Source organism: Methylobacterium sp. A54F, from assembly GCF_053346035.1.
The window spans coordinates 1-55,718 of record NZ_JBKFBF010000015.1 but is presented as its reverse complement, the minus strand read 5'-3'; the positions used below and the strand labels follow the sequence as shown (position 1 = coordinate 55,718).

55 protein-coding genes and 1 other RNA gene (1 of these 56 running past the window's edge) are annotated in these 55,718 nt (G+C 65.1%); 20 read left to right on the top strand and 36 right to left on the bottom strand.

Annotated features, from left to right (window positions below; all coding sequences use genetic code 11):
* Positions 1-887, bottom strand: the 5' portion of a protein-coding gene (locus tag ACLBXP_RS21460) for a LacI family DNA-binding transcriptional regulator (protein ID WP_447669910.1). It extends 124 nt beyond the left edge of the window; only the first 887 of its 1,011 coding nucleotides appear in the window; the start codon lies at positions 885-887; its stop codon lies off the left edge, out of view.
* Between the two features lie 200 nt (positions 888-1,087).
* Between ACLBXP_RS21460 and ACLBXP_RS21455 the strand changes: the two genes are divergently transcribed.
* From ACLBXP_RS21455 to denD, 5 genes are all read left to right on the top strand, one after another.
* Positions 1,088-2,404: an MFS transporter gene (locus ACLBXP_RS21455; protein ID WP_447669839.1), complete on the top strand. Its 1,317-nt coding sequence runs from the start codon at positions 1,088-1,090 to the stop codon at positions 2,402-2,404.
* 364 nt (positions 2,405-2,768) lie between these two features.
* Positions 2,769-3,686, top strand: coding sequence for an L-threonate dehydrogenase (ltnD, locus tag ACLBXP_RS21450; RefSeq protein WP_447669838.1), 918 nt, complete (start codon positions 2,769-2,771; stop codon positions 3,684-3,686).
* Between the two features lie 11 nt (positions 3,687-3,697).
* Positions 3,698-4,489, top strand: coding sequence for a 2-oxo-tetronate isomerase (gene otnI, locus ACLBXP_RS21445; RefSeq protein ID WP_447669837.1), 792 nt, complete (start codon positions 3,698-3,700; stop codon positions 4,487-4,489).
* A complete protein-coding gene (gene otnK, locus ACLBXP_RS21440) occupies positions 4,486-5,754 on the top strand; it encodes a 3-oxo-tetronate kinase (RefSeq protein ID WP_447669835.1) in 1,269 nt (422 codons plus the stop codon). The genes otnI and otnK overlap by 4 nt, the downstream gene beginning before the upstream one ends.
* Before the next feature lie 13 nt (positions 5,755-5,767).
* Positions 5,768-6,739: a D-erythronate dehydrogenase gene (gene denD / locus ACLBXP_RS21435; protein ID WP_447669834.1), complete on the top strand. Its 972-nt coding sequence runs from the start codon at positions 5,768-5,770 to the stop codon at positions 6,737-6,739.
* Between the two features lie 15 nt (positions 6,740-6,754).
* Here denD and ACLBXP_RS21430 read toward each other — a convergent pair whose 3' ends face one another.
* The 9 genes from ACLBXP_RS21430 to rnpB form a co-directional block, all read right to left on the bottom strand.
* The gene (locus ACLBXP_RS21430; protein ID WP_447669833.1) at positions 6,755-7,927 is read right to left on the bottom strand and encodes an iron-containing alcohol dehydrogenase; all 1,173 of its coding nucleotides are present in this window, start codon (positions 7,925-7,927) and stop codon (positions 6,755-6,757) included.
* A 28-nt stretch (positions 7,928-7,955) separates the two neighbouring features.
* Entirely contained in the window at positions 7,956-9,329 is a 1,374-nt protein-coding gene (gene murD / locus ACLBXP_RS21425) for a UDP-N-acetylmuramoyl-L-alanine--D-glutamate ligase (RefSeq protein ID WP_447669909.1), read from the bottom strand.
* Between the two features lie 80 nt (positions 9,330-9,409).
* Positions 9,410-10,495, bottom strand: coding sequence for a phospho-N-acetylmuramoyl-pentapeptide-transferase (gene mraY / locus ACLBXP_RS21420; protein ID WP_447669832.1), 1,086 nt, complete (start codon positions 10,493-10,495; stop codon positions 9,410-9,412).
* A 119-nt stretch (positions 10,496-10,614) separates the two neighbouring features.
* The gene (locus tag ACLBXP_RS21415; protein WP_447669831.1) at positions 10,615-12,129 is read right to left on the bottom strand and encodes a UDP-N-acetylmuramoylalanyl-D-glutamyl-2,6-diaminopimelate--D-alanyl-D-alanine ligase; all 1,515 of its coding nucleotides are present in this window, start codon (positions 12,127-12,129) and stop codon (positions 10,615-10,617) included.
* Positions 12,126-13,586, bottom strand: coding sequence for a UDP-N-acetylmuramoyl-L-alanyl-D-glutamate--2,6-diaminopimelate ligase (locus tag ACLBXP_RS21410; RefSeq protein ID WP_447669830.1), 1,461 nt, complete (start codon positions 13,584-13,586; stop codon positions 12,126-12,128). Before ACLBXP_RS21410 ends, ACLBXP_RS21415 begins: the two co-directional genes overlap by 4 nt.
* Positions 13,583-15,463 carry a peptidoglycan D,D-transpeptidase FtsI family protein gene (locus ACLBXP_RS21405; protein ID WP_447669828.1) on the bottom strand — a complete coding sequence of 627 codons (1,881 nt, stop codon included), beginning with the start codon at positions 15,461-15,463 and terminating at the stop codon, positions 13,583-13,585. Before ACLBXP_RS21405 ends, ACLBXP_RS21410 begins: the two co-directional genes overlap by 4 nt.
* 5 nt (positions 15,464-15,468) lie before the next feature.
* A complete protein-coding gene (gene ftsL / locus ACLBXP_RS21400; protein ID WP_447669827.1) occupies positions 15,469-15,882 on the bottom strand; it encodes a cell division protein FtsL in 414 nt (137 codons plus the stop codon).
* A complete protein-coding gene (gene rsmH / locus ACLBXP_RS21395; RefSeq protein WP_447669826.1) occupies positions 15,879-16,916 on the bottom strand; it encodes a 16S rRNA (cytosine(1402)-N(4))-methyltransferase RsmH in 1,038 nt (345 codons plus the stop codon). The genes ftsL and rsmH overlap by 4 nt, the downstream gene beginning before the upstream one ends.
* A 410-nt stretch (positions 16,917-17,326) precedes the next feature.
* Positions 17,327-17,747: RNase P RNA component class A (gene rnpB / locus ACLBXP_RS21390), an RNA gene on the bottom strand.
* Between the two features lie 185 nt (positions 17,748-17,932).
* Between rnpB and ACLBXP_RS21385 the strand changes: the two genes are divergently transcribed.
* Entirely contained in the window at positions 17,933-18,109 is a 177-nt protein-coding gene (locus ACLBXP_RS21385; protein ID WP_447669825.1) for a hypothetical protein, read from the top strand.
* 51 nt (positions 18,110-18,160) lie between these two features.
* Here ACLBXP_RS21385 and ACLBXP_RS21380 read toward each other — a convergent pair whose 3' ends face one another.
* The 12 genes from ACLBXP_RS21380 to ACLBXP_RS21325 form a co-directional block, all read right to left on the bottom strand.
* Positions 18,161-18,601, bottom strand: a complete 441-nt coding sequence (locus tag ACLBXP_RS21380; protein WP_447669824.1) for a VOC family protein — start codon at positions 18,599-18,601, stop codon at positions 18,161-18,163.
* On the bottom strand, positions 18,601-19,731 hold the full coding sequence (locus ACLBXP_RS21375) for a tyrosine-type recombinase/integrase (RefSeq protein WP_447669823.1): 1,131 nt from the start codon (positions 19,729-19,731) through the stop codon (positions 18,601-18,603). Before ACLBXP_RS21375 ends, ACLBXP_RS21380 begins: the two co-directional genes overlap by 1 nt.
* A gap of 72 nt (positions 19,732-19,803) precedes the next feature.
* The gene (locus ACLBXP_RS21370) at positions 19,804-20,211 is read right to left on the bottom strand and encodes a hypothetical protein (protein ID WP_447669822.1); all 408 of its coding nucleotides are present in this window, start codon (positions 20,209-20,211) and stop codon (positions 19,804-19,806) included.
* 205 nt (positions 20,212-20,416) lie between these two features.
* On the bottom strand, positions 20,417-22,486 hold the full coding sequence (locus ACLBXP_RS21365; protein ID WP_447669821.1) for a hypothetical protein: 2,070 nt from the start codon (positions 22,484-22,486) through the stop codon (positions 20,417-20,419).
* A gap of 42 nt (positions 22,487-22,528) precedes the next feature.
* Positions 22,529-23,026, bottom strand: coding sequence for a hypothetical protein (locus tag ACLBXP_RS21360; protein WP_447669820.1), 498 nt, complete (start codon positions 23,024-23,026; stop codon positions 22,529-22,531).
* A gap of 1,068 nt (positions 23,027-24,094) precedes the next feature.
* A complete protein-coding gene (locus ACLBXP_RS21355) occupies positions 24,095-24,769 on the bottom strand; it encodes a TAXI family TRAP transporter solute-binding subunit (RefSeq protein ID WP_447669908.1) in 675 nt (224 codons plus the stop codon).
* Between the two features lie 94 nt (positions 24,770-24,863).
* Positions 24,864-25,022, bottom strand: coding sequence for a hypothetical protein (locus ACLBXP_RS21350; RefSeq protein ID WP_447669819.1), 159 nt, complete (start codon positions 25,020-25,022; stop codon positions 24,864-24,866).
* Between the two features lie 310 nt (positions 25,023-25,332).
* Positions 25,333-25,809 carry a MerR family transcriptional regulator gene (locus ACLBXP_RS21345; protein ID WP_447669818.1) on the bottom strand — a complete coding sequence of 159 codons (477 nt, stop codon included), beginning with the start codon at positions 25,807-25,809 and terminating at the stop codon, positions 25,333-25,335.
* Between the two features lie 197 nt (positions 25,810-26,006).
* On the bottom strand, positions 26,007-27,329 hold the full coding sequence (locus ACLBXP_RS21340; protein ID WP_447669817.1) for a hypothetical protein: 1,323 nt from the start codon (positions 27,327-27,329) through the stop codon (positions 26,007-26,009).
* 293 nt (positions 27,330-27,622) lie between these two features.
* The gene (locus ACLBXP_RS21335; protein ID WP_447669816.1) at positions 27,623-29,887 is read right to left on the bottom strand and encodes a ThiF family adenylyltransferase; all 2,265 of its coding nucleotides are present in this window, start codon (positions 29,885-29,887) and stop codon (positions 27,623-27,625) included.
* A gap of 4 nt (positions 29,888-29,891) precedes the next feature.
* Complete coding sequence (locus ACLBXP_RS21330) at positions 29,892-31,019, bottom strand: hypothetical protein (RefSeq protein WP_447669815.1); 1,128 nt, start codon at positions 31,017-31,019, stop codon at positions 29,892-29,894.
* Positions 31,020-31,023: 4 nt separating this feature from the next.
* Positions 31,024-32,289 carry a patatin-like phospholipase family protein gene (locus ACLBXP_RS21325; RefSeq protein WP_447669814.1) on the bottom strand — a complete coding sequence of 422 codons (1,266 nt, stop codon included), beginning with the start codon at positions 32,287-32,289 and terminating at the stop codon, positions 31,024-31,026.
* A gap of 281 nt (positions 32,290-32,570) precedes the next feature.
* Between ACLBXP_RS21325 and ACLBXP_RS21320 the strand changes: the two genes are divergently transcribed.
* Positions 32,571-32,879 carry a helix-turn-helix domain-containing protein gene (locus ACLBXP_RS21320; protein WP_447669813.1) on the top strand — a complete coding sequence of 103 codons (309 nt, stop codon included), beginning with the start codon at positions 32,571-32,573 and terminating at the stop codon, positions 32,877-32,879.
* A 1-nt stretch (position 32,880) separates the two neighbouring features.
* Positions 32,881-33,774, top strand: a complete 894-nt coding sequence (locus tag ACLBXP_RS21315) for an ImmA/IrrE family metallo-endopeptidase (RefSeq protein ID WP_447669812.1) — start codon at positions 32,881-32,883, stop codon at positions 33,772-33,774.
* Positions 33,775-34,671: 897 nt separating this feature from the next.
* On the opposite strand, the gene ACLBXP_RS21310 is transcribed toward ACLBXP_RS21315, so the two are convergent.
* On the bottom strand, positions 34,672-35,274 hold the full coding sequence (locus tag ACLBXP_RS21310) for an SH3 domain-containing protein (protein WP_447669811.1): 603 nt from the start codon (positions 35,272-35,274) through the stop codon (positions 34,672-34,674).
* A 146-nt stretch (positions 35,275-35,420) separates the two neighbouring features.
* Entirely contained in the window at positions 35,421-35,768 is a 348-nt protein-coding gene (locus ACLBXP_RS21305; protein WP_447669810.1) for a TM2 domain-containing protein, read from the bottom strand.
* 211 nt (positions 35,769-35,979) lie between these two features.
* Between ACLBXP_RS21305 and ACLBXP_RS21300 the strand changes: the two genes are divergently transcribed.
* A complete protein-coding gene (locus tag ACLBXP_RS21300; protein WP_447669907.1) occupies positions 35,980-36,579 on the top strand; it encodes a recombinase family protein in 600 nt (199 codons plus the stop codon).
* A gap of 894 nt (positions 36,580-37,473) precedes the next feature.
* On the opposite strand, the gene ctrA is transcribed toward ACLBXP_RS21300, so the two are convergent.
* Entirely contained in the window at positions 37,474-38,175 is a 702-nt protein-coding gene (gene ctrA, locus ACLBXP_RS21295; RefSeq protein WP_447669808.1) for a response regulator transcription factor CtrA, read from the bottom strand.
* A 354-nt stretch (positions 38,176-38,529) separates the two neighbouring features.
* On the opposite strand from ctrA, the gene ACLBXP_RS21290 reads away from it, so the two are divergent.
* Positions 38,530-38,880, top strand: a complete 351-nt coding sequence (locus ACLBXP_RS21290; RefSeq protein ID WP_447669807.1) for a hypothetical protein — start codon at positions 38,530-38,532, stop codon at positions 38,878-38,880.
* A gap of 1,134 nt (positions 38,881-40,014) precedes the next feature.
* Here ACLBXP_RS21290 and ACLBXP_RS21285 read toward each other — a convergent pair.
* Positions 40,015-41,394 carry an HD-GYP domain-containing protein gene (locus tag ACLBXP_RS21285; protein WP_447669906.1) on the bottom strand — a complete coding sequence of 460 codons (1,380 nt, stop codon included), beginning with the start codon at positions 41,392-41,394 and terminating at the stop codon, positions 40,015-40,017.
* 84 nt (positions 41,395-41,478) lie between these two features.
* On the opposite strand from ACLBXP_RS21285, the gene ACLBXP_RS21280 reads away from it, so the two are divergent.
* Positions 41,479-41,697 carry a hypothetical protein gene (locus ACLBXP_RS21280; RefSeq protein WP_447669806.1) on the top strand — a complete coding sequence of 73 codons (219 nt, stop codon included), beginning with the start codon at positions 41,479-41,481 and terminating at the stop codon, positions 41,695-41,697.
* Between the two features lie 76 nt (positions 41,698-41,773).
* Here the strand turns inward: ACLBXP_RS21280 and ACLBXP_RS21275 are convergent, their stop codons facing one another.
* Positions 41,774-42,031, bottom strand: coding sequence for a PilZ domain-containing protein (locus ACLBXP_RS21275; RefSeq protein WP_447669805.1), 258 nt, complete (start codon positions 42,029-42,031; stop codon positions 41,774-41,776).
* Between the two features lie 269 nt (positions 42,032-42,300).
* On the opposite strand from ACLBXP_RS21275, the gene ACLBXP_RS21270 reads away from it, so the two are divergent.
* A complete protein-coding gene (locus ACLBXP_RS21270) occupies positions 42,301-43,068 on the top strand; it encodes a Crp/Fnr family transcriptional regulator (protein WP_447669804.1) in 768 nt (255 codons plus the stop codon).
* 77 nt (positions 43,069-43,145) lie between these two features.
* Here ACLBXP_RS21270 and ACLBXP_RS21265 read toward each other — a convergent pair whose 3' ends face one another.
* Both ACLBXP_RS21265 and ACLBXP_RS21260 read right to left on the bottom strand, forming a co-directional pair.
* Positions 43,146-43,382, bottom strand: a complete 237-nt coding sequence (locus ACLBXP_RS21265) for a DUF6894 family protein (protein WP_447669905.1) — start codon at positions 43,380-43,382, stop codon at positions 43,146-43,148.
* A 95-nt stretch (positions 43,383-43,477) separates the two neighbouring features.
* Positions 43,478-44,032, bottom strand: a complete 555-nt coding sequence (locus ACLBXP_RS21260) for a PAS domain-containing protein (protein ID WP_447669803.1) — start codon at positions 44,030-44,032, stop codon at positions 43,478-43,480.
* Between the two features lie 216 nt (positions 44,033-44,248).
* Here ACLBXP_RS21260 and ACLBXP_RS21255 point away from each other — a divergent pair, with 216 nt between their 5' ends.
* Positions 44,249-44,467, top strand: coding sequence for a hypothetical protein (locus ACLBXP_RS21255; RefSeq protein ID WP_447669802.1), 219 nt, complete (start codon positions 44,249-44,251; stop codon positions 44,465-44,467).
* A 163-nt stretch (positions 44,468-44,630) separates the two neighbouring features.
* On the opposite strand, the gene repC is transcribed toward ACLBXP_RS21255, so the two are convergent.
* The 3 genes from repC to ACLBXP_RS21240 all read right to left on the bottom strand — a co-directional run bounded on the left by repC (position 44,631) and on the right by ACLBXP_RS21240 (position 46,915).
* Positions 44,631-44,804: a replication initiation protein RepC gene (repC, locus tag ACLBXP_RS21250; RefSeq protein ID WP_447669801.1), complete on the bottom strand. Its 174-nt coding sequence runs from the start codon at positions 44,802-44,804 to the stop codon at positions 44,631-44,633.
* A gap of 5 nt (positions 44,805-44,809) precedes the next feature.
* Positions 44,810-46,360, bottom strand: a complete 1,551-nt coding sequence (locus ACLBXP_RS21245) for a sensor domain-containing diguanylate cyclase (RefSeq protein WP_447669800.1) — start codon at positions 46,358-46,360, stop codon at positions 44,810-44,812.
* A gap of 126 nt (positions 46,361-46,486) precedes the next feature.
* A complete protein-coding gene (locus ACLBXP_RS21240; protein ID WP_447669799.1) occupies positions 46,487-46,915 on the bottom strand; it encodes a hypothetical protein in 429 nt (142 codons plus the stop codon).
* 351 nt (positions 46,916-47,266) lie between these two features.
* Between ACLBXP_RS21240 and ACLBXP_RS21235 the strand changes: the two genes are divergently transcribed.
* The 3 genes from ACLBXP_RS21235 to ACLBXP_RS21225 all read left to right on the top strand — a co-directional run bounded on the left by ACLBXP_RS21235 (position 47,267) and on the right by ACLBXP_RS21225 (position 49,676).
* Positions 47,267-47,572 carry a hypothetical protein gene (locus ACLBXP_RS21235; RefSeq protein ID WP_447669798.1) on the top strand — a complete coding sequence of 102 codons (306 nt, stop codon included), beginning with the start codon at positions 47,267-47,269 and terminating at the stop codon, positions 47,570-47,572.
* 33 nt (positions 47,573-47,605) lie between these two features.
* The gene (locus ACLBXP_RS21230; RefSeq protein WP_447669797.1) at positions 47,606-48,952 is read left to right on the top strand and encodes a methyl-accepting chemotaxis protein; all 1,347 of its coding nucleotides are present in this window, start codon (positions 47,606-47,608) and stop codon (positions 48,950-48,952) included.
* 394 nt (positions 48,953-49,346) lie between these two features.
* Positions 49,347-49,676 (top strand): HU family DNA-binding protein, encoded by a 330-nt coding sequence (locus ACLBXP_RS21225; protein WP_447669796.1) that lies wholly within the window; start codon positions 49,347-49,349, stop codon positions 49,674-49,676.
* Positions 49,677-49,679: 3 nt separating this feature from the next.
* On the opposite strand, the gene ACLBXP_RS21220 is transcribed toward ACLBXP_RS21225, so the two are convergent.
* Positions 49,680-49,904 (bottom strand): hypothetical protein, encoded by a 225-nt coding sequence (locus ACLBXP_RS21220; RefSeq protein WP_447669794.1) that lies wholly within the window; start codon positions 49,902-49,904, stop codon positions 49,680-49,682.
* A 408-nt stretch (positions 49,905-50,312) separates the two neighbouring features.
* Between ACLBXP_RS21220 and ACLBXP_RS21215 the strand changes: the two genes are divergently transcribed.
* Both ACLBXP_RS21215 and ACLBXP_RS21210 read left to right on the top strand, forming a co-directional pair.
* Positions 50,313-50,558 (top strand): DUF3606 domain-containing protein, encoded by a 246-nt coding sequence (locus ACLBXP_RS21215; RefSeq protein WP_447669793.1) that lies wholly within the window; start codon positions 50,313-50,315, stop codon positions 50,556-50,558.
* A 7-nt stretch (positions 50,559-50,565) separates the two neighbouring features.
* Positions 50,566-50,979: a response regulator gene (locus ACLBXP_RS21210; protein WP_447669792.1), complete on the top strand. Its 414-nt coding sequence runs from the start codon at positions 50,566-50,568 to the stop codon at positions 50,977-50,979.
* A 39-nt stretch (positions 50,980-51,018) separates the two neighbouring features.
* Here ACLBXP_RS21210 and ACLBXP_RS21205 read toward each other — a convergent pair whose 3' ends face one another.
* The 3 genes from ACLBXP_RS21205 to ACLBXP_RS21195 all read right to left on the bottom strand — a co-directional run bounded on the left by ACLBXP_RS21205 (position 51,019) and on the right by ACLBXP_RS21195 (position 53,524).
* Positions 51,019-51,162: a hypothetical protein gene (locus ACLBXP_RS21205; RefSeq protein WP_447666071.1), complete on the bottom strand. Its 144-nt coding sequence runs from the start codon at positions 51,160-51,162 to the stop codon at positions 51,019-51,021.
* Between the two features lie 100 nt (positions 51,163-51,262).
* Positions 51,263-51,496: a helix-turn-helix domain-containing protein gene (locus ACLBXP_RS21200; protein ID WP_447669791.1), complete on the bottom strand. Its 234-nt coding sequence runs from the start codon at positions 51,494-51,496 to the stop codon at positions 51,263-51,265.
* 1,098 nt (positions 51,497-52,594) lie between these two features.
* Positions 52,595-53,524 (bottom strand): LysR family transcriptional regulator, encoded by a 930-nt coding sequence (locus ACLBXP_RS21195; protein ID WP_447669790.1) that lies wholly within the window; start codon positions 53,522-53,524, stop codon positions 52,595-52,597.
* A gap of 216 nt (positions 53,525-53,740) precedes the next feature.
* Here ACLBXP_RS21195 and ACLBXP_RS21190 point away from each other — a divergent pair, with 216 nt between their 5' ends.
* Complete coding sequence (locus tag ACLBXP_RS21190) at positions 53,741-54,508, top strand: isochorismatase family protein (protein ID WP_447669789.1); 768 nt, start codon at positions 53,741-53,743, stop codon at positions 54,506-54,508.
* Between the two features lie 130 nt (positions 54,509-54,638).
* The coding region (locus tag ACLBXP_RS21185) for a VOC family protein (protein WP_447669788.1) at positions 54,639-55,718 on the top strand (1,080 nt) is incomplete at its 3' end.

Here is a 55,718-nt window from a genome sequence, read left to right as displayed (position 1 = left end):
GGCTGGGGCATCGCGGCGGTGATGTCGAGGCCGTTGAAGCCGAACAGGGCGAGGCGCTCCGGCACGGCGAGCCCCCGCGCCAGGCAGTGGAAGTAGCCGCCGAGCGCCATGTCGTCGTTCGAGAAGTACACCGCATCGAGGCCGGGCGCCCGCGCGAGGAGCCGCGCGAGCCCGTCGCGCCCGGCCGCCGTCGAGGAGGGGCCGGGGGCGATCTCGCGGGCCGCGAGCGCCGACCCGGCCTCGGCGAGCGCCGCCTCGAAGCCGGCGAGCCGCTTGCCCGCCCGCAGGTCGCGCGCGACGTCGTGCCCGAGATATCCGATGCGGCGATAGCCCCGGGACAGGAGGTGGCGGGCGCTCGCCTCGCCGACGGCCCGGTTCGAGAAGCCCACGACGCTGTCGATGCCCGGACCGTCGAGGTCGATCATCTCCACCACGCGGACGCCGCTCGCCCGCAGGGCGGCGGTCGCCGCCGGGCTGTGCTCGAGGCCGGTGACGATGAGGCCGGCGGGCCTCCAGGCCAGCAGCGCCGTGATCAGCCGCTCCTCGCGCTCGGGGTCGTAGTCGCTGACGCCGATGACGCTCTGGTAGCCGGCCGGATCGAGGACGCCCGCGATGCCGGCGAGCAGGTCGGGAAACACGACGTTGCCGAGCGAGGGAATCACGATGCCCACGAGCGACGCGCCCGCGGACGCAGCGCCGCCCGCGAGCCTGCCGGCGATGCGGTTCGGCACGTAGCCGAGGCGGACCACGGCCTCCATCACCCGCTCGCGGGTCTCCCGGGAGAACGAGCCGTGGTTGCGCAGCACCCGCGAGACCGTGCTCTCGCCGACGCCGGCCGCCCGCGCGACATCCGTCAGGGTGATCGGGCGCGGTGCCGGCACGTCGATGGTCATGGCGAGATCCGCGGCCGGCCCGGTTGCCCGCGGGGTGCGGACGCCTGCAGATATCAAGCTTTCGATCCCGGAACAATGAGATTGGCAGCGCTGCCAAAGCACGCTATGCAGAATGGAAGCGCTGCCAAAAACGAGTCGCGCCGACAAACAGCAGCAATGCCCGCCCGGTTCGCCGGGATGCTGGAGGAACGCCCATGACGATCAGCACCGCATCCATGCCGGGTGCCGCCGCGCCGCCGTCCGACCTCGTCGAGCAGACCTACACGAAGGTGTTCTGGCGCCTCGTGCCGTTTCTGATGCTCTGCTACGTGATCGCCTATCTGGACCGCGTGAACGTCGGCTTCGCGAAGCTCCAGATGAGCCAGGAGCTCGGCTTCAGCGAGACGGTCTACGGCCTCGGCGCGGGCCTGTTCTTCATCGGCTACTTCCTGTTCGAGGTCCCCAGCAACGTCATCCTGCACAAGGTCGGCGCGCGGGTCTGGATCGCCCGGATCATGATCACCTGGGGGCTGATCTCGGGGGCGTTCGTCTTCGTGAACTCGGTGCCGATGTTCTACGCGATGCGGTTCCTGCTCGGCCTCGCGGAGGCCGGCTTCTACCCGGGCGTGATCCTCTACACGACCGCGTGGTTCCCGGCCCACCGCCGCGCCCGGGTGATCGCGGTGTTCATGTCGGCGATTCCGGTCTCGGGCATCTTCGGCAACCCGCTCTCGGGCTGGATCATGGACGCCTTCAACGGGGCGAACGGCCTGTCGGGCTGGCAGTGGATGTTCCTGATCGAGGCGGTGCCCGCCATCGTCGTCGGCGCCATGGTCTACCTCTACCTCGACAACCGGCCCGCGGACGCGAAGTGGCTCACCGAGGACGAGAAGGCCGTGGTCGCGCGCGACATCGCCCGCGACGGCGAGGACAAGGCGTCGAGCCCGCACTCGATCGCCACGGTGTTCCGCGATCCCCGCATCTGGTTCATGAGCCTGATCTACTTCGCCTTCGTCACCGGCCAGTACGGGCTCACCTTCTGGATGCCGACCCTGGTGAAATCGACCGGCGTGCAGGGCAACTTCCAGATCGGCCTGATCAGCGCGATCCCGTTCCTCTCCGCGGTCGTCGTGATGGTGCTGCTCGGCCGCAGCGCCGACCGGATGCGCGAGCGCCGCTGGCACCTGATCCTCCCGGCGCTCGCCGGCGCCGTCGGCTTCGTGGTGGCGGCGAGCGCCACGAGCACGGTGCTGGCCATCGCGTTCCTGTCGATCGCGGCGGCCGGCGTGCTCACCTGCGCGCCCCTGTTCTGGTCCCTGCCCACCGCCTTCCTGGGCGGCACGGGGGCGGCGGCCGGCATCGCGCTCATCAACTCGGTGGGAAACCTCGCGGGCTTCGCGAGCCCCTACGCGATCGGCGCGCTGCGGGACGCCACCGGGACCACCCAGGCCGGCATGTACGCGCTCGCCGCGATGCTGGTGATCGGCGCGCTCTGCGTGTTCCTGACGCCGGCCCGCATGGTGAACCGATGACGCGCCCGTCCCACCGGCCCCTCCCATGCCGCGACCGCATCCCGGGGCGCGAAGCCGGAGAGGGCCGGGCGGCGCCGCGATCCCTGGAGGCCTCCTTCGAGGCCCCCTGCGGGGGCACCTCAGGATGAGGCGGGTGGGTAGGATCCGCCGGGTGATCGCTGCCACCCACCCGCGACCTCATCCTGAGGTGCGCAGCGCAGCGAAGCCTCGAAGGAGGGCTCCAGGGATCGCAACGGATCCCGGAGGCCCCCTGCGAGGCCCCTCGCGATGAGGTGGGTCGGTGGGATCCGCCACCGGGACGCGGCGACCCGCCCCCGGCGATTGACTTGGTCGAACAGGCTCTGAGAGCCCGGAGGTTCCTTCGATGAGCACCGCCCCCACCCGTGCCGCCGTGATCGGCCTCGGCTCGATGGGCTCCGGCATGGCCCGCTCGCTGCTGGCCGCGGGCCTGCCCGTCACGGCCTACGACCCGGACGCCGGGGCGCTCAACCGCTTCGCCGAGGCGGGGGGCACGCGGGCGGCGAGCGCCGCCGAGGCGTGCCGGGGCGCCGACGTCGTGGTCTGCGTCGTCGTGAATGCGGCCCAGACCGAGGCGGTGCTGTTCGGCGCGGGCGGCGTCGCCGACGCGATGCCGGAGGGTGGCGTGTTCGTCGCCTGCGCCACCCTCGATCCGGCGGTGGCGCGCGGCCTCGCGGCGCGGCTGGAGGCCGGCGGCCGCCACTACCTCGACGCGCCGATCAGCGGCGGGGCCCAGCGGGCGGCCGAGGGCGCCCTGACCATCCTGGCATCGGGCAGCGAGACGGCCTTCGCGCGGGCCGCCCCGGCCCTCGATGCCATGGCGGCGACGCTCTACCGGCTGGGCGACGCCCCCGGCCAGGGCGCGGCCTTCAAGATGATCAACCAGCTCCTCGCCGGCGTCCACATCGCGGCGGCCTGCGAGGCGATGAGCTTCGCGGCCAAGCAGGGCCTCGACCTGTCCCGCGTCTACGAGGTCATCACGGCCTCGGCCGGCAATTCCTGGATGTTCGAGAACCGCATGCCGCACGTGCTGGAGGGGGACTACACCCCCCGGAGCGCGATCGACATCTTCGTGAAGGACCTCGGCATCGTGCAGGACATGGCCCGGGCCGAGCGCTTTCCCGTCCCGGTGGCGGCGGCCGCCCTGCAGATGTTCCTCGCCGCCTCCGGGGCCGGCATGGGCCGCGACGACGACGCCTCCGTGGCCCGCCTCTACGCTCAGATATCCGGGGCGCAGCTGCCCCCCGCCCGCACCGGCGCCTGAGGACCGACACCATGCCGCGCTTTGCCGCCAACCTGACCCTGATGTTCACGGAGCTGCCCTTCCTCGACCGCTTCGGCGCGGCGTCGGAGGCCGGCTTCCGGGCCGTCGAGTTCCTGTTTCCCTACGCGCACTCGCCCGAGGCCGTGGGCGAGCGCCTCGGCCGGCACGGCCTGACCCAGGCCCTGTTCAACCTGCCGCCGGGCGACTGGGCGGCGGGCGAGCGCGGCCTCGCGGCCCTGCCGGGGCGCTTCGCGGAGGTGCAGGCCGGCGTCGAGACCGCCCTGCCCTACGCCGCGGCGACGGGGGTGCGGCGGCTGCACCTGATGGCGGGGCTCGCCGACAAGCGCGACCCGGAGGTGAGGGCCGCCTATCGCCGCTCCGTGGCCTGGACGGCCGAGCGCCTCGCGCGCGAGGGGCTCGACCTCGTGCTGGAGCCGATCAACGGCCGCAACATGCCGGGCTACGCCCTCGACGATTTCGGCGAGGCCGCCGAGTTGATCCGCGACCTCGCGCTGCCGAACCTGAAGCTGCAGTTCGACCTCTACCACTGCCAGATCCTGCACGGCGACGTGACGATGCGGCTGCGCGCGCTGATGCCGATGATCGGCCACGTCCAGACCGCGAGCGTGCCCGACCGGCACGAGCCCGGCACCGGCGAGATGGACGACGCCTTCCTGTTCGGCGAGCTCGACCGCCTCGGCTACGACGGCTTCGTCGGCTGCGAGTACAACCCCGCCGCGGGCACCGAGGCCGGCCTCGGCTGGTTCGCCCCCTACCGGGCGGCGCAGGGAGAGGTCCGATGAGCCTCGCGCTGGGCTGCGTCGCCGACGACTACACGGGCGCCTCCGACCTCGCCAACACGCTGACGCGGGCGGGCCTGCGCACCGTCCAGACCATCGGCGTCCCGGAGCCGAGCCTCGCCCTGCCCGACGTCGATGCCGTCGTGGTGGCGCTGAAGAGCCGGTCTATCCCCGCCGCCGAGGCCGTGGCGCGCTCGCGCGCGGCGGAGGCGTGGCTGCGGGCGCGCGGCGCGGAGCACGTGCTGTTCAAGGTCTGCTCGACCTTCGACTCGACGGATGCGGGCAACATCGGGCCGGTCCTCGACGCCCTGCGGACGGATGCGGGCGAGGCCATCGCCCTCGTGACGCCGGCCTTTCCGGAGACCGGGCGCACGGTCTACCAGGGCCACCTCTTCGTCGGGCCCGAGCGCCTCGACGAGAGCCCGCTCAAGGATCACCCCCTGAACCCGATGCGGGATTCGAGCCTCGTGCGCGTGCTCGCCCGCCAGAGCGGGAGCCCGGTGGGGCTGATCGATCTCGCGACCGTCGCGGCCGGCGCGGAGGCGGTGGCGGCCCGCCTCGACGCCCTGGCGCGGGAGGGCCACGGGGCCGCCGTCGCGGACGCGGTGTTCGATGCCGACCTCCGCGCGATCGGGGCCGCGGCGCTGTCCCGCCGCCTCTCGGTCGGCGCCTCGGGCCTCGGCCTCGGCCTCGCCCGGGCCCTGGTGGCGGCCGGGCGCGGCGGGACCGGCGCGGGCGATCTCGGCCCCGGCGTCGGCGGGCACGCCGCCTGCCTCGCCGGTAGCTGTTCGCGGGCGACGCTCGGCCAGATCGAGGCCGCCGAGGCGGTGATGCCGGTGCTGCGCCTCGACCCCGAGCGGATCGTCGCGGGCCCCGAGGCGGTCGCGGAGGCGGTCGGCTGGGCCGCGGACCGGCTCGCGGCGGGTCCCGTCCTGATCGCGAGCAGCGGGACGCCCGAGGCCGTGCGCGCGCTTCAGGCGAAGCACGGCGGCGAAGCCCTCGGCCACGCCATCGAGGCCGCCAACGCCGCGATCGCCGAGGCCCTGGTGGCGCGCGGCGTCCGTCGCCTCGTGGTGGCGGGGGGCGAGACCTCGGGGGCCGTGGTCGACCGCCTGGCGCTGCGGGCCTTCCGGATCGGGCCGGAGATCGCGGCGGGCGTGCCCGTGCTGCGCGCGGTGGGCCCCGGCCCCGACATGCTGCTCGCCCTGAAATCCGGCAATTTCGGCGGCCCGAACTTCTTCGGCCGCGCCCTGTCCATGATGGCCTGACGAGAGGAAAACCATGCACGCCCTCATCCTCGGCGCGGCCGGCATGATCGGCCGGCGCCTGTCCGAAGCGCTCGCGGCAGAGCCCACGATCGCGGGCCGCCCCCTCGAGGCCCTGACCCTGGTCGACGTGGTGGCGCCGGAGGCGCCCGCGGGCTTCCCCGGCCGGGTCGCGACGGCGCAGGGCGACCTGTCCGCGCCGGGCGCCGCGGAGGCCGCCATCGCCGGGCGGCCGGACCTGATCTTCCACCTCGCCGCGATCGTCTCCGGCGAGGCCGAGGCCGACCTGGAGAAGGGCTACCGGATCAACCTCGACGGCACCCGCCTCCTCCTCGACGCCGTCCGGCGGGCGCACGCCCAGGACGGCTACCGGCCGCGGCTGGTCTTCACCTCCTCGCTCGCCGTCTACGGGCCGCCGCTGCCCAAGCTGATCCCGGACGACCAGATCCTCACGCCGGCCAACTCCTACGGGGTCCAGAAGGCGATGGGCGAGCTCATGCTCGCCGATTACAGCCGCCGCGGCTTCCTCGACGGGATCGGCCTGCGGCTGCCGACCATCTGCGTGCGGCCCGGCAAGCCGAACCGCGCGGCCTCGGGCTTCTTCTCAGGCATCATCCGGGAGCCGCTGGCGGGCCTGCCCGCGGTGCTGCCGGTGCGCGACACGCTCCGCCACTGGTTCGCGAGCCCGGGGGCGGCCACGGGCTTCCTGCTGCACGCCGCGGGGCTCGACCTCTCGGGCCTCGGCGTCGCCCGCACCCTCACCATGCCGGGCGTCTCGGCCACCGTCGCGGAGGAGATCGAGGCGCTGCGCCGGGTCGCGGGGGACCGCGCGGTCGCCCTCATCCGCCGGGAGCCGGACGAGGCGGTGGCCCGCATCGTCGAGTCCTGGCCCGAGGCGTTCACGGCCGAGCGGGCGCTGGCCCTGGGCTTCCGGGCCGATGCCGACTTCGACGCCATCGTCGCGCAGCACGTGGCCGAGCATCACTGACGCTGCCCTCGCCGCCTACGCGCCCTCACCCGCCAGGGCCGCGGCGTAGATCGCCCGCGCGTCCGCCCGGGTGACGGGCCGCGGGTTGTTCACGAGGAGGCGCGTCTGCTTCATCGCGTCGTCGGCGAGCCGGTCGAGATCGGCCTCGGCGATGCCGACCGCGGCGAGCGAGGCCGGCACGCCGCAATCCCGGCAGAGGGCCGCCATCGCCTCCACGAAGGCGCGGGCCCGGTCCGGCACGGTCCCGTCGCGGGACTCAGGGGCCACGATCGGCGCGAGCTCGGCGTAGAGCGCCTCGGCCTCCGGCAGGTTGAAGCGCAGGACGCCCGTGAGGACGAGCGCGTTCGAGAGCCCGTGCGGGACGTGGAACAGGGCGCCGATCGGATAGGCCAGCGCGTGCACGGCCGCGACGGGCGCGTTGGCGAAGGCCATGCCGGCCAGCATCGAGCCCAGCAGCATGGCGGCGCGCGCCTCGACGTCGCCGCCCTGCGCGCAGGCGGTGCGGATGTTCTCGGCGAGGAGCGCGAGCGCCTGCCGGGCGAGACCGTCCGAGACGGGATTCTTCCGGTGCCGGCTGGTGTAGGCCTCGATGGCGTGCACCATCGCGTCGATCCCGGTTGCCGCGGTGACGTTTGCCGGCAAACCGAGCGTCAGGGCGGCGTCCAGCACCGCCCAGTCGGGCAGCAGGGTGGCGGAGACGACGCCCTTCTTCTCGGTGGTCGGGGTGGTGACGATGGCGATCGGCGTCACCTCGGAGCCGGTGCCGGCCGTGGTCGGCGCGAGGATCAGCGGCAGCCGGGCCCCCCGCACGAGGCCGACGCCGTAGAGGTCGTCCAGGCGCTCGTCCGAGCGGGCGAGCAGCGCCACGAGCTTCGCCGTGTCGAGGGCGGAGCCGCCCCCCACCGACACCACCGCCTCGACGCCCTCGCTCCGGGCGAGGGCCGCGGCGCGCTCCACCACCGCGGCGGGCGGGTCGGCCACCACGTCCTCGAACACCGTCACGGCGATGCCGGCCGCCGCGAAGCCGGCCTCGGCGGCGCGGGTCAGCCCCGCCCCGCGCACCCCGCGGTCGGTGACGAGCAGCACGCGGGCGCGGGCGCCGAGCCCGGCGGCAAGCTCCGCGAGCCGGCCCGAGGCGCCCGGCTCGAACAGGACGTTCGGCGTGGTCTGGAAGGTGAAGGGCGTCATCCGGCGGTTCCTCCGGTGCGCCCCGCCGTCACGGCAGCGCGCGCACCAATTCGCGGAACTGGTTACCGCGGTCCTCGAAGCTGCGGAACTGGTCGTAGGAGGCGCAGGCCGGCGACAGCAGCACCACGGGCTCGGGCGCCCCCGAGGCGGCCGCTCCCTCCGCGGCGGCCCGGGTCGCGACGTCGAGGGTCTCGCAGCGGGTGTAGGGCACCGCCCCTTCGAGCGTCGCCGCGAAGGCGTCCGAGGCCGCGCCGATCAGGTAGGCGTGGCCGATCCGGTCGAACAGCGGCACCAGCGGGAAGATGCCGCCGTCCTTCGCCTTGCCGCCGAGGATCCAGTGGATGTCCCGGAACGCCGTCAGCGCCTTCTCGGTGGAATCCGCGTTCGTCGCCTTGGAATCGTTGACGAAGAGCACGCGGCCGCGCCGGCCGACCTCCTCCATGCGGTGCGGCAGCCCCGGGAACGAGGCGAGCCCCGCCTGGATCGCCTCGGGCGCCAGGCCGAGGGCGCGCGCCACGGCGACGGCCACCGCCGCGTTCTGCCAGTTGTGCGCGCCCCGCAGGGAGCCGATCCCGGTAAGGTCGGCCAGCCGCGTTCCGTCGGCATCGAACACGGCGCCGTCGCGGGCGGTGAGCCCGTCGAAAGTCAGGCCGGGCTCGCCGGCCACCTGGGAGACGTGGACCCGCACCCGCTCGACCGGACGGCGCTCGGCGATGGCCCGGCTCGGGGCGTCGTCGATGCCGATCACCGCGAGTTCCGCCCCCTGCACCAGCCGCTCCTTGATGGCCGCGTAGCTCTCCATCGCTCCGTGCCGGTCGAGGTGGTCCGGTGTGATGTTGAGGAGCACGCCGATGCTCGGGGCGAGGGAGGGCGTCAGGTCGATCTGGAAGGAGGACAGCTCGATGACGTGGATCCGGTCCGCGGCGGGCGGCGCGAGCGACAGGATCGCGGTGCCGATGTTGCCGCCCATCTGAACGTCGCGCCCGGCCGCCGTCAGGATGTGGGCGATCAGCGCCGTGGTGGTCGACTTGCCGTTGGTCCCCGTGATGGCCACGAAGGGCGCCGCCGGCGCCAGCTTCGCCCGCTCCCGGCAGAACAGCTCGATGTCGCCGATGACCGGGACGTTGGCGGCGCGGGCGAGGTCCACCGTCCAGTGCGGCTGCGGATGGGTCAGCGGCACGCCGGGCGACAGCACGAGGGCGGCGAAGCCCGACCAGTCGGCCTCGCGCAGGTCGGCGGTCGCGATGCCCTGCGCGCTCGCCCGCGCCATGCTGTCGGGGTTGTCGTCGCAGGCCACCACCTCGGCCCCGCCCGCCTTGAGCGCCAGGGCGGTGGCGAGGCCCGACCCGCCGAGGCCGAACAGGGCGAGGGTGCGGCCCTCGAAGGTGGTGACGGGAGTCAGGGTGGCGGAAGTCAGGGTGGCGGAAGTCATGGGATCGTCCGACGCAGGGCAGTCGGCTCCCCTCATACGGTGCGGACGCCTCAGCGCAACTTCAGGGTCGCGAGTCCGGCGAGCGCCAGGATCACGGCGATGATCCAGAAGCGGATCACGACCTGCGGCTCCTTCCAGCCCTTCTGCTCGAAGTGATGGTGGATCGGGGCCATCCGGAACACCCGCTTGCCCGTGAGCTTGAAGGAGGCGACCTGGATGATCACCGACATCATCTCGAGCACGAACAGGCCGCCGACGATCGCCAGCACGATCTCGTGCTTCGTGGCGACCGCGATGGTGCCGAGGAGGCCGCCGAGCGCCAGCGAGCCCGTGTCCCCCATGAAGATCTGCGCGGGCGGGGCGTTGAACCACAGGAAGCCGAGGCCCGCCCCGATCACCGCGCCGCAGACCACGGCGAGCTCGCCCGTGTCGCGGACGTAGTTCACCTGCAGGTAGCTCGCCGTGAAGGAGTTGCCGACGAGGTAGGCGATCACCCCGAACGTCCCGCAGGCGATCATCACCGGCACGATGGCGAGGCCGTCGAGGCCGTCCGTCATGTTCACCGAATTGCCCGCCCCGACGATCACGAAGGCGCCGAACAGCACGTAGAACCAGCCGAGGTTCAGGAGCGCGTCCTTGAAGACCGGGAAGGCGAGCTGGTTCTGCAGGCTGGCCGGCGAGTAGATCGCCACCAGGGCGCAGGCCAGGCAGGCGACGAGCGCCTCGATGGCGAGGCGCGAGCGGCCCGAGAAGCCCTTGTGGGACTGCTTCGTGACCTTGAGGTAATCGTCGTAGAACCCGATCGCGCCGAAGCCCAGGGTCACCATCAGGGTGATCCAGACGTAGTGGTTGCGCGGGTTCGCCCAGAGCAGGATCGCCACGACGGCGCCGGCCAGGATCATCAGCCCGCCCATGGTGGGCGTGCCCCGCTTCGTCAGCAGGTGGGTCTGCGGGCCGTCCTCGCGGATCGGCTGGCCCTTGCCCTGGCGCAGGCGCAGCAGGGAGATGATCCACGGCCCGAACCAGAACACGAACAGGCCCGCCGTGAACAGCGCGCCGCCGGTGCGGAAGGTGATGTAGCGGAAGACGTTGAGGGGCGAGAGCGTGCCGCTCAGATCCGACAGGAGATACAGCATCCGGGGCTCTGCGGCGCTTTCAGGTCTCGGGGCGGCCGGGGCGGGCCGGGATGAGGTTCGGGCGGCGCGAGCGCCGCAATGGCGCGAGGCGCCGCGATGGCTCAGGGCGCCGCGGCGGCTCAGGGTGCCGCGACGCTCGCCTCGCGGCGGGCGGGGGTCGCGTAGCGGGCTTTGAGGGCCTCGACAATCCGACCCATGCGGATGCTGTTGGAGCCCTTCACCATCACGGCATCACCGGGGCGCAGGCAGCCGGCCACCGCCTCGACGAGGTCGGCGGAGGTCTGGGCCGCGAGGCCGCGGTTGCGTACCGGCACGGCCTCGAACAGGCCGCGCATCAGGGGCCCTGCCGTGAACAGGAGGTCGACGCCGGCCGCCTCGACGGCGCCGGCGAGCTCCCGGTGATGGCGCTCGGCCGCCTCGCCCAGCTCCAGCATGTCGCCGAGCACGGCGATGCGGCGCCCGCGCGGGCCTGTCTCGATCCCCGCGAGCGTCGCCAGGGCGGCGCGGACGGAGGCGGGGTTGGCGTTGTAGCTCTCGTCGACCAGGAAGGCCTCGCCGTCGCGGATCTGCAGGGCGGTGCGCTCGCCGCGCCCCACCGGCGGCTTCAGGGCCGCGAGCGACAGGGCGGCGCGGGCGAGGTCGGCGCCCAGCGCGTGCACCACGGCCATCACGCCGAGGGAGTTCATGGCGACGTGCCGGCCCGGCGTGCCGAGCTGGTAGGTGACGGGGATGCCCATGACCCGCGCATCGACCACGGACAGGTCGGGGCGCATCACGATGCGGCTCGCCCGCACGTCGGCCTCCGGATGCTCGCCGAAGGTGATCACCCGCCCGGCCCGGGAGGCCTGCGCGTGGGCGAGGAGGCGCGGGAAGTTGGGGTTGTCCCGGTTGATCACCGCGACGCCGCCGGGCCCGAGCCCCGAGAAGATCTCGCCCTTGGCGTCGGCGATGGCCGAGAGCGAGCGGAAATGCTCGATGTGGACGGGCTCCACGGTGGTGATCAGGGCCACGTCGGGCCGCACCTGCGCGGTCAGCGGCAGGATCTCGGCGCCGTGGTTCATGCCGATCTCGAAGACGCCGAAGCGGGTCGCCTCCGGCATCCGGGCGAGGGTCAGGGGCACGCCCCAGTGGTTGTTGTAGGAGGCCGCCGAGGCGTGCGTCGCCCCTTGCGCCGACAGGACGTGGCGCAGCGCCTCCTTGGTGCCGGTCTTGCCGACCGAGCCCGTCACCGCGACGATCGCGGCCCTCGTGCGGGCGCGGGCGGCCGCGCCGATGCGGGTCATCGCCGCGAGCACCGGGTCCGCGCAGCCGCCCGGCACCGCCAGCACCGGACCCGCAGCGGCGAGGTCCGCCGCGCGATCCTCCGCCACCACCGCGGCCCCGGCGCCGCGCGCCAGGGCGTCGGCCACGAAGTCGTGCCCGTCGCGGGCCTCGCCGCGGATCGCGAAGAACAGGTCGCCGCGCGCGAGCGTGCGGGTGTCGATCGAGGCGCCGCCGATCGGGCCGGGCAGGCCAGCCCGGGGCAGGCCGGACCAGGTGCCGCCGGTGGCGGAGGCCAGGGCGTCCGGGGTCCAGAGGGGCGCTGACGCGCTCAAGGTCCAGAGGGGCGCTGACGCGCTCATCGGCTCGCTCATCTCGTCACCTCCGCGATCGCGGCGCGGACCACGTCGTGGTCCGAGAACGGGAGCACGCGATCCCCCACGATCTGGCCGGTTTCATGGCCCTTGCCGGCCACCACCAGAACATCGCCGGGCGCGAGCCCCGCGACGCCCGCCCGGATCGCCGCGGCGCGGTCGCCGATCTCCTCGGCGCCCGGGGCCTCCGCGCGGATCGCGGCGCGGATCGCGGCGGGCTCCTCGCTGCGGGGGTTGTCGTCCGTGACGATGACCCGGTCGGCGAGGCGCGCCGCGATGGCGCCCATCAGCGGGCGCTTGCCGCGGTCGCGGTCGCCGCCGCAGCCGAACACCAGGCAGAGCCGCCCCGTCGCGAAGGGGCGCAGCGCAGTGAGCACGCCCTCCAGGGCCTCGGGCTTGTGGGCGTAGTCGACGAGGCAGAGGCCGCCGTTCGCCTCGCCGACGCGCTCCATGCGCCCCGGGACGCCGGTGAGGTGATCGAGGGCCGCGAACACGCCGGCCGGATCCGCCGCGCCGGCCGGCGTCGCCAGCACGAGACCCGCCGCCACGAGGGCGTTCTCGACCTGGAAGCCGCCGACTAGGGGCAGGCGGACCCGGTGGTCCGTGCCGGCGTGCCGGAGCGCGAGGGTCTGGGCGAAGCCCTCGGTGCGGGCATCGAGCAGGCGGATGTGCTCGCCCGCGCGCCCGGTGGTCCGGATCTCGTGGCCGGCGGCCCGGGCGGCCGCGATCACCCGCTCCGCGTAGGCGCCGTCCGCGTTGACCACGGCCGGCCGGCCGGCGGGCAGGAGCGTCGTGAACAGGCGGAGCTTGGCGTCGAGGTACTCTTCGAGGCTCGCATGGTAGTCGAGGTGGTCGCGCCCGAGATTGGTGAAGCCCGCGGCCGCGAGGCGGACGCCGTCCAGGCGCCGCTGCTCGATGCCGTGGGAGGAGGCCTCCATGGCGAGGTCCGTGACCCCCTCCCCGGCGAGGCGGGCGAGGGTCTCGTGCAGGCTGACCGGATCGGGCGTCGTCAGGGAGCCGTAGGCGGCGCCCCGGTTCGTGACGATGCCGACGGTGCCGAGGCTGGCGGCGTCTCGCCCCAGCCGGGCCAGAATCTGGCGCACGAAGTCGGCGACCGAGCTCTTGCCGGCGGTGCCGGTCACCGCCACCACCGTCTCGGGCTGGCGACCGCTGAGGCGCGCGGCGGCGAGTGCCAGCGCCCGGCGGGCATCGTCGACCGCGATCCAGGCCGTGGCGGGCGCGAGGTCCCCGGGGCGCGGGCCCTCGCCCGCCACCGCGACGGCGCCGGCCGCCGCGGCCGCCGCGGCGAACCGGCGCCCGTCCGCCTTGGTGCCTGGCACCGCCACGAAGACGCCGCCGGGGACCACCCGGCGGCTGTCGGCGGTGAGCCCCGCGACGGTGAGGCCGCCGACGTCGCCGGCGGCCTCGGGGAAGAGGTCCCGCAGCGCCGCGCTCACGGGCCGCTCACCTGGGTCGCGTGATAGGCGCCGAGCTTCACCATCAGCGGGAAGGGCCGGACGGGCGGCTCGAACTGCGGGGGCAGGCCGAGGATCGGGGCGACGCGCTCGATCACCCGGCCGGTGACCACGCCGGAGTTCCAGGCGGCGGTGGCGTAGCCGCCGGATTCCGGCAGGCCCTGGGGCTCGTCCATGATGGTGACGAACAGGTACTTCGGCTTGTCCATGGGCGCGGCGGCCATGAAGGTCGTGAACAGGCGGTTCTTGGCGTAGCGCCCGCCGATCACCTTTTCGGCCGTGCCCGTCTTGCCGCCCACGAAGTAGTAGGGAATCGCCGCCTTCTTGGCGGACCCTTCCGTCGCGTTGAGGCGCATGATGAAGCGCATCGCCTCGCTGGTCTCGGGGCGGAGCACCGGCGTCGCCTTCTCGCGGGCGGCCTCGGCCGTGGTCTTCAGGAAGGTCGGCGTCATCAGGAAGCCGCCGTTGGTGATCGCGGCGACCGCCGCCGCGGCCTGCAGCGGCGCCACCGCGAGGCCGTGGCCGAACGCGATGGTGATCGTGTTGATCTCGGTCCAGCGCGGCGGGATGATCGGCGCGGCGCTCTCGGGCAGCTCGGTGCGCAGGCGGTCGAGCAGGCCCATCTTCTTGAGGAAGGCCTTGTGGCCCGGCACGCCGACGCCGAGCGCCATCTTGGCCGAGCCGATGTTCGACGAGTGCGTGAACACCTCCGGCATGGTGATGACGCGGTTGGTGCCGTGGTACTCGTGGATCTTCTGGCGCCCCCAGTTGAGCACGCCGCCGCGGGTGTCGAACGTCGAGTTGACGGTGTACTTGCCCGATTCGAGCGCCATGGCGAGCGTCATCGCCTTGAAGGTCGAGCCCATCTCGTAGACGCCGACGTTCATGCGGTTGATGCGATCGTCCGCGAGCGCGTCCACCGGGTTGTTGGGGTCGAAGTCCGGCATCGAGACGAGGGCGATGACCTCGCCGGTCGTCACGTCGAGGATCATCGACGCGCCGGCCTTCGCCCGGAAGTGCTCGATGCCCTTGGCGAGCTCGTCGCGCACGGCGAACTGCGCGCGCAGGTCGACCGAGAGCTGCACGGGCTTCAGGTCGGTCTGCTTGGCGACGAGGCCGAACTCGTTGAGGGCCTTGTTGCCCTGGTTGTCGATGTACTTCTCGATGCCCGCGATGCCGATGTTGTCGAGGTTCGTCGCACCCACGATGTGGGCGGCGGCGGTCCCGTTCGGGTAGACGCGCTTGTGGTCGGGCAGGAAGCCGATCCCGGGGATGCCGAGGCGGTGCACCTCGGCCTGCTGGCGCGGGGTGAGCTCGCGCTTCACCCAGACGAAGCCGACGCCCTTCTTGCCGGGCTTCTGCGTGAGCTTGGCGCGCAGCTCCGTGGCGTTGAGGTCCGGCAGCACGGCGGTGAGCAGCTCGACCGCCTCGTCCTTGTCGTAGATGTTGCCCGGCTCGGCGAAGACCGAGACCGTGCGGATGTCGGTGGCGAGCACCTCGCCGTTGCGGTCCACGATGTCGGGCCGGATCGCGGTGGTGGAGGCCGCCGCCACCCGGTGCTCCTGGCTGGGGGGCTCGCCGAAGGCCGCCATCATCAGGAGCCGCACGCTGATCGCGCCGAACACGCCCGCGAAGGCGAGGCCGACGAGCCCGACGCGGGTGTAGGACCGCTCGATCGCGAGGCGGAACATCGCGCGCAGGAGGGCCGCCAGCGGGTTGCGGCGGGGCTCGGCCGCGGACTCGACGGCAGCGGGGGCCGCCGCGGCCTCCGGCTGCCCCTGCGGGGCGGCCTCGTCCGTCGCGGTCTCGTCACCCCGGGCCGCGTCGCGGCCCTCGTCTCGGAATGCGTCGTCGGACACGGGGACTACCTCGATGCCGTGGTCGGCGTGCGGGTCGTGGTGGTGCGGGTGATCGAGCCGGTCGTGCGCGGCTCGCCCGCGGGCTTCGCGTCCTTCGGGGTCGCCGTGGCGGCGAGCAGGCGGCCGATCTCGTCGCCGCGCTCGGTGCGCTCGGGCAGGTCGGCGAGGCGGCCGAGATGGGCGGTGCCGATCGGCTCGAGCGCCAGGTGCTTCTCCACCGCGGCCTGCAGGCGGTCCGGCCGGGTGAGGAGCTGCCACTCGGCCCGCAGCACCGCGATGGCCTGCCGCTCCTTGTGGAGGCCCGTCTTGAGCTTCGAGACCTGGCCGCCCTGGTAGAGCGTGTCGTACTTGATCGAGTAGGCGTAGATCGCCGAGGCCACGAGGCCCAGCACCGCGAGGAGGTTGAGCAGGCGGATCACCGGCGGCCTCCCCGGGTCGTGGCGGTCTCGGGCAGGCTCGCCAGGGCTTCGAGGGCCGCGAGCGGCGGGGGGGCCGGGGCGTCCGTGCGCTCGGCGGCCCTGAGCTTGGCGGAGCGCGCGCGCGGATTGGCGGCGGTCTCGGCCTCGCCGGGCAGGACCGGCCCCTTGGTGATCGCGCGGAAGCTCCTGGGCACGGGGCGCTCGACGCTCGGCAGGTGGCGCGAGGCCTGGACCGCGCGACCGCTGCGGGCGGAGAGGAACTGCTTGACGATGCGGTCCTCGAGCGAGTGGAACGTCACCACCGCGAGGCGCCCGCCCGGCCGCAGGATCCGCTCGGCGGCGTGGAGCGCGCGCACCAGCTCGCCGAGCTCGTCGTTCACGGCGATCCGCAGGCCCTGGAAGGTCCGGGTCGCCGGGTGGATGCCGCTGCCGGGATCGGCCCGCACCACGCCGGCCACGATCTCGGCGAGCTGCGCGGTCGTGCCGATGGGCCCGCGCCGGCGGGCCTCGATGATCGCGCGGGCGACGGCGCGGGCGCGGCGCTCCTCGCCGTAGTGGAAGATGATGTCGGCGAGGCTCGCCTCCTCGCCCGTGTTGACGAGGTCGGCGGCGCTCTCGCCGTCGGCGCCCATCCGCATGTCGAGGGGGCCGTCCTGCCGGAACGAGAAGCCGCGGGCCGCCGTGTCGATCTGCATCGACGACACCCCGATATCGAGCACCACCCGGTCGACCCCGGTCTCGCCGAGGTCGGCCGCGAGGGCGTCGAGGTCCCCGAAGCGCCCGGGCACCAGGCGCAGGCGCCCGTCCGAAGCCGCGACGAGGGCCGCGCCCGCCGCGATGGCGGTGGGATCGCGGTCGATCGCGATCACGCGGACCGCCGGGTCGGCTGCGAGGATGGCGCGGGTGTAGCCGCCGGCCCCGAAGGTGCCGTCGACCGCGAGCATCGGCCCCGCGAGGGCCAGGGCCTCGACGACCTCGGCGAGGAGGACCGGGATGTGGGGGCTCGTCGCGGCCCCGCCGGGCGGGCCGCTCATCGGGCGGCCGCGCGCCGGGGCGGCACCGCGCGCCGATCGCCGCGCGGGCACTCTGCCGGAGGGGTGGCGGGCCGCACGGCGGCGTCCGGGGCGGGTCGGCTCATGCTGGCCTTCGGCGGGCCGCGGCGTTGCGGCCCCGGCTGAGAGGGCAGCCCCGGATGCGGCGAGGCCACGGGCCCTCGCACGGACGGGTACCCAACTTCTACGGGTAACGTCCGTCGCACCGAAACTCGCCGTTGACGGGATCATGCCGGGTAACATGGGCCTCTGAGGGACGTCAACGAATGGCGCCGCGAGCCCTCGGGCCGGCTACGGACCCGCTGATCAGACCTCAGCAAGGTTAACCGAGCGTAAGTTTTTCGCGAAGATTCCGAGGCGCTTGCGCCCCCGAGGAGGCTGGCGGGGCGAGGCGGATCAGCCGGCCTGTAAGCCGGGTTCTGTAGGGCCCGCTCATCCCGGGGGATCCGCGGACGTGGCAGCCATTCCTCTGGGACGACCGTTGCCGGCCGCCTCAAGCAACCAACCCGGGCGACTGGCCTGGAGAGAGGGCCTGCGGAGCCCCTTGCGGGGCCTGTCCGCGCGCCGCCCCTATTCGGTTTTGCTCCCGGTGGGGTTTGCCGTGCCGTCCGCGTTGCCGCGTCCGCGGTGCGCTCTTACCGCACCCTTTCACCCTGACCCCGCACGGCCTCGGGCCGTCCGGGGCGGTCTGCTTTCTGTGGCACTGTCCCTGGGGTCGCCCCCGCCGGAGGTTATCCGGCACCGTCTCTCCATGGAGCCCGGACTTTCCTCCCCGGACGCGGGTGCGTCCGGGGCGGCCGCCCGGCCGGCTGATCCGGGCCCGGATGTGCGCCGGGGGACCCGGCCCGGTCAAGCGGCTGCGCGTCCGCTGGGCGTGCCCAAATGTTCACCCTGCGGTTGCGTGGTGCGCGGGCGAGGCCCAGTCTCGCGGGTTCGGAGGCTTGCGGGGCCCCCGGAGACGCGGACCCGGCGGGTCTCCCGGAGAGAGGAGACGACCCATGGCGGCCGACGACACGACCTGGACGCTCGAATCCGTCCAGACCCTCACCGAACTCGCCCGCGAGCGCGTCCCGGTCCCGGTGATCAGCCTCAAGCTGAAGCGCCCGATCGAGGCGGTGACGGCGAAGCTCGCCCAGCTCGGCATCGTGCCGGCCGGCGAGACCCGCGCGGACTGACGGCGCGGTCCTGCCGCGCCCTCACCAAGTGCGACCTAACTAGGTGCGCCCTCACCAGGTGCCGGTGTTCTCCATCGAGGCCCAGGGCTCCTGCGGCGGCTTGGAGCCGCCCTTCTGCAGGATCTCGATGGAGATGCCGTCCGGCGACTTCACGAAGGCCATGTGGCCGTCGCGCGGGGGACGGTTGATCGTCACGCCCGCCTCCTTGAGGCGGGTGCAGAAGGCGTAGATGTCGTCGACCTGGTAGGCGAGGTGGCCGAAATTGCGCCCGCCCGCGTATTCCTCGGGGTCCCAGTTGTAGGTCAGCTCGACGAGGGGCGACTTCGTGGTCTCCGCCCGCGCGGCGTCCCCGGGGGCGGCCAGGAAGACGAGGGTGAAGCGCCCCTTCTCGTTCTCGACGCGACGCACCTCCCGCAGGCCGAAGGTGTCGACGTAGAACGCGAGCGCCCGGTCGAGATCCGCCACGCGGACCATCGTGTGCAGATACTCCATCAGGCTGCTATCCCTCTGTTGATATTGGGCTTTTTACTTGCCCTGAGCAGAAACTGACAAGATTGGCTTTGCAGGACAATCGCCTGAAGGAGCCTCTCGATCGCCGCGGTAGCTAGGGCTTGGTAGTCCGGCGAGTAGGCCGCGTAGATCTCCGTGATCGCGAACCCTCGCACCTTGTGCCCGAGCTGGCCGGACAGCTCTTCGAACGGCACTCGCTCCTTGCGCATCCAGCGTGCGACAGTATGCCTCGGGCTGTAAAGATTCACGCGTCCGTCGAGGCCTGCTCGCGCGCGGCTTTCGCCCAGAGCCGTGTAATAGCGGTTCACCGGCTTGCCCTGGTAGCTCACCACCCATTCCGATTCCCGTCGGACCTCCTTGAGATAGGCGATCAGGGTTGTCGGCATTTTCACAACCGGCCGGTGCTTCGTCGTCTGCTCACGATCCTCGTGGTTGAGGTGCAGCAACCCATCGTCGAAGTCGATTTGCGACCAACGCAGCTGTTTGACTGCCTCCGGCCGACTCCCAGTCGCCAGGCAGATGAAGAGGAGGGCATGGAAATGCGGAGCTGACGCATCAAGCCAACTGGCGCATTCCTCTATCGAGAGGGGGCGGCCCTTGGGTGCAACCTTCGTCACTTTCACGCTTGGAACGTAGATCTGGCGGGAGATCTCACTGCGTCGCCAGGCCCGGTTCAGCGCGGCTCGGCCCGCTGTCAAAACCGAGTTAATCGAGGAGGAGCTGAGCCCATGCTGCCTAAGGTGTGCGATGAACCGTTCAATCCGAGGAACTCGGGTGGCAGCCCAAACACTCTCAGCGCGGTAGTAGCGATCCCAGTGTTCCACGGCGTACTTGAGCCATTTGCGAGCCGGCAGATGCTGACCATGCTGCTCGTAGTAGGCGTGCAAAACCTCCGAGATCGGCACGCGCGCAACGTCCTGGCCCTCTGAGCTGTCCTCAGCGAGGTAATGAGCTTTGAGGGCCTTTTGAGCTTCATCGAGGTCATCGGTTCCCGTCGACTTGCGCCTGACCTGCCGGCCGTCCAGCCAGCAGATGCAGTAAGCCGGGCTGTTAGGACGCACGTCGAGCCAGAATTTGCCAGCCACGTGCTCGCGCTTGGTGTATCGGCTCACCTGACCCTCCTGCTGTCAATCCTAAAAGCAGGCTCCCTCATTTCACGACGTGAGAGCAGCTTTCGCTGGCTATCAATTGCTTCCCCACAATAGCATGGAAGCTTCGCCGAATATTATAAAGTCACACAACATCACCCCGAGGTAGGCAATTGATCCGTCGCCGCAGGCAACATAGGGAATCTTGTTACTGCGTCTCTTTCGCTTTATCGTTGACGCGTCAACGAGCCCAGTTGGGCGTTCATCAGGAGGCAAGATAAGAGATGCAGAAACCTTTTCTGAATACTGCCGGTATAGTTCTATTCCATAGGCTTTTGCAATTTCAACTCTGAGGTGCAACAGCTGCTCATTTGACATACCATTTGGATTTACCGTCATGCGCTTCTCGTCCTTCAGTTCGAAAGGTGAGCGTTGCTCCTGCTGCTGGGGTAGAAACAGACGCCACCGCTGGTCGTTCGGTATGCCTTGATGTGGCGAAGCCAAGGGGTGCCGTTCTCGCTCCGTTGGAGAGCGAGGCTCGGATCTATTGCGCTGTTTGTTCCAGCTTCAGTGCCGATGAGTCGCCGAGCTCTTTCGGCGCGATCGATTTCGACAGTTTGGCGATGCGCCCAGCTCTAGAGGCGGATCCCGAGGGAACCTAAGCCGTTGAAGAATCAGTGAACCTCAAGGCGACAACCTGGTACCAAGGTCATTTGGAATAGGAAGTAGTCTCGTTAATAGGCGTACATCCGAAGAGTTCACTCAAATCGGTTTCGCCTATCGGCTCTTTGGGGAGATGAAGCCCACGTTCGTCCAAAATCTCCCTGAGTTGCTCACAAAACTCCTCCTCATCGACCACTGACGTAGCCGAACGGTTTGGCTTCCGCCCACGCCTATCCCGGTTCATGGATGGCCAGTTGATTGCCAACCTCAGTCGCTCATGCCCTATGCCATGCTGCAGCCAAGCGAGTAGCGCTAGCGCCTCATCGGTGAAGTTGGCCGGATCCTCCTCCGATAGATCCTCGTCGGGCTTGGGTGCCGTGTTCTCATAGTTGAACGTAACCGGCGCCTTGAACGGATAGAAGCTGATGTCGCGCAGGCTGTCGCTAACGGGCTTGTTCTCGAACAGCTTCTTGATCATCACCTGATGATTAAGCGTCCACTGCCCTCTGAATCGCCGACCGCCCGCTGCCTTGCCAGTCAGCCACTGCTCGACCTCCTTGCGGTTTGCTCCATTCAGATCGACCAGCACGTGCATGTGCAGGAGGACTGCGTACTGGAGACCTGGGAAATCGTCCTCCGGGATTTGGTCGTTGGCAGCGATCCGTGCACGCGCCTCATCCAGCAGCCGTAGCTTTATACCCTTCTTGAGTCGCCTACGCTCGGCCTCAGGTGTGATCGGCTTCTTCGACTTCCGCAGCTTGGTCGGCTTACGCTCCTGTGAGGCGAGTATCCTCAACGTTTTTGATTTCACCCTATGCTGGTGCGCACCACCGATCGCATGCCGCAGATCGACAAGCTCGAGTTCGAACTGCCCGATCAGTGAGAGGTCAGGGAAAGCCTTGCTGAGCCGGTAGAGCTTGCTGCGCTCACGCTTCATCACCTTCTCGATTGAACTCTTGAATTTTAGGCGCTCCGGAAAATTCGTCTTCGTGATCCCGCGAAACTCCCGGTAGATGCATTGAAGTCCGAGGGCGAGCTGGAAAACATCCTTATGGTCAAGCTCGTGAGCTCGTCGAAGCTGCCACATGTACTCATCGGTCTTCGATTCATCACGCCATGAGACGAAGGCGGACGGTGGATGCCGTAGCCGGTTGCGTCGGGTTTTGAAATTCGCACGGGCAGCAGCGATCAACTGATTGAACTCAACCAAGCGAGTTGCATCGGCAAGCATGTTGTCAGCGCTGAAAAATGTTCTGTCCCGGTCGTCCGCTGTAATCCAATCCTCGATCAGCTCTAAGCTCAGCTTGCGCTTTTCAAGCAGCTGAGACATCGCGCTACGCCGATCTCTCTGCCAGCGCCTTAGGTACGCCAGGAGGTCGCGATGATCACGGCGAACCACGTCTGCCGAGAAATCGACCATGTAGTCACGGTCGAGATCGGGGTCGGGGATCACGATGTCGTTCAGGATGGTGACGTGGAGCAGAGCCTTCCGTGCCGCCTCATGTTGCGCACCGTAGCGGTTAGTCAGCAGAGCCTGTGTATCCTCCAGGAGGCGAGCGCCGTAGCGAGTACGGCAGGCCGTGCACCAATAGGATCCGCAGGCGAACGCTCCGGGCTTGCCGCATCGCTTGATGCGATTTGCGAAGGCTTCGAGGTAATTGAGGTGAAAATCCTCGCAGATCGCGACGCTTTCTCGCAGATCATCCAAGGAGGGGGCAAAGTTGCGCGCGTCGATCGGTGACGTGCCGGCCGCAGCATCGAAGCGCTGCTGCATCTTCTCGTGATGCTCCTTCGCACTCAGGTAGCGAGGATCGTTCTCAACCTGAGCGAGCAGAGCGGAAACGACGCGCTTCTTCCGCGACGGGTTCCGCTGGCGAGCTACGTTTGTTGCACCATCGCTCGGGTGAGGATCCTGCGTCGAATTCGTTCGCCTGATTCCGGGACTGCCGCTGGTCACGACAACCCGCGGAAGACCTTTTGGGGCTGTGCGCCGGTTTCCTGCGATTGGATGCACCTCAGGAAACATTTCAAGAAAGTATTTGTGAAATTCCTCGTCACTCCTCGTGTCGATTTGGTAGCTCGAAGGATTTGTGCTCATATAGAATTGCAACTTCATGTTAAACCCTAACCAGACAAGTCTGTATTTTGTAGATACTACTCAGCGACCCTTGTGCGCCTTTATGGCAGAGGCTTCTGTTGCCTCTGCATACTGTGGAGAGTGACTGAGAGCATCAATCTCAAGCGCGTTTTGTGTAATCTCCGCTATCCTGCGGGCAGAAGGCGTGTCTGCAACTTCCGACCAGTCGTATGTCGTAGACACAACTGCGACGTTATTTTCATGAATGCTTACTTTTGTATATGTACGAACAACGTATAATGGATCGTCCCGCCTACAAAAGTCTGAAAGTACAGACCTTATAGATTTTGGTATTTCCTCTACAATCAATATCAATATTACCACACCGCAGGCGGTTGGGACGATTTTGTGAAAACTGTTGGGATTGTTAATCGGAATGGCCATCAAGCCCTCAGCTTCGGATGTTTCCAAGAAATTTTTTGCTCTCGACTTGGTTCCATACACTAAAACCGTCGGATGTCGATTGGGATGGTCGATTCGAACTGATTGAATCAAGGTGTTGAATGTATCATCGCGCATTTTATACTCCTCCAAGGAAGCATTAACGAGTGGGTTTTATGGCACGAGCCATCCGTTGCTCAAGACAGTGCGTCAAGAGCTTGCTTAAGTCTTTCGCTAATTTCGAGCAGGGTCTGCCCAGGCTTGACGATTGGTTCGATTACACGAAGCCAATTCATACTTTTGAAGGCACATATCACTCGCTCGATTAAATCGAACTTTAGTTCGAAATAACAGAACGCCGGATTTCGGCAGACGAATCCATCTCCAGCCAGACATTGAAGCGGTCGAGCGTAAGGGGTCTCCTTCTCGGGCGCCTCGAACTGCGGTGCCGCTAACAAGCTGATAAGCGAATCAGCGCGGGCTGCAGGCAAGTCCGTTGCCGAATCGGTATCCACAACCGGCCGCAACGTCAAACAACCAGAAGTTGCAAGATCAGTCTAGATTCTGCCAAAAACTGTAAACACTAATTTCACTAGATTCCTGCACGGCTTCTGAGACAGGTAAAAGCTGGCAGATGAGAGCAGAAGGGTGCGCGAGAGATGCTAAAGGCTGCGAATTATGCTCCCGCGATACCTTGACCGCATTCGAACAATGTAAGCGCCCGCGGCTTCGTGAAATTTTTTTGAATAGGTTCGATGGGAGGGTGGCTGGGAGCGCCTTCAACTGAGCGCTGCTCGGGCAGGCCTTATCGGCTCGCTGAGTGAGGAATCAGTGGCGAAGGATGGTCCTGACAGCCAAGGATCTTTCCGCGGAGCCGCTCCTCCGTGTGTTCCATACAATTGGTTGAGGTCCGCCTATGGCGCATGCTGCGGCGCGGGCGGATCGCGGTCAAGGTGTGAAGCTAACAGCTCCTTTGATGGAGCATCGTCATGCCTTCAAACATACCACCCGCCAGCCCTGGAACCTCAGCCACCTGATCGGTCCCGAGCCGCCGTTGAAGACCAAGCACATCTGGGCGATCCCATGACGATGGTATCGGCACGCGGCACCGAGAGGCGAGTGCGTGAGATCAGGCGTTTCGCAATGATTCAGGATAGCCTCGCTGTTGCAGGCAGACCAATCACGGCGCAGTCACGCCGATCAGCTTCAGATAGGTCGCTGTGGCCGGATGAAGACAAGCCAACGGCACGGCCGAGGGATGCTTGCGCGGGTCGCTCTGGCGTCCCTGGATGTAGCGCCGCGCAAGGGCGTCCCCGCCCCGATCGCTTGCATGAACCAGAAGACGATCGCATCGGGCAAACCCGGCCGCGCGAGGATGAAACTCCAGGAGCCGACCGTCTCGATCGGCTCGTCCTGACCTTTGAAAGAGCCTGGCGGGATCGTCAGGCGTCGCAGCGAGGCACGCAACGTGAGGATCTGCCCGATGTTTCGAGGGGCCGGCCCGAAGAACCGAGCGCCACCGGGCGACTCCGCAAGCGCCTTGAAGCTCGGCCAGTCGCAGCCGCCGCCCCAGAGCGCGGCGACCGTTCCGTCAAGCACGAGACCAGCGCCCACGCCGGCATGGTCTAGCAGGACCGGTGCGATGTCGTCGTCGGGATCAATGCCGGAGCCTTGCAAAACGGTCCGGCCGATCACGGTAAGGCCTGAGGCGCGAGTGCCCAGCGCCACGGCTTTGCCGAGAAGATCCTCGACGCTGCGAACCGGGCTCGTGGATGGAACGACGACCAGGCCAGGCAAGGTGTCGACCAGAGCTACGACGGTGAGCGTCGGTTCGCGCCCATCCTGCGCGCTCAGCGCATCGTAGGCGTACTCACCCTGCACGAGGGCCAAGGTCGAGCTTGCCCTCTCTCAGGAGCGCCAAGTTCTCGGATGAGCCCTTCGTGTTCATCAGTGCGATCGTCAGGCCCGGATCGCTCTAGCGAAGCGCGCCGATGAGCGCCTCGCCGTAGGCCGGAAATGAACCGCCGGGCGTCGCCGTGCCGAGCACGAGAGAAGCCGTTTCGCGCTCCTGAGCTTGGAGCGGTGAGAGCGTGATGAACGCCGTGACGGCGAGGGCAAGCAGGCGGCACAGCATCGAAACTCCGGTTCGAAAGGCTGAGGCGCGAGACCGTCGGCGCTCGGGCGCGCGGCGAGCTACGGAGATACCCGCGAGAGGGCCCGCGAAGCGCTTCGCCCAATCTGCGGCGGAAACGGCCGTCACCTCAATCTAGCACTTGGTGTCGTCGAAGGCTTGGCCGGTCTCGGGATCGATGCCGCTCGTCGCATCGGCGCAGAGCCGAACGTGCGGCTTCTGGCGTGTCACGCACTTTTGCTCATGGCGCACTGCTGACTGATCCGACCTACTCCGCACGCGAGTTGATGGCGGGATGCCGCCATCTTACCCGTCAGGAACTTGCGCGCTTCCGTTTCGGCTTCGGTGGTGCAGAAGGCACCTCTGGCTCGCTACCTTTTATTGCGCTCTCAGTGTTCGGTTCCGTTGAACCTTCTTCATCAGCAAGGCGTTTGAAGGCACCAGCCTCGTCGCACTCCCCGGCTCGCACAGCTCCGGCTACTGTCCGTAGCGCGGCGCAGAAGCGGTTCATTCGACCAAGGCGATCGAGAATCGCCTCCGCAAATGCGTCGATCTCCTCGCTGTTGCCCTCCCCGACCATCTCGATCAGCGCACGGATCTCATCAATCTCGAGCCCAAGTCCGCGGCTGAAGCGGACGAAACAGAGGCGGGCGATGTCGACCGCTTCATACGCCCGACGTCCTCTACTCGACCGCTGAGGCACCGGCAGCAGACCCTGCCGCTCGTAGTACCGGATCGTTGGAACCTTCACTCCTGCCCGCTCGGACAGCTCTCGGATTGTGACACCCATGTTCTCCCTCCGCGCTTTGTAACGCGGAGACCCTCCCCCATCCTTCCTCAAGCTCAACGGGTGGTTTCGTTGGTGCAGCGTCACCTCTGTAGGGCTGACCTCGGCGTGGGGACCCAAGACCGAATTCGACACTTGGAGGACCGGGTTCGCGGCAGTGCGTGAAAGACGTTGTGCTAACTGCTTGATAATACACACCTTCAAATAAGCAGCGTCGGCAATGTGTCAGCGGTGCACCCCCTGAAAGTAGAGAGTAGTATCGTTAATACACAGGTTTTGCATTGGATTGCTTCCCCGCTGCTCACCGACAATTTGCAGGGATGCGGAACATATTTTTGTACACGTGTCCTATAGCTGCTTGGCCCTGGTCCGGTTGTATTCCAAAAGCCATGACGCCAATTTTGATTGGAGTGAGCGCTCACACCTGCTGAAGTCGGATGCTGGATATGTGTCTTACCGTGCTTGTTGCCGGGCCCGAAAGAACAAAGCACTCGTGCATGACCACTGGGCCTGTAGGGAACCGCACCATCGCTTTTTGGGCCCATATTGCCTCCGTGATGGGGGGCAACAATGACATTGATGTATTTAGGTATTGGCAGATTTAGCTGATGATACCCAGCGTCACCGGTGAGCAGCCAAGCCTCGCAAAGCGATGGATCATCAAGGAGACAGGAGATGCCTGATCCGTTCCGTGACGAACGGGGCCCGGTACAGCGTGCAAAATGTATCGTGCGCGAGCCCACGGACACCGCGATTTGCTGCAGCGACGAACCCCAAATGTGGATTGCGCCCCCCGCTTTAAGAATTTTGGAAGCAAATGTTGTATGAGAAGCCGTGATTGACTGCCGTGGCGCAACCCAGGTACGGCCATGCGCAGCAGGATCGCCTGCCTCTCCGGCCCAGTGATCAGAATCCCAATGTGAGAGAACCACTGGTGGATTCTTGCGCCAGCAGAATCTTAGCGGCGTAGGTTTCGTGTTTTTGTTTCCATACACGCCGCATCCAAGATCAAAGTACAGGCGCGTCGACTCCCTTACGTCGAGGAAGCCGTTCGAGCCTCCCTGGCCGATGTCATAGGTCACGAGAAAATCGATGTCTGGTAGCCCTTTGATGGCCGCTTCGATGTCGACCTCGTCCGCGTCGGGCCACGTGTTAATGTCAAAGGTGGCGGAAAGCGCCGGAGCGTAGTGCGGAACGGGATAGATCGTGACGAGGAAAGCGGGCACTGGATCTGCAAACAATCCGCCATAGACGTCGACCGGATCGGAACCGGAAGGCGCTAGCTCAATCGCAACCCATTCTTCTTCAGAAAGCTTTCTAAGCTGATCGAAAAAGCGATCGTCTTTTCTGACAGTCACCTCGATTCGGTAGATAGGCGCTTTTTCATACAGATCTTCCGGCCTCTGTCTCGGAAGGCTGCGAAACATCTGCTGCCAATAGGCTGTCTGTTGCGCGCGAATGCGTATTGGGTTCGACAAGTCGAATTGCTGGCCCGGCCTCAGGAATGGCCAGCGCGCATCCACGACGTCGAAGGCGAATAATATCTCGTCCGCCAGTGAAACGTCGAGCGGTTCGGTTTAATCGATTCGCCCATACGACAACGGAGGGAACTCCTGCCAGCCTTCGCCGTTCGGCGAGAAAAAGCGGCTCACCATGTAAATCTCCCACGAGGTCAAAATTCACTCTGCGCACCTTCAGCATTTCTATGCTGTTAGCGGCACCCCATTACGGCACCTAAGCTATAGCGCCGAGTGAAATGGAACAGCGAGAACATAGCTTCGAGGCGAGCTTGATAAGCCAGAGGGGGTAAGATGCCTCACGTGGCCGGATCCCCGTCAAGTTCCCCGAGGGCGACGGTGATGCCGACGTCACCAACGATGACGGACAGCGACGGGAGCCCGTCGATCGAAAGATCCATGATGATCGACCCGAGTTGGACAAGGTCCGTCTCGCTCGGTTGGATGGAGCTTAGACGAGGATGGGAATGCCATTCGCCCACGTAACGGACCTGGTGCATGACCCTGGCCTCCTTCGCGGCGATGTCGTCGCCCAGTCCGGCGACGCCGCGCTCGAACTGGGTGGGCGAGCCGACGCTGTCGGGTGGCGGCGGCAACGCCTCCACGAGGTGTATCCGCCGCGCTCGGGTATCGACGACGCCGATCACCGCGCCCCCGGTCTCGCTCGGCAACCTCGCCTCCCTCATGGCTACCATCGACGCCCGGACCGAGGCGTCGAGCGCCACCTCCCAATCGAGGATCGTCACCCGTTCGACCTGCGAGAGTGCCGGCCTCGTGGGCGTGACCTGCCCCTCGGCGCCGATGGACCAGATGCCGATGAAGGCATCGGGGCGGTCTACGGCCTCGCCGAGAGCCTGGGCGGCCAAGGCCGATAGCAGGGCGACCCGGCTGGCGGGAACGCGGTTGGTGACCGCCCTGCAGGCCCCGGTGTACGCGAAGCGCTCGCCCACGGCCGTCAGGTGCCGCTCGAGTTCGGCATGCTGAAGGACCGCACGGTAATACTGGGCTTCGAGATCCCGCAGGGCGACGGCGCGGTCGGCCGCCTCGACGAGGACGACGGCGGCCTCGGCCGACGGATTGAAGAAGACGCACACGCGCCGGCCACCCACGCTCAGATCGGCCAGGTGCCTGCTCGCAGCCACGGACGCCGTCGCGTCGATGATGATCTCGGCCTGCGACAGTGCTAGCGCGAGCTCGTCCGAATGCTCGCCCGGCTTAAGGATGTCGCAGCCGATGGCGGCGCCGACTACGGTCGGTCCCGTGAGGGTGAAGATCGCGTTGAGACGATCCTTCAGGGCATGGGCCTTTCGAAGACCGACCTGCGGCGACCGAAGGGTGTGACGGGCGAGATTGTGGGGAATGAGGCGGTCGTCGTCTACGATGGTCCAATCGAACCTGCCTTCCCGGGTCATGTATTCGGCGAGGTGTGATCCGACGGCGCCGGCACCGACCATGACGGCCTTGCGTCCGTCGCGGGCAGACCGGCCCGACAAGGTCGCGGCCCTGTCGGGATCGAAGGCCACATGGACCTGGGCGATCTCGACACCGCACGCAGCGAGCGCCGTGTCGTCGGGCTCCGTGGTGATCACCTGCCGAGCGAAGCCGGATGGCGAATGCGTCGACTGAGCGGCAAGGAGCACCCCCAAGGCGACGCCGATCTCGCCGACCGTCCTCGTCGTCATGAACGCACGAACGTCGACCATCCCCGGTCGGGTGCCCGTCGGACCGATGACCGGCATCGCCACGATGATGGCGAGGGACGCGTTCATCCTGGGCCGGTCCTGCTCCGAGACGCCAGTCCATCCGACGATCCGGTCGCGGAGGTCTGAGTAAAGGTTGACACCGCGCTCCTTGAGCATCGCGCTGAGGGCCGCCAGATCACGTGGCGCCTTCCGCAGGCGCCGCATCCGCTCGGGAGGGACTTCGTATGCGATGGGGAGGATGCGGCCGGTGCCGGTGTCCTTTGCCAACGCCGCCAGCGGCAGCACGATGACCACGTTCGGATCGACAGCGTCGTTGATCGCCCCGACCAGTTCGACGCCGTCCCTGCCCGACAGGACCGATGCCGGGAAGACGAACTGCCAAGGCGAATACCCGAAGAAGGGATCCAACGGCTGAGCCGGATCGTGGAGCTCGCCGCGAGCGGCGCGATGGAACCAGATGAGGACCCGCTCGATCAACTCCGCCGGCGTCCACGTCAGCCTTGCCTCCTCCCAGGGCCGGTCGTCGATGCACATGGCCGCGGGACATCCCTCTGGCACCAGTTGCTGATGCTCGGTGTCCGGGAAGTCTTCCCGCAACATGAGCACGAACGGTGACGAGCCGCGGTCGTCGAAGGCGATGCCGACCGGTTCAATGCGGTCCAGTTCGACTGCGGGCCGCTGGGGCACCCCGGTCCGGAAGTCGAGGACGAGGATCTCGGACCCATCCTCGTTCCGATGTGCGCCGACGACCGTCGCGATCCCCGCCGCGTGGAGGGTAACGTACCGGGCGACCGCCATCGCGACGGGGAGACGCATCTCCCCGGCATCGATGGCAGGTCCCCAATCGTCCAGCCAGGCCATCCGCCTACCCCTGCCGAGCGGGCTTGGCGGTCGCGCTACCGGCACCCGTCGTCACGGCAAGCGCGATGCCGACGCCGTTGCGGTCGATTTGGTAGCGGATGGGGCCCGGGGTCGGGGTGGCCTGCTCCATCGTCACGACGAAGTCGCCGAACTTGTCCTTGACGACGCGGCGGTGATGGTTCGCGGCCTGGCGATGCGGCGGCTGGGTCGAGCTGTCCTCGACCGATCCGGGCGTCGGGATCGGCTTGCTCGGCGAGACGATCGTGCAGCGCTTCCGCCCCTGGGTCTCGAAGAGCCACTTCACCTCGTCCACGGCCACGGTCTCGGTCACCCCGCGCTCGGGGCCGAGCGAGAGGTAGGAGCAGTGGTGGAACAGCTTCAGGAGATCCCAGCGAAGTCGATCCTCGTTCCCGTAGCGCTTGGTGATGTTGACGATGTCGGAAAGCACGAAGTGATCGACGTCCGAACCGAAGAGGGCGTAGCTTTCCTCGGTTCCGTCCTTGAACGTGGCTTGGAAGACGATCGAGTCCCCGTTCCGGTCGATCACGACGACTTCGTCCTGGCGCCAGGCGAAGGGCGAGTGCACGAAGAACTCGACGCCTTCCTCGCCGTCCTTGCTGAAGCCCGGCACCAACTTTCCGGCATCGACGAACAAGTGCTTGCGGGATTCGAAGTCGATCCCCTCCTTGGCCATCCAGGCCTTCAGGCGGTCGGCGCGGGAGAAGATGCGGATGCCCTTGCCCTCCCGCAGCCGGTGACGCGCCTCCTGCCGGACGAGACGTGCGTCGCCGTCGAGGTTATCCTCCAGCACGGCGCAGGCCGGCACCCAGAGTTCCTCGATCTTGATGCGACCCTCGCCCTGGTAGGCCAGGGCGTGGCGAAGCCAGAAGAACTCCCCCATGCGCTGGCAGTGGTCATCGTCGAGGTGGGTGAAGCAGACGACGTTGAAGTAATCCCGGCCGGACTTGCGGAGATCATCACGAAGCACCTTCGCGAGGTCGCATCGCGTGTCCCTGGGATCGTCGGGGTTGCGCTGGTTCCCGAAGTCGATGAGCACCTTGCTTTTGTTCGCGAGGTCGAGAAGCGTGCAGTCGGCGTTGCCGAGGGGGTAGAAGGTCGCGAATGCTGCCATGACGTCACTCCCGGGTTGCGATGGCGGTGGGGTCGGTTGCCGATGAGGCCGTCGTCAGCGCGGCCGGAGGCGCGGGCCATCCATGCGAGACCGGGAAGACTGCCGGCGAGTGAGTCGTCAGGACGATGTCGGCGACCTCGAAACCGTGCCGGGCGACGCGCTCGAAGATCGCCGGGGTCATCGCCCGCAGGTCGGTCGGATGATTCAGGGCAAGCCCGGCCTCGGTGTCGGTCTGATAGGCATCGAATTCGCGGGCGGTGCGCGACCGGCTCACCTTGATGTCGACCTGTCGGACGGAGGCTCCCATCTTGAGGAGGGCACCCCGAACGGTCTTGTTCTCGATGTCGAGCATTAGCATGCGGGACCGCAGGGAGCGGATCTGGTCGCTTGCGATGTCGAAGAGGCGTGGGCCCGCCAGCTTGCCCTTCAGGATGCCGAGGGGGGACGTCTTCCCGTATTCCGGCAGCGGCCCTGAGGCGTCGCTGCAGATTAGGAAGCCCGGAGCCAACAGCGGTTTGCCCGGCTTGTAGATCGCCTCCAGGCCCAGATTCTCGTAGGCGCCGCCATCCCAGAGGCGGATCCGCCGAGCCGCCGGCTTGCACGGCTTGATGGCCTCCTTGGTGGCCGGATTGGTCTCGTACCAACCCTCCCCGGGCAACTCGATCTTTAGTGCGCCGATGACGTAGGGCACCGCGGCCGACGCCGCGGCGGCGGACGCGAGCCTAATCGACGGCGAATAGTGGCGCCCGAAGACCCAGTCGCCCATCTCCCGAGCGGAGAACCTCCAGTTCTTGCCGCTGTGCAAGGACGCGGTATTGATGTGCCACTCGGGGGTGGCCGGAAGTTCGCTCACGAGGCCCGAGACGCCCCATCGGCTCTGCAGGAGGTCGGCCAGGACGCTGGCCCTGTGGCCGAGCAGTCGGAAATGAAAGCGGAGGAACCCCCATGGGCCGATGGCCTTCAAGGAGAAGAGGTCCCTGCTCGTGAGCAGCGCCTGCAGCCTCGGGAAGACCTTGGCGTCGAACTCCGCCGAGCCCGGCCAACGCATGCCGCAGGAGGACATGATCGCGGCGGTGACCAGGCTGCCACCGGATACCGTCGAGAGGTGCGTCACACGTTCCAGGAGCCCTTCGGCCGCGAGGCGACGAAGGACGCCCAGATGGAAGGCCGCGGCGCGGACGCCGCCTCCCGAGAGGGCCAGCTTGATCTCCAGCGACGAGGCATCGTCCTCGCCTTTTGTGCCTTCGGTATCCGTGGGAGCCATCATCATCCCATCCCTCTCCCCCGCAGCCTGCAATAGCGACCGAAAGCGTCCTGGGACGGGCGCCTGCCGCAAATTCGAAGACCCGCGCATGGCGCTTGCCCCGCGACTGAGAAGACCTGGAGAAACCCCTTGGCGAGGCCTACCCGCACGGTGGGCGGCCACCTACCTTCATGGAGGTAATCTACGTATCGCATCTCCGAACTTGGGGTACGAAGTACCGGGGTTCAAGGCTACAAAGACCCTCATTTCAGAACCTTTTCACCATCCATTTCGAAAGGACGATGATCATGGCCACGCTTGGTGAAAGGATCAGGGATCAAAGAAAAAAAGCGAAGTTGACCTTGGGGCAACTTGCATTGGCAAGTGACTCCGCAAAATCATATATATGGGAGCTTGAAAACAAGAACCCTCCGAGGCCATCGGCGGATAAGATCGCCAAAATAGCTAGAGTTCTTAATGTGACGACCGATTATTTGCTTGGTTCGGACGAAAATATTGAAAATGCCGAAGACATGGCTTTCTTCAGAAAATACAGCTCGCTATCATCTGACGTCAAAGAGCGTATAAGAAAGATGACCGACATCATGGAAGGATAGCATGCAGGTGTCCGCCAAAAGTCCGCAGAGGTGGGCCAACGATCTCACGACGCTACTGAATGCCACGCACGGATCCGAGAGGTTCCCTGTCGAACTAGAAGAGTTCGCGCTTTCCTATTCCCGCCAGATTGCTCCTGACGATCCCATCCTCTCCGTGATCGGAGACGCCCTACCGGGTTTCGAGGGAGCGCTGGTGCCGATCGGGAACCCGCGTCGAGGCTGGCGGATCATCCATAACAACGCCGATATCTCTGAGGGCCGTAGACGGTTCACGCTGGCCCATGAATTCGGACATTATCTCCTCCACCGGCACGTGAACCCGGCGGGGATCTACTGTGGCAAGGACTCCGTCCTGCGGGGCGAGAGAGAGGCCATCGAGCGCGAGGCGGACAATTTCGCCGCGACGCTGCTGATGCCCTTGGACGACTTCCGCAAGCGCATAGACCCATACGCCAAGGCAACGTTCGAGGATCTCGCCGCCTGCGCCGACCGCTACGGCGTCTCCTTGATCGCAGCCACCCTCCGCTGGCTCGGCTTCACGCATCGCCGCTCACTAATGATCGTCAGCCGCGACGGCTACGCGCTTTGGGCGCGTTCGAGTACCGGCGCGCTGAAGAGTGGTCGCTTCATTCGGACGGCGCGCGAGACCTACGAGATCCCCATCGGTTCTTGTGCCGGCTCCGGCCAGTTCACCCCGGGGACGAAGGCCGGCGTGCGCCACCCAGCCCACGTCTGGTTCGACGAGGAGGTCGAGGAATGCTCGATCCCGTCCCCACGACACGACCAAGTGATTACCCTGCTGCATCTCGAAGCGACACCGGGCGGCGCTGATCTGGCCGAGGTCCCTGTCGAGGATGTCATAGATCGCATCGCGCAGGGAGGAGCGCGTAGCTGAATGCAGCGCCGTCCCTGCAATGTTTTTAGGGCCGATCCGATGCCCAAAATCGCGGGCTCATGAGCCCGCAATGTGCCTGTCACGAAATCGATTCTGCATTTTAATGCGAGAGCGTGGTTCAGACTAGGCTGAAATTGATGGCGGTACAGCATTGGTCTTCAAGTCATTTTTTCAATATTTCTGGTTGAAAACCGATTGGTTTTTCGCTGAGCCGGCCATCAATCAGCTACACGAAATTTTCCACACTCGGATCTGGTACTGATTTATTTATATTCAGTCGTGTCACATTTTAAGAAATGTTCGGCTAAGTTGCGTCGACGAGGATGAGCGGGATGCGGAATGTCTGTTTATGAGCAGGCAGCCAACCTCCGCATATGGCGCAACGGAGACCTGCAAGTTGAATTTCTCTAAGGTCCGCTTCGGAGAGGCCGTCAGAGGCGGCTGGACGGCTGCGGTGGACGCAAATGCGAATGTCTGCTTCCGAAGCGTGGCGTCGTCACTGCAGGGCCGACCTCAGCGCTATTGTACACGGCGTCGAATTCGACACTTTGAATAGGTAGGCTGCGTCCACGCACAAGAGGTTCTGCGCTAACCGCTTGATGGAACACACATTCATCCAAGTCGCACTGGCGCCGTGTCGGCGGCAGCCACTCTGGAAAGGAGAGATAGTATCGTTAATACACCCCATTTTCACTGGTTCGCTGCTCCGACCCTTGAACCCCAACCTAATGGAACTGGCACGGACGCCCCTCCCCTCTCGTGCTCGGGGCTCAACGTCGCAAAACTGTCTCTGGAAACATTCACAAAAGCCAAGCTTGCGATTGCCGAAACCACCATCTTCGTGCAAACCCTGGTTTTTCGGAGATCAAAGTAGCCAGATCTCCTAAGCTCGAAGAATTATGATCCGCCGTAACGTCTTGCGATTCCTCGGCATACGAACCACCAGAGATTGTACTCATCGATCTCAGCAAGCGCCGGCTTGAACCCTCCCCCTTGCTCATCTCTGATCTCGGTCGAGTACCCCGGATCATCCCCGCCAAGCCGGATCACCTCAGAGCGCCCATGATGGCAGTCGACGAGTTCAGCGTGAGCATTCACCTCGTTCGGGACATCAGCCGTCGTCGATCTGCTGACGACCAGCTGTGTGACAATCTTCCAGCGATCGCCTCTGGCCTGCTTCTTCTCGATCAATGTCGAGGAAGCAACGAACTCGCCTGGGCCGGTGGGAGGACCCGAAATGCTGTACGGCTTCAGGATCTCCGCATCTTCACGCAAAAAGCGCGCGGATGCCCAGCCAGTTAGGCTGCCGATGCGGATCCTGCACCAAACCTGGCCAATGCCCTGACCGGTGTCGCTTAAATCTCGCCCGGTCCTACCATCGATGCAGCCGAGGTTATCGATCCCCCGGGTTCCCGGCGGCAGAGCGGCAACCTTGCTAGCGCCTGAGCTAGGCTGAGCGCGCAATGCCAGGGTGTCGCCGGCTCGTACGTCTCTGACCATGAAGCGGTCGGGACCGTTGGAGGTGGCGGAGGTAGGGCTACTGGCAAGCGTGAAGAGAAATGCGAATGGAAGATTCGCCGCTCTATGCATCCTCCGGGAAGACCGCACAGTGCTCTCCTCACGCAGCCAAAGATTGAAGTGCTCGATCAATTCCGAGGGAGTAGGCGCCTCGTCCCAGCCTCGATCTGATCCGGCAGCGTTGCGGCCGATCCCATCGGCACAGGCATAGCGTTGATCGAGACGTTGAACACAGGCGCCACCGTGTGCCCCGCGACTGGTCGCTGAGAGCTACTAGCGGCTTCGCTGTTTGCCACCTGCACCATGTCGCCAAGCCGGAACAGGTCGATCAGCTGCCCGATGCCACACAGGCCCAATGTGAAGAACCACAATAGGCCCGTCCAAAACCGCCCGACGTAGAAACGATGCAGGCCCGCCAGCAGAAACAGCCCAGCACACCACAGCACAAACGCTACGAACCCGCTCTTCCGTCCCATCGCGCTACTCCCCGTTCAAACTGCGCTAGCGCGCCTGAGGGAGGGTGGCTTTGCTCGTAGCTAAGCACGCCCTCAGACAAACCAGCGTTTTTCGGAGACCGCGATCCGCCCCAATATCGTTTGGGTCAACGCATGCTTCGTTGTCTCTCGAAACTGCCTCCGATAGGCAGGCTGAAGTCGTGGAAGGCCCACAGCGAATATTCTGGAGGGGATTTTGCTCATTGGGTACGCACGCGTGTCGACGCAGGACCAAAACCCGGACCTACAAGTCGACGCGCTGGAGCGAGCGGGATGTACGCGCTTCTTCGCCGAGAAGGTTTCAGGAGCGCATCGTGATCGGCCAGAGCTTCGCGCGGCCCTATCCTCAGCGCGAAGCGGAGATACGATCGTCGTATGGAAGCTCGATCGGATCGCGCGCTCGCTAGGCCAGCTGATCAAGACATTTGACGAGCTAGAGCGACGAGCGATTGGACTGCGCTCTTTGACAGAAGCGATCGACACCACCACATCAGGTGGTAGGCTCGTGTTCCACATTTTCGGTGCATTGGCCGAGTTCGAGCGCTCTATTATTCGCGAGCGGACGATGGCCGGCCTTCGGGCTGCGCGGGCACGTGGCCGGTTAGGTGGGCGGCCGCGGTTGCTCAGTACTGCAGATATCGATGTCGCCAAGGTGTTGCTGCGAGATGGAACCCTCACAGTCAGTGGGGTCGCAGAGCGCCTGGGCGTCACCGCGTCAACGCTGTATCGGTACCTGCCTGCAGCCCGAGCAGCTCACAGCGACAGAATCAGCTCGTTTGAGTCAGAGGCATGATCTACTGGTGCACTGGCGAACTCGATCTAGAGGCGAAAGGCGTCGACCTCAGCTCGGCAAACTCATTCAGAGAGCTGCTTGAGGCATTGGAGGTATAATGGCTCAACTCTGCGCGCGTCGGCTTTACGATGCTTTTTAACTAAAAATTTGCGAATGATATACGAAGCTCAAGCTTGTGCTAATTTTTGGGTGCGTAGATACAGCACCGAGTCTGACCGCTGACTGTCATAGGACTTCTCTATCAATGAAGCGCCGCAGCGCCCGGCCCGTAGTGGTCGAAGTGAAACGTTCTCGTTCCGCAGCAACGACCCGAGCCGATGCGTTCGGCCGCCGGCCATCTCATAGCATGTGGCAAGGCCTGCATTTGCAGGATGAGGCAAGCGAACCGCCTACTCAAGCCTCCCTAGCGTTGATCGCAGGAGCGCCGGAGGAGCTCGAGAAGCCGGCTAGCGCGGGGCGAGTGCTGCCCAACCTCTTGCCACTGTTCGAGCCGAGCGCAGCTGACTCCGCGTCCTTGCGCCCGCAGGCAACGGATCAGCCTCGACGGCGGGGTCGCCCGAAGCGCGTTCAACACGATGATTTCCCCATCTCGATGGGGAGTGGTCCTAAGTCTCTTGCTGTGATGGATGAGACGCCACTCGAAGCATCGCGCTCGATCGAGCTCGAAACGGCTAGCGGGGCACCCAACGCGACCACCGCTGAAGCACCAGTAGCTCCGTCGCCAGCGAAGCGGCCACGCAAAGGTCGTGCGTCGAGGCTGAAGCCCGGCGAGGCCTGGAAGCGGCGTCGCCTGCCCCGGGTCTGCTGGTAAGCCGGGGTAGTTCCGATGCCCGGGAGAGTTGCGCAAAGCATCGGGAGGATGATCTCGGAAGGGCGGTTCCCGCTTTCCTAACGTTAGCCCGCCCTCGCCAGCGATCGTACAGCGCCCTCCTGGAGCATGTAGCCGCGGCCCCAGATCGTCTCGATGTAGTTCTTACCCCCAGAGGCATTGGCGAGCTTCCGGCGTAGCTTGCAGATGAACACGTCGATGATTTTGATCTCGGGCTCGTCCATGCCACCGTAGAGTTGGCTGAGGATCATCTCCTTGGTGATCGTCGCGCCCTTCCGAAGCGCCAGCATCTCGATGAGTTGGTACTCCTTGCCGGTGAGGTGAACCCGTTGCTCGCCGATGGAGGCTTGTTGCTCGCTGAGGTTCACGGTCAGGTCGTCGCAGGAGATGACCTGCTCGCTGTGACCCTTCGAGCGTCGGACGATGGCGTGGATGCGGGCGACGAGCTCGTCCTTGTGGAAGGGCTTGGTCAGGTAGTCGTCGGCACCGAAGCCGAGACCCTTCACCTTGTCCTCGATGCCGGCCATGCCGGAGAGGATCAGGATCGGCGTCTTGACCTTGGCGACGCGCAGCGACCGCAGCACCTCGTAGCCCGACATGTCGGGAAGGTTCAGGTCGAGGAGGATGATGTCGTAATCGTACAGCTTGCCGAGATCGACGCCTTCCTCACCGAGATCGGTGGTGTAGGTGTTGAAGTTCTCGGACTTGAGCATCAGCTCGATGCTCGCCGCGACGGTGGCATCATCTTCGACGAGTAACACACGCATGACGATACCTCACAATGTCAGCGATCATACTCTGGCAACCATACCGATGCGTTAACGGCGATGAGACAGGCGCCGTGCAATCCCTAGGACGCTATGAGCCCGCCAATGGCGAAGCACGCGCGCATGCTCCTTGTGCTGGCTGGCTTGCTGGCGGTGATCATCCTGGGAGGTATGACGCTGCTCTGGCATTTCGCCTAAGCGACTTTCGCCGCTGCTGCTGACAGGCGCTTCTGAGCCGATCGGTCGACGTAAGTCGAAGCTGCTGCATCTGACTGCTTGGCTCGCGCGTTGGCGCCGTCGAGCCGTAAAAGTCCGCCTTCCCGCGGCCACGTGGCTTAGCGAGGTACAAGGGCGATGGCCGAGGCTTTGAAGGGTGCGCAACTGCCCCCGCTGGTAACCATCATCTTGCGACCGTGGGTGGGTGCGGTGGAGACCGCATCTCGCGGTATGTGCGAACTCGTGATCAAGGAAGCCGTGCAGGCCTCGATGAGCCTCAAACGGCGAGCAGCGTTGACACCAGAGTTGGAGATGGGGCTCGAAGAAGCACGGGTCGCGTCGGAGGCCTTCGCCAGATCGCTGGAGGCAAGGGCTGCGAACTCGACCGCCAAGCGTGAAGCAGCACTTGCGGCTCTGGTCAGCCTGATCGTGCTGCTCCGAACCGTGCAGCCCAGCGAGAACACGCGTGACCTCGGGTTGGGATGGTAGGTGGTACGGGAAGCCGTGTGGTCGCACCCGTGGCGAGCAGCTATCCTGGCGCAATGCCACGCTCAAACTGCCGAACCCCTGACAATTGCCGCGCTAGCAGCCGAGGCGGTCCCTGCCGCATCTGTGATGCAGAAGCCATTGCGCGACGAGCCGTGGCGCTACGCGAGCGCATGGCGGCCAACAACGCCGAGGGTCGGCCGACTTATGCTCAACGCCAGATTTCGGTAGGCACCACCTACCCTGACGAACGCAGCAATCAAGCCAATCGCCCAGCGTTCGCCGCCTCGTCCGGATCTACTCGCCATCGAGATCAAGGCTCTGGTCACCGGTTCGATATGGATCTCGTCGATCCGGCTGAACTTCAGGCCATCGCCAGCTCGCGGGCAACGTCGGAGAGGTAGCCCGCTAGCCGGTTGCCGACATCACGATCCCTGCACTCTATCGTGATGGTTGTAGGCTGTTGGGTTTCACCCGTGAGAGAGCGGAGCACCCCCTCTGCCTGCACAGCGGCAGTCCGCTCCGACTGGCTCCGCAGCCGGAACTCATAGTCGGGACCGGTGAGCACGATCTGACAGAAATACGATGCCATTCTCTGGCAACCCGTCATCCGCTCCGGCGGTTCAAACGGGTTCAGAGCCGCTGGGCGTTTAGTGGCTGCCGCTGGTTTGACACCGAGTAGTGGGAACCTCAGCGGCCGCTGATGCGAATAGCGATCCCACCCAGCCCTTGACTCCGATGGACGCATTCGTCGGCAGCGAGCAAAGGCAATATGTCGAACGGAGCGATCTGCTCGCACATCTAGAAGATGCATGTCAGGTTGCATCGAATCTGAGCGAAATTGCTATGAGGATGTACTCGTGAATGAGGCATCGTACATCCACTCGGGAACGAGAGCTTTCTAAGCGATCAAGACCCGCTACGTATTCGCGATCAGGACGCTCAGAGCATGCTCGCCCGCAATCTCAATTCACTCTGTCTCCGAACCTTGAGTTTGCCAGCCTGCGGATGGGCGGTGCGCACGGTCGTTGTCCTTGCGTCACGAAAGTCGTTGCTCCGCGGTGGCTCCGCCAGCGGCAGAATTAGCACAATGGCCTCAGTCCGGTAGCGGAAGGACCTGCTAGGGAACGGCGCGACTTACGCGGCCCGAGCGAGATCGCCCTCGATCGCGTCGAGGGCACGCTCCAGAGCTGCGAAGCAGGTCGGATCGAAGGCCGTACCGAGATCCGCGCGCATGATGCCGAGCGCCTTCTCTAGAGGCATGGCCGACCGGTAGGGCCGGTCTGCGGTCAGCGCGTCGAACACATCGGCTACCGAGACGATACGCGTCTCTGGTGCGATGGCGTCGCCTTTCAGCCCCCGGGGATAGCCTCTGCCGTCCAGCCGTTCATGATGGCCGCCACCGATGCTAGCCATCTCGTGGAACACCGCTACGCGGGCCAAGATGGTCTCGGACAGGGACGCGTGATTGCGCATGTCCTGCCACTCCGCATCGTCCAGTTTGCCATTCTTGTCGAGGATGGCGTTCGAAACCCCGAGCTTGCCGACATCGTGAAGGAGCGCGGCCCGTTTCAGCCAGCGACGGCGCTCCGGGGGATAGCCGAGTTCGGCTGCTATCATGTCGGCGTAGACCGCGACCCGCTCGGAGTGACCGGAGGTGAACGGGCTCTTGGCGTCGATGATCTGTGCGAAGGCTCGCGCGATATCGTCGAGGTAATCCTCGTCCACGATGATCGGGCTGCCGGGCGTCAGTGCGAACACTGCCTCCTCAATATCCTCCGAAGCCAGTGTCTCCCAGAAACCGGGTTCGGCCGCGACCGCCTCGAAGTAGGCGACGACTTGAGGATCGAACCATGTGCCAGCGCGTGCGCGCACCTCGGCGATCGCAGCCGCGGGGCCGGCAGCGGTGTGGAACACGTCTACCACCTGAGCAAGTAGCGCCACGCGTGCGTAGAGGGGGATTGCAGGTCCGACGAGACGATCCGGGCGGCCGCTTCCGTTCCAGTGCTCATCTAACGCGTGGATGGCCTCGCAGACGCTGGCAGGAAAGCGGAGTTGACGGGCAATCTGCGCGCCGCGCTGGCAGCGGGTCTGGATGAGGTCGTCGACGATCGCGCCGCCGTTCTGCAGGATGTTGAGAACCGCGCGGAAGCGATCCGCGAGGCCCGCCTTGAGGCCCGTGTGGGAGAAAACGAAGCCGAGCACTTTCGGCAGGCTGTCGCTCACCGTCTTGTAGTCACGCTTGAAGCTGAGATCGTCGGACAGGTAGAGTTCGCAGATGCGCGCGGCGTTGCTGGAGCAGCCGAGGTCCTTCAGCATCACAGTGTGGTAGAGTTCCCAGAGCTGCAGGTCGGGCAGGCCCATTGCCCGGCCGATATGGGATCCAATCCAGGTAGCGCGCACACAGTGCCCGACGGGCTGACCTTCTGTGAGGTCTAGGGCATGGCTCAGGGCTCCGAGAACCTCCGATAGCTGAACCGTCCTGGCCTCATCGTCGCTGCCCGACACGATCCGCATCATTCAGGTCCGCCTCTCGCCTTATAGGCCCTTGTGGGCGGAAAGACTGCCTGGAAAACCTGATCAAAGCGTTGCGCAACGCTCGTGCTGGACCTGGGTGAAATCGAGTCATCGGCGCGGCAAGTCCGTCCGCTGGTTGCTGGATATGGCGCTACGGCGATGTCCGCTCCGCCGCCTGACAGCTTAGCATTTGAAAAACTCTTCACGACCGACACTGATGTGGCGCGCTGGCTTGCCATCGGCTCGGTCGAGGATGTGCAAGGCGGCCGTGACGCGAACTGCGGCTCGAGCGGCGAGATTTGAAACCTCGCGGCTCGGTTCGACTACCCAATCAACACGCCGGCCACCGCCTGGAGTCTATGACCTGCTCCGCAGGTGGCTAGGCGGCGTGGATCGAGATGCCAGCGTAGTTGCCCTGTCGCCAGATGAGCCGCACCGGCATGGCCTGACCCGAGGATTTCATCACGAGATAGAAATCATTCGGCAGCTCCGCCTGAGGTGCGACGCCGAGGCGAGCGCCGCCTTTAGAGACGTCGCGGATCATGCAGGACATCTCTGTTCCGTCATCGAGCCGGACAAGAGCGGGGATGGCGGTTTGCCTCCTCGGCGAGCGGCGTCGTTCCAACTGCTCGGGCATGGGTAGTCAAACCGCAGGGCCAGCACGCGACAAGAATTATCTAGCAACACTGTACTTAGAACTCAGTTGACAACTTCCTAAATCACCCATGGCGACGCGGACCTTAGGCTCGGATTCGTCGCCCCGTGCAGGGGTGGCTATCCCACGGAAGTCATTCATCTGTACGTTTTGGTCGCAGCGCCAGTACGTGCGTGCGGCATCAGATTGTGATTTAATATACGTTGATTTCGCTCGGCGCCTCGGACCGTCAAGGCTTCCAGGTTTGGTGCATGGCCGAAGTTTCAGCCCGTGATGCGATGCCGTCGTCTCCCGATCTCCCGCTGAACGCCTTCGTCCGTAAGCTTGAGAGCAGCGGCACCTTCTCGCCCGATGAACGCAAAGCCCTCCTGAAGCTGCCAGTTACCCTACGCGTGCTCAGTCCACGCCAGGATGCCGTGCGGATCGGTGATCGCCCGTCTCACTGCTTCCTGGTGCAGGACGGCTGGGTTTGCCGCTACGCGCAGCTCTCAAACGGCCGCCGGCAGATTACCGCCTTCCATGTCGCGGGCGATTTGCCAGACCTGCAAAGCCTGCACCTGCCGGTACTCGATCACAGCATCAGCACCCTGACCATCGCCACCCTAGCCTTCATCCCGCACGAGCCGTTGCACGGCATCATTGCCAAGTTTCCCAACCTTGCTGCCGCCCTCTGGCGCAACGCTCTTGTTGATGCGGCAATCTCCCGCGAGTGGATCGTAAGCCTCGGCCGCCGATCGGCTTATCAGCGCCTAGCACATCTATTGTGCGAGCTTTATCTTAGACAGGAAGCAGTTGGGCTGGCCGACGGACACAGCTGCTCCCTGCCGTTGACCCAATCTGATCTCGCCGACGCAACAGGTTTGACCCCTGTGCATGTCAATCGCATGCTGCAGAGACTTCGACGCAACGGATTGGTCAGGATTTATGGCGGACAGCTTACAGTTTTAAGATGGACGGACCTAGTAGCGGCGGCCATCTTTGACGAAAGCCATTTACATCTAATTCGAAAGCAGGCCTAGTATCCAAGCGGTCGGCGAAGCCGAGACTTTGGCCAGGTTTTTTCAGGCTGGCGGTATCGCTCTTGCGATCGGCTAAGTTAGATTGGCACCGGAACTGTCCATCGCCCCGCTAGCGTCAGCGAAGCGGCGTAAATCTCGCGCCCCTTTTCATCGCGAACGATGGCTCGGAACACGCGTTCCTCGCCATCCGGCAGGGTATCCCAGACCATATGTCCAAGGGCTTCGTGAGCGGCTGCCCTTGCTTTGTGAGGACAGTCAAACGCAGCCTCATCGTTGCCAGCGACCATCATGTCCCCATCGTCAGTATCAATCATATAGCGGAGCATCGCTTCCTCGGTACTGGTCCCCTCCATTGAGACTAACGGCGCCAACGCTGATCCGTTCAGCGCGTTTGGCCCTACCCGGCATATTAGTGGATCCGGGCCGAGGGAGCACGTTCTCTGTGCTCGCGAGCAAGCGCAACACCGACCGCAAACAGCGCCTGTCGGATGCCGGGCAGCGCTTCTTTGGCGCTATCTGCCTCGATCAAACCGTGCGCGATCAGCAGATGGTCAGCTACGAGGTCAAGGACGCTGCCTGGCTGAGTCGCAGGGTGAGATGGCGGCGGAACGTATCGTCCGATCGTGCCATAAGCCGATAATTGCTCCGTGCTCGTTGGGCTGAGTTGCGTCACCGATCCAAGATAGCCCAAGAAAGTGTGGTCAGGCGGCCCGAATGAAGGCACAGCGCCAGCGACCATCCACGCGTACTGCCCATCAGCCCGGCGTAGCCGGTAGCGCACGCTGTGCTCGACGCCTTGGCTCTGAGCCTCGCGGAGAAGGTTGCTGACGACCTCCACGTCGTCCGGGTGCAACTGCGAGAGCCACCCCGAACCCTCAGCTTCACTCGCCGGCTGCCCGGTGAAAATGCTCCACTCCGGGCTGACGTAGGTTATAGATCCTACCGCATCGACCACGAAAATCATCGGTGCACCTCATCCGCTTCGATGCCGCGCCCGCGGGTATGCAAGCGTCGCCTCCCTCTCGAATACCACCGCGTACCAGTTCAATGTCGCATGAGTTCCGGCAACTCATCAGCTGTTTTGGCGTTTCTGACGCATCCGGCCCTTGCTGTAACCTGAAACCTGCAGCGGTCCGCTGCTTCATGCGGCAGCGCTGTGTGATTTGCCGGGAACCAGACGATGACCGAACTCGACACAGCTGATCACCTGCTAGAGGCCATCGCCGCGGCACTTGGCGTGAGGGCCGCTGCCTTCCGGGATCCGGCCAATCCCGCGCTACAGCAGGTTCGTGATATCGATGAGTTGCTGCGGGCTTTCGAGAAGCTCACCGATCCGGAAGACCGACGAGCCTGTATCGCCTTCGTGCACCAACGAGGGAAGAAACAGGGGACACCCTAAGTGGACCCACCTGCGTTCGTCTGATCGCCCGACTTCAGACCCTCACGGCCTAGCTCAGTGACTTCTACAAGACGCGGCGGCGCTGACATGACCCCGTGCGTCGAAGTCACCCGCTGCGTCTTGTCTGGATCCGCAACTTTTCCGCGTGTCAAGTAGATGCGCATCATGCTCGCCCTTTTAGCCGAACGCGGTACAAAGTCTGCACTACCGGCCCAAGGCTGAACTGCCCTTCCCTCTTGCGTTCCAACAGAGCGCGCAAGTAGCCGCCTAGGTTCTTGATATGGTCCCCACGCTCTAAAATGGCCGTAACAGTCACCGAAGCGGCAGTTACGTCCATCACTCTCAATGCGCTGCCACCAACCGGATCACACGCTTATCTTGACCCGTGACCTGGATGCGGTTTCGACCAGCCTCCTTGGCTGCATAAAGCGCCGTATCGGCCGCCGCGATCAAGGCTGCAGCCTCCTGCGCCGAAACCGCTGAGCTTGAGGCAATGCCAGCGCTGATCGTGACGACGCTATGCGGGTTATCAGCGTGCGGCAGCCTGCACCCCTCGACGCCCTCCCTTATGCGCGCCGCAACCACCTTTGCGCCAATCTCGGACGTGTCCGGGAGCAGGACGGCGAACTCTTCTCCACCGATCCGATAGGCCGTGTCGCAGGGGCGGCAGAGCGCTGCCGTGATAGAACCTGCGATCAACCTCAGAGCCTCGTCGCCCTGCTGATGCCCGTAGCGGTCGTTGAAGCGCTTGAAGTGATCGGCGTCCAGGAGCAGCACCGAGAGAGGCTGGCAGGTCCGGATCGCACGCTGCCATTCACGGGAAAGCACCTCGTCGAAACGCCGTCTGTTGCGCAGGCCCGTAAGGGCGTCCGTGGTAGCCAACTGCTGCAGCTCGGCATTGAGGGTCGCAGTGGCTTGCTCGGCCGCCTTGCGCTGCGCCAGCTCGCGAAGCAGCCACCAGGTCAGGATCAGTATGAGGCCACAGAGGCCGAGAACGACCGCGCCAAGCCCGACCGCCTTGCCTCGCCACTCAGCGTAGATCTCGTGCGGCGAGATCGAGATGCTGAGTTGCAGGGGCAAATCGCCGACGTGGGTGAATACGAACTGGCGCGCGCCCTCTGCGATCATCGATGGTCCGGTGAAGCTGCCTTCCTTGGCGGTCAGGATGCGCTGATAGCTCTTCGTGGCTTCCACGTTGCGCCCAATCTGATCCTCGTCGTAGGGCGAGCGCATGACGATCGTGCCGCCGGGCCCGTACAGCACAACCGTACCGATCTGATCGGCTCCAGCAGCCGCAAAGAGCTGACGGAAGTAGTCCAGGTAGACGGAGCCGAGAGCCACACCGGTGAAGGACCCATCCGGGTTCGACAGGCGACGGCTTAGGATTAGGACCCTGCGCCCTGTCAGGCGTGAGGTGACCGGCCCGCTGATGTGCAGGCCGAGGTCGGCGTGGGTCGCATGGTACTGAAAGTACTCGCGGTCAGCGTAGTTCATGTCCGGCACGTCGAGCGACCGCGAGCTGAGGAGGAGCTTGCCTGCGGCGTCGAAAACGAGCGTGTGACCGAAATTCTCCGCGGTGGTCGCCCGATCGAACAGGATCATGTGGCGGATATCAGGGGCTGCCTGGGCAACCGCTGGCAGCTTCATGCCGTCGACGATGGCGCGCAGCGAGAGGTCGTACATCTCAATGTTGCGAGCGATGTCGCGCCCGAGCACGCGGACGAGGCTCGTTGAGGCAATTCGGGAGCGCTGGCCAGCGTCGATGCGCATATCCCAGAGCATCGCTGCCGAGACTGCGCATAGCCCCGCTACGAGAAGCAAGCTTGAGATCGCCAGCCAGTACGGCGAGCGCGTGCGTGCGGCGAGGCTGTGGAGCTTGTTGCGGATAAACATCTGCGTGCGGGCTCGCGTGTCAGGCGAGATTATTTACAAGGCATGGCTGCGATTCTTGCTAAGAGATATCGTAAACGAACCAACAAATTGGTAAATCGATCGAGAAGTTTTTGATGCAATCATAGGCTAACAATCTGTATCCGCGAACAAATCACCAAGCGCCGTCCGACGGAACAGAGTACGCCAGCGCCTCCGTTGATGCTCTGGCCGATCGTACAGCATGTGACAGCGCTGGCAGAGAGCTGCGAGGTTCGTACCTCGGTTATCCGCCGTGTCGTGGTTGCGGTGCGCGGCGGCTAGAACCACCCGTGTCGTTCTCAGGCCCCTGAGCAGATCCTCAGCTGTCGGAGGCGCCCGCACCACCTCACCCCGGCCATCGCGCCATGAGCCGACCTCAGCGTCCCACCAGCGGCCGTCGCGGAGATGGTAGACGAGCCGGCCATGCGGACGCCCGCAGCCCTCACAGCTGCCGCCCGCCCGCCGGAAGCGGATCAGTGCCGAGAGCTGCGGCCAGTCGATCGGGTAAAAGAAGCGATGCTCTCGCCGGATCGGCATGATCCTATGATCGGCTGAGAAGCGTGACCATTGCAAGGCCGGCATGTGGGCTGCGACGATTGTATGAAACCGGACAATCTAGCAGAATGGTTGAGCAAATTTTGGTCGACGGATCTATCACAACTTGGAGGCGAATTCGGTACTATCCATCCTGAAGACTCGCCGGATCGCTCGTAACATATGTGAATTCCGCGTAATTAACCCAAAATTTACATATTGTGAGCAATTTAATGCTGTCCGGCCCTCAAGCCGATCGCGGCCGTCTGATGGCGCTTTGCCTGCGATCAATGCCGTTGGGCCGCGCGGTCAGTCTGACCCGTCTCATATCACTGCTCCACCGGAAGGCGCGCAATGTCCGCTCGTGCCAGCAACGTCGTGCACCTTTTCTCTGGCATGCCGCGTGGCCTGCCTATAGCGGCGCAGCGGCCCTGTGACCTGGCAAGTGACCGGAATGCGCTCATCGAGCTCGGTCAGCATCTCCGTAGCGTCAAGGCCGCGTTGACGACGGCAGCAGCTGAGTTCGATCGCGCCGGCGAGGCTGCCACGAGTATCGACCCCTTGTTCCGCTGCAACTCGCTTTTCACTCAGATCGAGGCGCTACAGGACGGGATCCAGCAGCTCGTTGGTGCCATGACTACCCATCAGCCTTACGCCTGAGCCCGTCACCCCTCGATCCGACAGGTTGCCGCCATGATCAATGCCGAACAGCAGAAGCGGTTGGCCGCCTTCAACGTCACGCCAGCCGATCTCGCCCTCCTGCAACGGCACGCAGGCTTTGCCCGGAACCGGCTGCCACAGCTCCTTATGGAACTGCACGTCCAGTTTGCGGCATGGCCCGAGATCCAGCGCACCCTCATGCTTCCGGCCGTCCACGAAGCCCGCGTCGCGCATTGGATCCGGGCTGCTTCCGGGGATGTTGGGGCGGACTTCGAGGCCTCGGCCGAGCGGCTGGCAACAGCGTTCAGCCAGAACGGCGTACCGGCCTACGCGGTCGCCATCTGCCATTTCACGGTCGCCCGAGCCATCATGAAGGAGCTCGGGCTCGACCAGCCACTCGGCACGGATCTCGGCAGCCATCTCAAGCTCAAGCAGATCGCCGACGGACAGACCCTTGCGGCGGTCATCAATCGGATCGCTTGGTTCGACCTAGAGCTGCTGATGGAGACCTATACCTGGGTCGAGGCGGAGGCGAAGCAGCGCACGCACGCCCAACTCGAAGCTTTCCAGGCCAAGGTGCAGGCCATCGTGGAGGCTGTCACCGCGGGGGCGGGGACCGTGAGCAGCCGGGCCGAGCAGACGGTCAGCGCGACACAGGAGACGTCGCATCTAGCTCTCACCGCCACGGGCGCTTCGCAGGATGCCTCGCACAACGTTGAGGGCGTAGCAGCTGCGACCGAGGAGCTGTCCGCCTCGCTAAGCGAGGTCTCGCAGCAGGTTGCCCGGGCGGCGGAGATCGCGCAGGCCGCTAACCACGCGGCTCAGCAGACCGATGCGACGGTGCAGGGGCTCGCAGGCTCGGCCGGGCGGATCGGCGACGTCGTGGCGCTGATCTCGAACATCGCCAGCCAGACGAACCTGCTGGCGCTGAACGCCACCATCGAGGCAGCCAGAGCGGGTGAGGCCGGCCGCGGCTTCGCTGTCGTGGCAGCCGAGGTCAAGGGGCTGGCTGGTCAGACTGCGAAGGCCACGGATGAGATTACCGCGCAGGTGAGCGCCATGCAGACTGCCACGAGCAACGCGGTAGCTGCCATCGGGCAGATTGCGGGCATGATCGGCGAAATGGACCGGGTAGCCGCGACGATGGCCTCCGCCGTGGATCAGCAGCGTGCAGCGACGCAGGAAATCGCGGGCAACGTCACTCGCGCGGCGGTCGGCACGCAGCAGGTAGTCGGCAACATCGACGGCGTGCGCCGTGTGGCCCAGGAGGCGGGCGGGGCGGCAGGCGAGTTGCTCGGCATCGCGCGCTCGTTGGCCGGTCAGGCTGAACTGCTGAGGCAAGCAATGGGCGAGTTGGTGGCGCAAAACCGAGCCGCCTGAGGAGTGGCATTATGGCCAAATGGGTTCCGGCAGTGGCTACCATCGGCCTTCTCTGCCTGATGATCCTTCCAGCGCCTGGCGTCCTAGGCTTGATCATCGGCTGCACTTGCGCAGCAGCGATCATCATCAGCGCCGTGCTCTGGCTGCTCAACCACGTCACCTCCCGGGTGCTCGGATGGCTTCCGTCCTTCAGGAGATCACCCACCCGCAAGCGCGGTCGTGTCGTTCATGCAGGCTCAAGCATCGCACGGAAGAAGGCAGGTTCTGCCCGGCCGAACGCTGGCGCCTGAGGAATGCCTGCGGTCGCGCCCTTGGGCTGATTATGCCTCCCTCCGCTGAGACGGAGGAGCCTCCGCGTGTTTCCCGGGAAGACAGGGGCTTCAGCTAAGGCTTCATGATCCGCTCCGACCTCATCGCCCGCATCGCTGCCAAGAACCCGCACCTCTACGCCATGGAGGTGGAGGCGGCGGTCAGGACCATCCTCGCCTGTATCACAGATGCCCTGATGGCTGGCGATCGTGTCGAGCTGCGCGGCTTCGGTGCCTTCTCTGTGCGTGAGATGCCAGCGCGACAAAGGCGCAATCCACGGAACCAGAGCGAGGTGTCGGTGAGCGAACGACGAACTGTCGTATTCAAGGTAGGTAAGGTGATGCGGGCACGCCTCAATTCGCACGTGTCCGAAACGCCCGATCAGATTGTCGTTGAGACGCTCAAGGCAGACTGAGGGTCAGCTAGCGTTCGTAGGGGCTGGGGTCGTGGCGCGGCTACTGGCGCCTTCCACCTTCGCGGTGAGACGCGCCAGCGTCAGTTTCTTTCCGCTCGGGCCGGTGATCGTCATGCCCGTGTAGCCGACGCGCTCGAAGTCGCGTGCTTTCTTGAGCGCCCACTCCGGCGTGGGACAGCGGTAGGTAACGGTTCCGGCGCGATACGCTGCGCTGACGATGTATGGCATGGTTGACGCTCACAGGCCCACGGCTCCCAGCAGGGCCTGAAGCTTGATAGCCGCAACACGGTGCTGACGCACGGCCTCTTCGAGAGGTGCTGCATGGTCGGGTTGACCGGCTCGCCGCGACCGACATGCAGCGTCCGACAGAGCAGCCGCGATTGCCCCCTCTACGACGAGGCTGAGCAGGATACGGCTGCGAAGCCGCTCACAGGCGCAATCCGTTAGCGGATCCAGATCGGACATGGAGCTGAAACCAGCTTACCCTGGCGCTGGTTCACGCGTCTTGGACCGGTTCGGCCCCGCCACCTAATCTGATCGCGGGCCAGTGGCGAAACCATGCACCTGGGCAGCCCGCGCCGAACTCGTGGCGTAACTGCCGCCCCAGAGCGAAGCCTGTTGAACGCGTCTACGTAGATGCAACTGACTCGCTCACGCCCCGTTGACAGTCCGAACGGTGCCTTCGATGCCCTCCAGCTTCGGATCTCGTCTATGCCCACCGAGCCTCGGAACCCCACTCACATCGACATGTACGACCGCTCGGCTCGTCAGCGCTGGGCCCAGCATTTCGGCGTCACCGAGGAGCGTCTGAAGAAGGCTACCTCGATGGTTGGCTCACGCATCGCAAGCGTCGCTGCCTACCTCGGCCATCGGGCGTCTTAAGCCTCCCATGCCTGAGGCTGCGACTGCCCCGCCGCTCGCAGCCGACAGGATCGGTATTCTCCTCGTCGAGGACGAGCCGATGCTCCTGTTGAGCACTGCGCTTGCCTTCGAGGAGGCCGGCATCACCGTGTTTGAGGCCTCTAATTCTGATGAGGCTGTGAAAGTGCTCAGCCAGCGCGATGACATCCGCGTACTGATTACGGACGTCGCCATGCCGAGGGGAGCCATGAATGGCTATCAGTTAGCGCGGCTCGTTGCCTCGCGCTGGCCGCACATGGGTGTGTTGATCCTCTCAGGCGTAGACCGCCCGGCAGAGGGCGACATGCCCCCGGGCGTGCGGTTCATGCCCAAGCCCTACCGGACGCGCGATCTCATCGGCCAGGTGTTCGCTTTCGTCTCACGCCAGTCCGGAAGCGTGTGATCTGTCGGCAGGCGCCTGATGGTCCAGCGGCTCTAACTGCTATTCAGCTGCGAGGATGTCGCTGATCGCTTTGCTGGATCGAGCAAAATCATCAGCCTGCTCGCGGGTCAGTCCCGTGACGAGCACGGTGCGATCCCGATAGATCGTGTAGGTCCCATCCTCGGTGGCTTGCACACGGATCATGGGGGGCTCCTCTCACGCGTCGAAGCTGGCTACGTACGTAGTGAGCTTAATCCTTTGCTAACCCATGGCAAGCCGTTGGGCCGGATACGGGCAGGCGTGGCTAACCACCGTTCCCGGCCGACTGCATATGCGGTACTTCGTCGGTGAACTCGATGCCGCGCGAGCGCAGCGTCCGAACCAGAGCCGCCATCTGCGCGACCGTTACCGCAGGCTCGCCGCTACTTTTCTCAACGCGCATCACTACACCGAGCGGCACTTTCGCGCGCTCAGCTAGCTGTGGCTGAGACCAGCCCAAGCGTTTACGAGCCGCGGTGATCTGCGAGCCACTGATCATGAGGCCACCCCTCAGGTCCGCTCCCCACATAGAGGGATGGTAGGCCGAGGATAGGCACACAGGGCCCCGCGAGCCAAAAGGCTGCGGGGCAACGGTGAAGGTCTCGTCCTCGATAATCACGCCTGCCCTCAGCAGCGCTTGAGCCGAGTGACCTGGATAAGGGCGCCGTGAGAGCCAAACGTTCAGTTTCAGACACTCAGTTCATGCGCTTCAAACCCCCGAATCAAACATCTAGCTCAACAGGTGGGTTTCAGTAGTGCAGCATCACCCCTGCAGCGCCGGACTCAATGCTGTTGGGTACGGGGTCGAATTCGACACTTGGAGGAGGAAGCCCACTCCTATGTGCGAGATGCGCTGCGCCAACCGATTGACGGAACATGCATTTGCCCCAGCGTCGACGACCACGTGTCAGTGGCGGTCACCCCAGAGGGAGGGAGTAGTATCGTTAATACGTCCCTTTTGCACGAGTTTGCGGAGCTAGTCCCCGCATCCACGTGGTCGGGGACTAGCCGCTCAAGATCCTGTCGGTCTACGTCCTCGACACGGGCAAGCCCCTGCAGGTGACCGCGCCTTGAGGTCAAAGCTCGCCCAGATTGATCATGTGAAGGGCTGATGTGGGTGGTTTCCGGTCCTTCTGGTTTCGGGTGCAGGGAACGAAAAGGCGGACGCACGGTTTCCAACCCACACAGGCAGTGAAGATCGCCGTGAGCACTGCCCTTGACTAACCATCCAGCATTTCAAATTGGATTTATTTTCGGGCTGTTCGACATTGAGAAAACGGAGTGATAAATGAAATTTAGGAATCAATAAATTGCAATTTCATAGTAGATAGCCAAATGTTTACTATCAATAGAATTTTTTGAGCTTCTTATTCAGCCGTCCTGATAGTGGCGCTAGCGGCTATCTTTCGCCGCCAGACTGAAGCACGACCTCGGAGCACTCAGCCCCTATACCGGAACATCGGAAATGCAGGCCAAGACACTTTCCCGGGAAGTATATTGGAGTTCGCTCATCTACTAATTAACAACACAGCAAGGCTTTGGGGCGGCCTGAGTGTGAAGTTTCTGGAAAAAATTCATTATTGGCCGTCAGGTACATTCAGGTGATGACAGGCCATAGATCGCGATCCCAGTGTGGCTCAGGGCCAAACGCTGCGGCCAAGTGGTCAACTAACGCCCGAACCTTAGCCAGTGGGCGCCGGCTTCCTGGATAGACTGCGAACACGCCGTCCAATTCCATCGGCGGGTGGTCCAACGATAGAGCAACGAGCCTCCCGGCCCTGAGGTCGTCCCCAATGATGAAGGTAGGCTGGTAGATAATGCCTCGGCCGGCCCTTGCCGCCTCCAGCAGCACGTCACCGTTGTTGGCCTGGAAATCTCCAGCTACGGCGGCGACCAAACCGCCAGGACCGAATGACCACCGGTCCGGCCCAATCCACCTCGAAAAAGTGTACCCAAGGCAATTGTGCTCCGATAGCGCCGCGACGGTACGTGGGATACCGTGCTCTGAAAGGTACGCCGGCGAGGCAGCGACCATCAGGCGACAGGGTGCGAGTCGGCGCGCGATGAGCGTCTCGTCGTGAATGCGCCCGATCCGCACAGCTGCGTCCCACCCTTCATCGACGAGATCGACGACGCGATCGTTCACCCCTAGGTCAATCGACAGACCCGGGTGGAGGGCGGACAGGTCGGCCAGCACACCAGCCAGCACCCGCACGCTGAACGAGACCGGGGCGTTCAGACGCAGCGTCCCAGCGACCTCCGAGCGCTCGGCCGCGACTGCTGCGTCGGCTGCTTCCAACTCGCTGAGGATCCGTTCGACTGTCTCAAGGTAGCGTCGGCCCGCCTCCGTCAAAGTCGTCCGGCGCGTCGTGCGGTGGAGTAGCTTGACGCCGAGCCTAGCCTCTAGGGCCATCACGTGCTTCGTCGCCATCGACTGCGAGATGCCGAGCGAGCGCGAAGCGGCCGAGAGCCCGCCCAGCGCCGCGACGCGGGCGAAGACATACAGGCTGTCGATCCGGTCAGGCATCCTAAGCTCACTCTAGCGGTGTGAGGTGTGATGCTCAAATCCTGCATTCTGCGTGGAAGGTCGCGGGCGCATATTGGCACCGAATACTTCAACCCACTCGACGCCGTCTCTCAGCAGAGCGGACCGGTGGGCTAGTGCAATCAACGGCTCGATCCAGCCCGCGACGCGCCGGCACCGTCTCCAACGAGCCATGATACACACACAGGAGGATTGAAGATGGCTACGGCAGACCGCGCCCCCGATGTCGTCAGCTCGGTCGAGGACCACGCGCTACCGACCCGCGTCCCCCCGGACGAGGCCCGGCTCGCGGGCAGGTATGGCTACGACAAGCCGACGGCGGACAACGCCATCGTCCTGCTCGTCGATCACCAGATCGGCCTGATGACCGGCATGAGGGACACGACATCCCTGGCCGAACTCAAAAGCAACGTCGTCGGCCTCGCCCGGACGGCGAAGGCGCTCGGAATGCCGACCTTAATCACGTCGTCAAACGCGCAATGGCAGAACGGCGACAACCTGCCCGAACTGAAGGAGTTGTTCGCTGACCAACCGATCTACCGCCGCACGGGCATCATCAACTGCTACGAAGACCCAAGCTTTCGAGGCGCGCTGGAGGCTGTGGTCGAGCGGACCGGTCGCCGCCACGTCATCATCGCAGCAGTCACCATCGGCACCTGTTGCGCACTACCGACGCTTGCGATGCTGAATGATGGCTACGCGGTCTACCCCGTCGTGGACGCCTGCGGTGCCTGGAACCGGTATGAGGCCGAGGCGGCGATGTCTCGGATGGCAAACGCGGGCGCCGAGCTAATGACAACCTTCGCGCTGGCTTGCGAACTTCAGGCTGATTGGAAACAGCCGACAGCAGACGCAATGTTCGAGCCCTTTGTGCGGAACCTGCCCGAGTACGGATTTCTGATCCAGAACTTCTGGAACAACGCCAACGGGCACACCGTGCCAGACCCATTCGGGCTGGTGAAGTAGTACAGCGATTCGGCCAGATATTTCTGAAGGGGCAGTTGTCTGGTCGGAGACGGCACCCATGCCATCCGCTTCACATCTTCGGCTGGCTTCGCCGGCCATCGATCGGATTCGATCCGCAGGACCCCGCACCATGCTTACCGCCGCTATCCAAGACCGCGTCCGAGATCGCCCATTCGGGAAGGGCGTCACCGACGCGATGCTCGCTGGCGCGCCGCACCAGATCGACCGCGTCACGTTGGTCGTCCACGACCTCGACCGAATCGTCGAGTTCTACACCAAAGCGATCGGCCTCTCAGTGCTCGACCGGACGGGGGACGACGCCCGGCTCGGCGTCGACAGCGTCACCCTTGTCGCACTGCTTCGCGATCCAGCGGCACGGCGGGTTACCCCCCAGGACGCGGGGTTGTTCCACACTGCTTTCCTGCTGCCGGACCGGGCTGACCTCTCGGCTTGGCTCCGCCACACGGCGTCGCTACGGGTGCCGCTAGCTGGCGCGTCGGACCACCTCGTCAGTGAAGCCCTCTACCTCGCCGATCCGGAAGGCAACGGCATCGAGGTCTACGTCGACCGTCCCTCCTCAGTCTGGTCGCGGGGCGCGGACGGGATCGCGATGGCGACGGAACGGCTCGACCTGCCGGCGCTTGCAGCAGCCTCGGACCGGCCTTGGCTTGGTTTTCCAGCAGGCGGTCGGATCGGGCACGTCCACCTACAGGTGGGGGACCTGCCTTCTGCGGAAGCCTTCTATGGCGGCGTGCTCGGCTTCGACGTCATGTGCCGCTATCCGGGCGCCACCTTCTTCGGCTCAGGCGGCTACCACCACCAACTTGCCGCTAATGTCTGGAACAGCCGCGGCGTCGGACCGAGAACCGACGCGACGACCGGTCTCGCTGGGGTTGAGATGGTCACAGCTCCCCAGTGGATTGAGGCGGCTCGCGCCCGCGCGGCGTCCGACACGATCCGCGCAGACGCGCCGACCCGCCTTGACATGGTCGACCCGTGGGGAACGCCGATCAGCCTCGTCGCTAAAGCGGGTCGTTCGCTTTGCCGCCGGGCCTGCTCCGAAACGGACCGGCGGCTTTCGGCCGATTCTGTTGAAAAACTCGGGTGTTGCAGCGATTGTGATGAGGTGATTCACTCCTGTCGAGAGACGGAGATCGAAGCAGATGATGGGACCTCGGCAAGTCGAGCAGGGTGCCCTGTTCTACGAGTT

Bases quoted from the DNA above. Each gene is read 5' to 3' on its own strand.
- ACLBXP_RS21455 (WP_447669839.1), top strand. From the start codon at position 1,088: ATGACGATCAGCACCGCATCCATGCCGGGTGCCGCCGCGCCGCCGTCC.
- ltnD (WP_447669838.1), top strand. From the start codon at position 2,769: ATGAGCACCGCCCCCACCCGTGCCGCCGTGATCGGCCTCGGCTCGATG.
- otnI (WP_447669837.1), top strand. From the start codon at position 3,698: ATGCCGCGCTTTGCCGCCAACCTGACCCTGATGTTCACGGAGCTGCCC.
- otnK (WP_447669835.1), top strand. From the start codon at position 4,486: ATGAGCCTCGCGCTGGGCTGCGTCGCCGACGACTACACGGGCGCCTCC.
- denD (WP_447669834.1), top strand. From the start codon at position 5,768: ATGCACGCCCTCATCCTCGGCGCGGCCGGCATGATCGGCCGGCGCCTG.
- ACLBXP_RS21430 (WP_447669833.1), bottom strand. From the start codon at position 7,927: ATGACGCCCTTCACCTTCCAGACCACGCCGAACGTCCTGTTCGAGCCG.
- mraY (WP_447669832.1), bottom strand. From the start codon at position 10,495: ATGCTGTATCTCCTGTCGGATCTGAGCGGCACGCTCTCGCCCCTCAAC.
- ACLBXP_RS21415 (WP_447669831.1), bottom strand. From the start codon at position 12,129: ATGAGCGAGCCGATGAGCGCGTCAGCGCCCCTCTGGACCTTGAGCGCG.
- rsmH (WP_447669826.1), bottom strand. From the start codon at position 16,916: ATGAGCGGCCCGCCCGGCGGGGCCGCGACGAGCCCCCACATCCCGGTC.
- ACLBXP_RS21385 (WP_447669825.1), top strand. From the start codon at position 17,933: ATGGCGGCCGACGACACGACCTGGACGCTCGAATCCGTCCAGACCCTC.
- ACLBXP_RS21380 (WP_447669824.1), bottom strand. From the start codon at position 18,601: ATGGAGTATCTGCACACGATGGTCCGCGTGGCGGATCTCGACCGGGCG.
- ACLBXP_RS21365 (WP_447669821.1), bottom strand. From the start codon at position 22,486: ATGAAGTTGCAATTCTATATGAGCACAAATCCTTCGAGCTACCAAATC.
- ACLBXP_RS21360 (WP_447669820.1), bottom strand. From the start codon at position 23,026: ATGCGCGATGATACATTCAACACCTTGATTCAATCAGTTCGAATCGAC.
- ACLBXP_RS21350 (WP_447669819.1), bottom strand. From the start codon at position 25,022: ATGCTGTGCCGCCTGCTTGCCCTCGCCGTCACGGCGTTCATCACGCTC.
- ACLBXP_RS21345 (WP_447669818.1), bottom strand. From the start codon at position 25,809: ATGGGTGTCACAATCCGAGAGCTGTCCGAGCGGGCAGGAGTGAAGGTT.
- ACLBXP_RS21335 (WP_447669816.1), bottom strand. From the start codon at position 29,887: ATGGCCTGGCTGGACGATTGGGGACCTGCCATCGATGCCGGGGAGATG.
- ACLBXP_RS21330 (WP_447669815.1), bottom strand. From the start codon at position 31,019: ATGGCAGCATTCGCGACCTTCTACCCCCTCGGCAACGCCGACTGCACG.
- ACLBXP_RS21325 (WP_447669814.1), bottom strand. From the start codon at position 32,289: ATGATGATGGCTCCCACGGATACCGAAGGCACAAAAGGCGAGGACGAT.
- ACLBXP_RS21320 (WP_447669813.1), top strand. From the start codon at position 32,571: ATGGCCACGCTTGGTGAAAGGATCAGGGATCAAAGAAAAAAAGCGAAG.
- ACLBXP_RS21315 (WP_447669812.1), top strand. From the start codon at position 32,881: ATGCAGGTGTCCGCCAAAAGTCCGCAGAGGTGGGCCAACGATCTCACG.
- ACLBXP_RS21310 (WP_447669811.1), bottom strand. From the start codon at position 35,274: ATGGTCAGAGACGTACGAGCCGGCGACACCCTGGCATTGCGCGCTCAG.
- ACLBXP_RS21305 (WP_447669810.1), bottom strand. From the start codon at position 35,768: ATGGGACGGAAGAGCGGGTTCGTAGCGTTTGTGCTGTGGTGTGCTGGG.
- ctrA (WP_447669808.1), bottom strand. From the start codon at position 38,175: ATGCGTGTGTTACTCGTCGAAGATGATGCCACCGTCGCGGCGAGCATC.
- ACLBXP_RS21290 (WP_447669807.1), top strand. From the start codon at position 38,530: ATGGCCGAGGCTTTGAAGGGTGCGCAACTGCCCCCGCTGGTAACCATC.
- ACLBXP_RS21285 (WP_447669906.1), bottom strand. From the start codon at position 41,394: ATGCGGATCGTGTCGGGCAGCGACGATGAGGCCAGGACGGTTCAGCTA.
- ACLBXP_RS21275 (WP_447669805.1), bottom strand. From the start codon at position 42,031: ATGCCCGAGCAGTTGGAACGACGCCGCTCGCCGAGGAGGCAAACCGCC.
- ACLBXP_RS21270 (WP_447669804.1), top strand. From the start codon at position 42,301: ATGGCCGAAGTTTCAGCCCGTGATGCGATGCCGTCGTCTCCCGATCTC.
- ACLBXP_RS21265 (WP_447669905.1), bottom strand. From the start codon at position 43,382: ATGATTGATACTGACGATGGGGACATGATGGTCGCTGGCAACGATGAG.
- ACLBXP_RS21260 (WP_447669803.1), bottom strand. From the start codon at position 44,032: ATGATTTTCGTGGTCGATGCGGTAGGATCTATAACCTACGTCAGCCCG.
- ACLBXP_RS21255 (WP_447669802.1), top strand. From the start codon at position 44,249: ATGACCGAACTCGACACAGCTGATCACCTGCTAGAGGCCATCGCCGCG.
- repC (WP_447669801.1), bottom strand. From the start codon at position 44,804: ATGGACGTAACTGCCGCTTCGGTGACTGTTACGGCCATTTTAGAGCGT.
- ACLBXP_RS21245 (WP_447669800.1), bottom strand. From the start codon at position 46,360: ATGTTTATCCGCAACAAGCTCCACAGCCTCGCCGCACGCACGCGCTCG.
- ACLBXP_RS21240 (WP_447669799.1), bottom strand. From the start codon at position 46,915: ATGCCGATCCGGCGAGAGCATCGCTTCTTTTACCCGATCGACTGGCCG.
- ACLBXP_RS21235 (WP_447669798.1), top strand. From the start codon at position 47,267: ATGTCCGCTCGTGCCAGCAACGTCGTGCACCTTTTCTCTGGCATGCCG.
- ACLBXP_RS21230 (WP_447669797.1), top strand. From the start codon at position 47,606: ATGATCAATGCCGAACAGCAGAAGCGGTTGGCCGCCTTCAACGTCACG.
- ACLBXP_RS21225 (WP_447669796.1), top strand. From the start codon at position 49,347: ATGATCCGCTCCGACCTCATCGCCCGCATCGCTGCCAAGAACCCGCAC.
- ACLBXP_RS21220 (WP_447669794.1), bottom strand. From the start codon at position 49,904: ATGCCATACATCGTCAGCGCAGCGTATCGCGCCGGAACCGTTACCTAC.
- ACLBXP_RS21215 (WP_447669793.1), top strand. From the start codon at position 50,313: ATGCAACTGACTCGCTCACGCCCCGTTGACAGTCCGAACGGTGCCTTC.
- ACLBXP_RS21210 (WP_447669792.1), top strand. From the start codon at position 50,566: ATGCCTGAGGCTGCGACTGCCCCGCCGCTCGCAGCCGACAGGATCGGT.
- ACLBXP_RS21205 (WP_447666071.1), bottom strand. From the start codon at position 51,162: ATGATCCGTGTGCAAGCCACCGAGGATGGGACCTACACGATCTATCGG.
- ACLBXP_RS21200 (WP_447669791.1), bottom strand. From the start codon at position 51,496: ATGATCAGTGGCTCGCAGATCACCGCGGCTCGTAAACGCTTGGGCTGG.
- ACLBXP_RS21195 (WP_447669790.1), bottom strand. From the start codon at position 53,524: ATGCCTGACCGGATCGACAGCCTGTATGTCTTCGCCCGCGTCGCGGCG.
- ACLBXP_RS21190 (WP_447669789.1), top strand. From the start codon at position 53,741: ATGGCTACGGCAGACCGCGCCCCCGATGTCGTCAGCTCGGTCGAGGAC.